Annotated in this window: 59 protein-coding genes (1 of these 59 running past the window's edge); 34 read left to right on the forward strand and 25 right to left on the reverse strand. The window is 63.0% G+C overall.

What is annotated here, in order from left to right; all coding sequences use genetic code 11:
* Positions 1 to 422 precede the first annotated feature (422 nt).
* The 5 genes from H6M51_RS20790 to H6M51_RS20810 all read left to right on the forward strand — a co-directional run bounded on the left by H6M51_RS20790 (position 423) and on the right by H6M51_RS20810 (position 4,065).
* Positions 423 to 1,439, forward strand: coding sequence for a sulfate ABC transporter substrate-binding protein (locus H6M51_RS20790; RefSeq protein WP_185811719.1), 1,017 nt, complete (start codon positions 423 to 425; stop codon positions 1,437 to 1,439).
* Positions 1,440 to 1,604: 165 nt separating this feature from the next.
* On the forward strand, positions 1,605 to 1,979 hold the full coding sequence (locus H6M51_RS20795; RefSeq protein WP_185811720.1) for a DUF6152 family protein: 375 nt from the start codon (positions 1,605 to 1,607) through the stop codon (positions 1,977 to 1,979).
* Positions 1,980 to 1,984: 5 nt separating this feature from the next.
* A complete protein-coding gene (locus tag H6M51_RS20800; RefSeq protein WP_185811721.1) occupies positions 1,985 to 2,452 on the forward strand; it encodes a DUF6644 family protein in 468 nt (155 codons plus the stop codon).
* A gap of 115 nt (positions 2,453 to 2,567) precedes the next feature.
* Positions 2,568 to 2,939 carry a hypothetical protein gene (locus H6M51_RS20805; RefSeq protein WP_185811722.1) on the forward strand — a complete coding sequence of 124 codons (372 nt, stop codon included), beginning with the start codon at positions 2,568 to 2,570 and terminating at the stop codon, positions 2,937 to 2,939.
* Between the two features lie 142 nt (positions 2,940 to 3,081).
* The gene (locus tag H6M51_RS20810) at positions 3,082 to 4,065 is read left to right on the forward strand and encodes a phosphotransferase enzyme family protein (RefSeq protein WP_185811723.1); all 984 of its coding nucleotides are present in this window, start codon (positions 3,082 to 3,084) and stop codon (positions 4,063 to 4,065) included.
* A 58-nt stretch (positions 4,066 to 4,123) separates the two neighbouring features.
* Here H6M51_RS20810 and H6M51_RS20815 read toward each other — a convergent pair whose 3' ends face one another.
* On the reverse strand, positions 4,124 to 4,810 hold the full coding sequence (locus H6M51_RS20815; protein WP_185811724.1) for a DUF2161 domain-containing phosphodiesterase: 687 nt from the start codon (positions 4,808 to 4,810) through the stop codon (positions 4,124 to 4,126).
* Positions 4,811 to 4,966: 156 nt separating this feature from the next.
* Between H6M51_RS20815 and H6M51_RS20820 the strand changes: the two genes are divergently transcribed.
* Entirely contained in the window at positions 4,967 to 5,209 is a 243-nt protein-coding gene (locus H6M51_RS20820; protein ID WP_185811725.1) for an Ada metal-binding domain-containing protein, read from the forward strand.
* Positions 5,210 to 5,229: 20 nt separating this feature from the next.
* Here the strand turns inward: H6M51_RS20820 and H6M51_RS20825 are convergent, their stop codons facing one another.
* The 3 genes from H6M51_RS20825 to H6M51_RS20835 form a co-directional block, all read right to left on the reverse strand.
* Positions 5,230 to 6,540: a TRAP transporter large permease gene (locus tag H6M51_RS20825; RefSeq protein ID WP_185811726.1), complete on the reverse strand. Its 1,311-nt coding sequence runs from the start codon at positions 6,538 to 6,540 to the stop codon at positions 5,230 to 5,232.
* Entirely contained in the window at positions 6,540 to 7,079 is a 540-nt protein-coding gene (locus H6M51_RS20830) for a TRAP transporter small permease (RefSeq protein WP_185811727.1), read from the reverse strand. The genes H6M51_RS20825 and H6M51_RS20830 overlap by 1 nt, the downstream gene beginning before the upstream one ends.
* 72 nt (positions 7,080 to 7,151) lie before the next feature.
* Positions 7,152 to 8,186: a TRAP transporter substrate-binding protein gene (locus H6M51_RS20835; RefSeq protein WP_185811728.1), complete on the reverse strand. Its 1,035-nt coding sequence runs from the start codon at positions 8,184 to 8,186 to the stop codon at positions 7,152 to 7,154.
* Between the two features lie 371 nt (positions 8,187 to 8,557).
* Here H6M51_RS20835 and H6M51_RS20840 point away from each other — a divergent pair, with 371 nt between their 5' ends.
* The 5 genes from H6M51_RS20840 to H6M51_RS20860 all read left to right on the forward strand — a co-directional run bounded on the left by H6M51_RS20840 (position 8,558) and on the right by H6M51_RS20860 (position 13,267).
* Positions 8,558 to 9,697 carry an alpha/beta hydrolase gene (locus H6M51_RS20840; protein ID WP_185811729.1) on the forward strand — a complete coding sequence of 380 codons (1,140 nt, stop codon included), beginning with the start codon at positions 8,558 to 8,560 and terminating at the stop codon, positions 9,695 to 9,697.
* A gap of 205 nt (positions 9,698 to 9,902) precedes the next feature.
* Positions 9,903 to 11,225 (forward strand): phosphatidylglycerol lysyltransferase domain-containing protein, encoded by a 1,323-nt coding sequence (locus H6M51_RS20845; RefSeq protein WP_185811730.1) that lies wholly within the window; start codon positions 9,903 to 9,905, stop codon positions 11,223 to 11,225.
* A 38-nt stretch (positions 11,226 to 11,263) separates the two neighbouring features.
* Positions 11,264 to 12,634: a virulence factor family protein gene (locus H6M51_RS20850; RefSeq protein WP_246780617.1), complete on the forward strand. Its 1,371-nt coding sequence runs from the start codon at positions 11,264 to 11,266 to the stop codon at positions 12,632 to 12,634.
* Positions 12,635 to 12,698: 64 nt separating this feature from the next.
* The gene (locus H6M51_RS20855; protein ID WP_185811732.1) at positions 12,699 to 12,971 is read left to right on the forward strand and encodes a prevent-host-death protein; all 273 of its coding nucleotides are present in this window, start codon (positions 12,699 to 12,701) and stop codon (positions 12,969 to 12,971) included.
* Positions 12,968 to 13,267 carry a type II toxin-antitoxin system RelE/ParE family toxin gene (locus H6M51_RS20860; protein WP_185811733.1) on the forward strand — a complete coding sequence of 100 codons (300 nt, stop codon included), beginning with the start codon at positions 12,968 to 12,970 and terminating at the stop codon, positions 13,265 to 13,267. Before H6M51_RS20855 ends, H6M51_RS20860 begins: the two co-directional genes overlap by 4 nt.
* Positions 13,268 to 13,270: 3 nt before the next feature.
* On the opposite strand, the gene betA is transcribed toward H6M51_RS20860, so the two are convergent.
* Positions 13,271 to 14,923, reverse strand: a complete 1,653-nt coding sequence (gene betA, locus H6M51_RS20865) for a choline dehydrogenase (protein WP_185811734.1) — start codon at positions 14,921 to 14,923, stop codon at positions 13,271 to 13,273.
* A gap of 100 nt (positions 14,924 to 15,023) precedes the next feature.
* Between betA and H6M51_RS20870 the strand changes: the two genes are divergently transcribed.
* Both H6M51_RS20870 and H6M51_RS20875 read left to right on the forward strand, forming a co-directional pair.
* On the forward strand, positions 15,024 to 15,221 hold the full coding sequence (locus H6M51_RS20870; RefSeq protein ID WP_246780618.1) for a type II toxin-antitoxin system RelE/ParE family toxin: 198 nt from the start codon (positions 15,024 to 15,026) through the stop codon (positions 15,219 to 15,221).
* A gap of 3 nt (positions 15,222 to 15,224) precedes the next feature.
* Positions 15,225 to 15,575 (forward strand): helix-turn-helix domain-containing protein, encoded by a 351-nt coding sequence (locus tag H6M51_RS20875; protein ID WP_185811736.1) that lies wholly within the window; start codon positions 15,225 to 15,227, stop codon positions 15,573 to 15,575.
* A gap of 226 nt (positions 15,576 to 15,801) precedes the next feature.
* On the opposite strand, the gene betB is transcribed toward H6M51_RS20875, so the two are convergent.
* Together betB and betI are read right to left on the reverse strand one after the other, a co-directional pair.
* Positions 15,802 to 17,265, reverse strand: a complete 1,464-nt coding sequence (gene betB, locus H6M51_RS20880) for a betaine-aldehyde dehydrogenase (RefSeq protein ID WP_185811737.1) — start codon at positions 17,263 to 17,265, stop codon at positions 15,802 to 15,804.
* Positions 17,266 to 17,371: 106 nt separating this feature from the next.
* Entirely contained in the window at positions 17,372 to 18,019 is a 648-nt protein-coding gene (gene betI / locus H6M51_RS20885; protein ID WP_185811738.1) for a transcriptional regulator BetI, read from the reverse strand.
* A 334-nt stretch (positions 18,020 to 18,353) separates the two neighbouring features.
* Between betI and H6M51_RS20890 the strand changes: the two genes are divergently transcribed.
* Both H6M51_RS20890 and H6M51_RS20895 read left to right on the forward strand, forming a co-directional pair.
* On the forward strand, positions 18,354 to 20,153 hold the full coding sequence (locus H6M51_RS20890; protein ID WP_185811739.1) for a bifunctional diguanylate cyclase/phosphodiesterase: 1,800 nt from the start codon (positions 18,354 to 18,356) through the stop codon (positions 20,151 to 20,153).
* 109 nt (positions 20,154 to 20,262) lie between these two features.
* Positions 20,263 to 21,264, forward strand: coding sequence for an NAD(P)H-quinone oxidoreductase (locus H6M51_RS20895; protein WP_185811740.1), 1,002 nt, complete (start codon positions 20,263 to 20,265; stop codon positions 21,262 to 21,264).
* A gap of 43 nt (positions 21,265 to 21,307) precedes the next feature.
* Here the strand turns inward: H6M51_RS20895 and H6M51_RS24995 are convergent, their stop codons facing one another.
* On the reverse strand, positions 21,308 to 22,432 hold the full coding sequence (locus H6M51_RS24995; RefSeq protein WP_185811741.1) for a GGDEF domain-containing protein: 1,125 nt from the start codon (positions 22,430 to 22,432) through the stop codon (positions 21,308 to 21,310).
* A gap of 170 nt (positions 22,433 to 22,602) precedes the next feature.
* On the reverse strand, positions 22,603 to 23,628 hold the full coding sequence (locus H6M51_RS20905; protein WP_185811742.1) for a hydroxyacid dehydrogenase: 1,026 nt from the start codon (positions 23,626 to 23,628) through the stop codon (positions 22,603 to 22,605).
* A 205-nt stretch (positions 23,629 to 23,833) separates the two neighbouring features.
* On the opposite strand from H6M51_RS20905, the gene H6M51_RS20910 reads away from it, so the two are divergent.
* Entirely contained in the window at positions 23,834 to 25,141 is a 1,308-nt protein-coding gene (locus H6M51_RS20910) for a hypothetical protein (protein WP_185811743.1), read from the forward strand.
* Between the two features lie 62 nt (positions 25,142 to 25,203).
* Positions 25,204 to 25,935: a hypothetical protein gene (locus H6M51_RS20915; RefSeq protein WP_185811804.1), complete on the forward strand. Its 732-nt coding sequence runs from the start codon at positions 25,204 to 25,206 to the stop codon at positions 25,933 to 25,935.
* 39 nt (positions 25,936 to 25,974) lie between these two features.
* Here the strand turns inward: H6M51_RS20915 and H6M51_RS20920 are convergent, their stop codons facing one another.
* Positions 25,975 to 26,280 carry a hypothetical protein gene (locus H6M51_RS20920; RefSeq protein ID WP_185811744.1) on the reverse strand — a complete coding sequence of 102 codons (306 nt, stop codon included), beginning with the start codon at positions 26,278 to 26,280 and terminating at the stop codon, positions 25,975 to 25,977.
* Between the two features lie 167 nt (positions 26,281 to 26,447).
* Here H6M51_RS20920 and H6M51_RS20925 point away from each other — a divergent pair, with 167 nt between their 5' ends.
* Complete coding sequence (locus tag H6M51_RS20925; protein WP_185811745.1) at positions 26,448 to 26,993, forward strand: hypothetical protein; 546 nt, start codon at positions 26,448 to 26,450, stop codon at positions 26,991 to 26,993.
* On the opposite strand, the gene H6M51_RS20930 is transcribed toward H6M51_RS20925, so the two are convergent.
* Entirely contained in the window at positions 26,971 to 27,237 is a 267-nt protein-coding gene (locus tag H6M51_RS20930; protein WP_185811746.1) for a CopG family ribbon-helix-helix protein, read from the reverse strand. The two genes, H6M51_RS20925 and H6M51_RS20930, sit on opposite strands and share 23 nt — an antisense overlap.
* Positions 27,238 to 27,501: 264 nt before the next feature.
* Complete coding sequence (locus H6M51_RS20935; RefSeq protein ID WP_246780619.1) at positions 27,502 to 28,236, reverse strand: DUF3750 domain-containing protein; 735 nt, start codon at positions 28,234 to 28,236, stop codon at positions 27,502 to 27,504.
* Positions 28,237 to 28,314: 78 nt separating this feature from the next.
* On the opposite strand from H6M51_RS20935, the gene H6M51_RS20940 reads away from it, so the two are divergent.
* The 3 genes from H6M51_RS20940 to H6M51_RS20950 all read left to right on the forward strand — a co-directional run bounded on the left by H6M51_RS20940 (position 28,315) and on the right by H6M51_RS20950 (position 31,197).
* Positions 28,315 to 29,322, forward strand: coding sequence for an asparaginase (locus H6M51_RS20940; RefSeq protein WP_185811748.1), 1,008 nt, complete (start codon positions 28,315 to 28,317; stop codon positions 29,320 to 29,322).
* Positions 29,323 to 29,578: 256 nt separating this feature from the next.
* On the forward strand, positions 29,579 to 29,863 hold the full coding sequence (locus H6M51_RS20945; RefSeq protein ID WP_185811749.1) for a hypothetical protein: 285 nt from the start codon (positions 29,579 to 29,581) through the stop codon (positions 29,861 to 29,863).
* Positions 29,860 to 31,197 (forward strand): lipopolysaccharide biosynthesis protein, encoded by a 1,338-nt coding sequence (locus tag H6M51_RS20950; protein ID WP_185811750.1) that lies wholly within the window; start codon positions 29,860 to 29,862, stop codon positions 31,195 to 31,197. Before H6M51_RS20945 ends, H6M51_RS20950 begins: the two co-directional genes overlap by 4 nt.
* A gap of 18 nt (positions 31,198 to 31,215) precedes the next feature.
* Here the strand turns inward: H6M51_RS20950 and H6M51_RS20955 are convergent, their stop codons facing one another.
* Complete coding sequence (locus H6M51_RS20955) at positions 31,216 to 31,971, reverse strand: DeoR/GlpR family DNA-binding transcription regulator (protein WP_185811751.1); 756 nt, start codon at positions 31,969 to 31,971, stop codon at positions 31,216 to 31,218.
* A 120-nt stretch (positions 31,972 to 32,091) separates the two neighbouring features.
* On the opposite strand from H6M51_RS20955, the gene H6M51_RS20960 reads away from it, so the two are divergent.
* Positions 32,092 to 32,448 (forward strand): DUF4406 domain-containing protein, encoded by a 357-nt coding sequence (locus H6M51_RS20960; protein ID WP_185811752.1) that lies wholly within the window; start codon positions 32,092 to 32,094, stop codon positions 32,446 to 32,448.
* A 48-nt stretch (positions 32,449 to 32,496) separates the two neighbouring features.
* On the opposite strand, the gene H6M51_RS20965 is transcribed toward H6M51_RS20960, so the two are convergent.
* Entirely contained in the window at positions 32,497 to 33,156 is a 660-nt protein-coding gene (locus H6M51_RS20965) for a glutathione S-transferase family protein (RefSeq protein WP_185811753.1), read from the reverse strand.
* 302 nt (positions 33,157 to 33,458) lie between these two features.
* Here H6M51_RS20965 and H6M51_RS20970 point away from each other — a divergent pair, with 302 nt between their 5' ends.
* Positions 33,459 to 34,013 carry a DUF2087 domain-containing protein gene (locus H6M51_RS20970; RefSeq protein ID WP_185811754.1) on the forward strand — a complete coding sequence of 185 codons (555 nt, stop codon included), beginning with the start codon at positions 33,459 to 33,461 and terminating at the stop codon, positions 34,011 to 34,013.
* Between the two features lie 52 nt (positions 34,014 to 34,065).
* On the opposite strand, the gene H6M51_RS20975 is transcribed toward H6M51_RS20970, so the two are convergent.
* Entirely contained in the window at positions 34,066 to 35,904 is a 1,839-nt protein-coding gene (locus H6M51_RS20975; protein WP_185811755.1) for a bifunctional diguanylate cyclase/phosphodiesterase, read from the reverse strand.
* A gap of 116 nt (positions 35,905 to 36,020) precedes the next feature.
* A complete protein-coding gene (locus H6M51_RS20980; protein WP_185811756.1) occupies positions 36,021 to 37,394 on the reverse strand; it encodes a TIGR03808 family TAT-translocated repetitive protein in 1,374 nt (457 codons plus the stop codon).
* A 218-nt stretch (positions 37,395 to 37,612) separates the two neighbouring features.
* Here H6M51_RS20980 and H6M51_RS20985 point away from each other — a divergent pair, with 218 nt between their 5' ends.
* Positions 37,613 to 37,816 (forward strand): hypothetical protein, encoded by a 204-nt coding sequence (locus tag H6M51_RS20985; protein WP_185811757.1) that lies wholly within the window; start codon positions 37,613 to 37,615, stop codon positions 37,814 to 37,816.
* Positions 37,817 to 37,989: 173 nt separating this feature from the next.
* Here H6M51_RS20985 and H6M51_RS20990 read toward each other — a convergent pair whose 3' ends face one another.
* Complete coding sequence (locus tag H6M51_RS20990) at positions 37,990 to 38,538, reverse strand: MarR family winged helix-turn-helix transcriptional regulator (protein WP_185811758.1); 549 nt, start codon at positions 38,536 to 38,538, stop codon at positions 37,990 to 37,992.
* 123 nt (positions 38,539 to 38,661) lie between these two features.
* On the opposite strand from H6M51_RS20990, the gene H6M51_RS20995 reads away from it, so the two are divergent.
* Positions 38,662 to 40,275, forward strand: coding sequence for an MDR family MFS transporter (locus tag H6M51_RS20995; RefSeq protein WP_246780620.1), 1,614 nt, complete (start codon positions 38,662 to 38,664; stop codon positions 40,273 to 40,275).
* A 74-nt stretch (positions 40,276 to 40,349) separates the two neighbouring features.
* Here H6M51_RS20995 and H6M51_RS21000 read toward each other — a convergent pair whose 3' ends face one another.
* On the reverse strand, positions 40,350 to 42,572 hold the full coding sequence (locus tag H6M51_RS21000; RefSeq protein WP_185811759.1) for a methyl-accepting chemotaxis protein: 2,223 nt from the start codon (positions 42,570 to 42,572) through the stop codon (positions 40,350 to 40,352).
* 281 nt (positions 42,573 to 42,853) lie between these two features.
* Here H6M51_RS21000 and H6M51_RS21005 point away from each other — a divergent pair, with 281 nt between their 5' ends.
* Entirely contained in the window at positions 42,854 to 43,681 is an 828-nt protein-coding gene (locus H6M51_RS21005) for a L,D-transpeptidase (RefSeq protein WP_185811760.1), read from the forward strand.
* A gap of 157 nt (positions 43,682 to 43,838) precedes the next feature.
* Positions 43,839 to 44,546, forward strand: coding sequence for a L,D-transpeptidase (locus tag H6M51_RS21010; RefSeq protein WP_185811761.1), 708 nt, complete (start codon positions 43,839 to 43,841; stop codon positions 44,544 to 44,546).
* A 114-nt stretch (positions 44,547 to 44,660) separates the two neighbouring features.
* On the opposite strand, the gene H6M51_RS21015 is transcribed toward H6M51_RS21010, so the two are convergent.
* The 5 genes from H6M51_RS21015 to H6M51_RS21035 all read right to left on the reverse strand — a co-directional run bounded on the left by H6M51_RS21015 (position 44,661) and on the right by H6M51_RS21035 (position 48,414).
* Complete coding sequence (locus H6M51_RS21015; protein WP_185811762.1) at positions 44,661 to 45,065, reverse strand: host attachment protein; 405 nt, start codon at positions 45,063 to 45,065, stop codon at positions 44,661 to 44,663.
* Positions 45,066 to 45,205: 140 nt separating this feature from the next.
* Complete coding sequence (locus H6M51_RS21020) at positions 45,206 to 45,559, reverse strand: hypothetical protein (protein ID WP_185811763.1); 354 nt, start codon at positions 45,557 to 45,559, stop codon at positions 45,206 to 45,208.
* Complete coding sequence (gene bla / locus H6M51_RS21025) at positions 45,556 to 46,464, reverse strand: class A beta-lactamase (RefSeq protein ID WP_185811764.1); 909 nt, start codon at positions 46,462 to 46,464, stop codon at positions 45,556 to 45,558. Before bla ends, H6M51_RS21020 begins: the two co-directional genes overlap by 4 nt.
* Positions 46,465 to 46,542: 78 nt before the next feature.
* Entirely contained in the window at positions 46,543 to 47,868 is a 1,326-nt protein-coding gene (locus H6M51_RS21030) for a DUF2254 domain-containing protein (RefSeq protein WP_185811765.1), read from the reverse strand.
* A gap of 90 nt (positions 47,869 to 47,958) precedes the next feature.
* Entirely contained in the window at positions 47,959 to 48,414 is a 456-nt protein-coding gene (locus H6M51_RS21035) for a MarR family winged helix-turn-helix transcriptional regulator (protein ID WP_185811766.1), read from the reverse strand.
* Positions 48,415 to 48,558: 144 nt separating this feature from the next.
* Here H6M51_RS21035 and H6M51_RS21040 point away from each other — a divergent pair, with 144 nt between their 5' ends.
* Entirely contained in the window at positions 48,559 to 48,981 is a 423-nt protein-coding gene (locus tag H6M51_RS21040) for an organic hydroperoxide resistance protein (RefSeq protein ID WP_185811767.1), read from the forward strand.
* Positions 48,982 to 49,052: 71 nt separating this feature from the next.
* Here H6M51_RS21040 and H6M51_RS21045 read toward each other — a convergent pair whose 3' ends face one another.
* A complete protein-coding gene (locus tag H6M51_RS21045) occupies positions 49,053 to 49,973 on the reverse strand; it encodes a LysR family transcriptional regulator (protein ID WP_185811768.1) in 921 nt (306 codons plus the stop codon).
* A 72-nt stretch (positions 49,974 to 50,045) separates the two neighbouring features.
* On the opposite strand from H6M51_RS21045, the gene H6M51_RS21050 reads away from it, so the two are divergent.
* The 4 genes from H6M51_RS21050 (at position 50,046) to H6M51_RS21065 (ending at position 52,205) form a co-directional block, all read left to right on the forward strand.
* Positions 50,046 to 50,684, forward strand: a complete 639-nt coding sequence (locus H6M51_RS21050; protein ID WP_185811769.1) for an NADPH-dependent F420 reductase — start codon at positions 50,046 to 50,048, stop codon at positions 50,682 to 50,684.
* Between the two features lie 38 nt (positions 50,685 to 50,722).
* Entirely contained in the window at positions 50,723 to 51,100 is a 378-nt protein-coding gene (locus H6M51_RS21055; RefSeq protein WP_185811770.1) for a GFA family protein, read from the forward strand.
* A 39-nt stretch (positions 51,101 to 51,139) separates the two neighbouring features.
* Positions 51,140 to 51,877: a type 1 glutamine amidotransferase domain-containing protein gene (locus tag H6M51_RS21060; protein ID WP_185811771.1), complete on the forward strand. Its 738-nt coding sequence runs from the start codon at positions 51,140 to 51,142 to the stop codon at positions 51,875 to 51,877.
* A 115-nt stretch (positions 51,878 to 51,992) separates the two neighbouring features.
* Entirely contained in the window at positions 51,993 to 52,205 is a 213-nt protein-coding gene (locus H6M51_RS21065) for a hypothetical protein (RefSeq protein ID WP_185811772.1), read from the forward strand.
* Positions 52,206 to 52,208: 3 nt separating this feature from the next.
* On the opposite strand, the gene H6M51_RS21070 is transcribed toward H6M51_RS21065, so the two are convergent.
* Entirely contained in the window at positions 52,209 to 52,655 is a 447-nt protein-coding gene (locus tag H6M51_RS21070; RefSeq protein ID WP_185811773.1) for a MarR family winged helix-turn-helix transcriptional regulator, read from the reverse strand.
* Between the two features lie 50 nt (positions 52,656 to 52,705).
* On the opposite strand from H6M51_RS21070, the gene H6M51_RS21075 reads away from it, so the two are divergent.
* Both H6M51_RS21075 and H6M51_RS21080 read left to right on the forward strand, forming a co-directional pair.
* Positions 52,706 to 53,437, forward strand: coding sequence for a thioredoxin family protein (locus H6M51_RS21075; RefSeq protein WP_185811774.1), 732 nt, complete (start codon positions 52,706 to 52,708; stop codon positions 53,435 to 53,437).
* Positions 53,438 to 53,450: 13 nt separating this feature from the next.
* On the forward strand, positions 53,451 to 53,483 hold the 5' end (the start) of the coding sequence (locus tag H6M51_RS21080) for a DUF1579 domain-containing protein (protein WP_185811775.1). 453 nt of this gene lie beyond the right edge of the window; only the first 33 of its 486 coding nucleotides appear in the window; it begins with the start codon at positions 53,451 to 53,453; the stop codon falls past the right edge of the window.

Here is a 53,483-nt window from a genome sequence, read left to right on the forward strand (position 1 = left end):
TTAACTATTACATACAACGATTATTTTTTAATGCTTTCACCCTTTTGTGACAGCGGGTGAGGGGATCGGGAGATGGGACCGAGGCTTGCGGAGGCGGCTGAGGCGGGTCAGCCTCCCCATCACCGACAGGCCGTGAGTGCTTTGAACCCGCCCGTGGCCGGACGAAAACGACCCATCGACGACCGTCTGCCCGACATGGCCAGTCCCCCATGCCGAATGCCTGGGCTCCGAGCCGCACATGGCCTCATTTCGTGCAGTGCCCTGATCGTGACAATTTCCCCCACGATCTGTCGATCCTGCAGACTTCCATTCCGCCTTTCGGTCCTCCGGCGGGCACTGTTTTGCTATTTTTCGGCCGACGTTGACTAAGACGACTGTTTCGGTAGTCTTTAATCGTTAACGCCAGAAGAGGAGGCACAGACATGACGTGCATGGGGAGAAATCTTGCGGCGTTTCTTGTTGGCCTGAGCCTGTCCACCGGATTGGTCCTGCCGGCAAGCGCGACAGAGCTGCTGAACGTGTCCTACGATCCGACACGCGAATTCTATGAGGAATACAACGCTGCCTTCGCTCGCCATTGGCAGGCCGAGACAGGCGAAACCATCACCATCGACCAGTCGCATGGCGGCTCCGGTCGCCAGGCCCGCGCCGTAATGGAAGGGCTTCGGGCCGATGTCGTCACGCTTGCCCTGCAAAGCGACATCGACACAATCGTCGAGCGCGCCAAGCTGATCGCCCCCGACTGGCGCACACGCCTGCCGAACAATTCGGCCCCCTACACCTCGACCATTGTCTTCCTTGTGCGCGAGGGCAATCCCAAAGGCATCAAGGACTGGGGCGACCTCGTCAAGGGCGATGTCGAAATCGTCACGCCCAACCCGAAGACATCGGGCGGTGCCCGCTGGAACTATCTTGCTGCCTGGGCATGGGCGAACCGCGAATTCGCCGGCGACCAGCAGAAGATCCGCGACTATGTCGCCGAAATCTATCGCCGCGCGCCCGTGCTTGATGCCGGCGCCCGCGCCTCGCTGACGACCTTTGCCCAGCGCGAAATCGGCGATGTCCTGATCTGCTGGGAAAACGAGGCGCATCTCGCCGGCAAGGAATTCGGCGCCGGCAAGTTCGAGATCGTCACGCCCTCCCTGTCGATCCTCGCGGAGCCGCCCGTTGCCGTCGTTGATGCCAATGTCGACCGCGACGGCGTGCGCAAGCAGGCCGAGGCCTATCTCGCCTATCTCTATTCCCCGGAAGGTCAACAGTTGATCGCCAAGCACTTCTATCGCCCGTCGCGTCCGGATCTCGTTCCCGCAGGTTCCGGACCCGAACTGCCGAAGCTCGATCTCGTCACCATCGACGATCCGCTCTTCGGCGGCTGGACCAAGGCGCAACCCGAACATTTCGGCGAAGGCGGCGTCTTCGACCAGATCTACCGCCCCTGACGGGCGGCTCCTCCCGAGCAATTGAGGCGGCACCGCAAGGCGCCGCCTTTTCTGTTTTGTGTCGCCCCGTTCCGCCTCACCTTGCGATCAAGCAAAGGTGAGGTCGCAAAACCGGATCCACGCACTACCCTTGAGATTGGGTGTCCACCAATCCGGAGAACGATCATGAACCGCTCCCTCTCCCTGTCTATCCTGGCAGGCGTCGTCCTCTCTGCCGGTACGGCCATGGCCCATCACGGCTGGTCCTGGGCCGAGGCCGACCAGATCGACCTCACCGGCAAGATCACCGCAATCTCCTTTGCCCCGCCGCATCCGACGCTGGAACTGGATACCGCCGAAGGTCCATGGCGCATCGAGCTCGGCAATCCGAACCAGACCCAGCGCTCCGGCTTCGTCGAAGGTGTCGTGGCAGTCGGCGACGAGGTGACCGTCCGCGGCAATCGCTCGCTCGATCCGGACGAGAAGCGCCTGAAGGCCGTGCGGGTGATCGTTGAAGGCAGGAATTACGACATCTATCCCAGCCGCATCGTCACCAACTGACCGGCATGGAGTGGCTGGCAATCCTCACGGCCCCGATCGGCCAGGCGCTCATCCGCTGGCCCACGCTCTACATCGTCGCCAATGCCGGCCACATCCTCTCGCTTGCCATGTTGATCGGCGCCACCGTCATCCTCGATCTGCGCTTGCTCGGTGGTTTTAACCGCCTGCCGCTGGCCGAGACGGCAGCCACCCTGTCACGCATTGCGGCCCTTGCGCTGATCGCGACCCTCTTGACCGGATTGCTGCTCTTTTCCGTGCGTCCGCTCGAATACATCGGAAACACGGCCTTCCTGATCAAGATCGGCCTTGTCCTCCTCGGCACGCTCAACGCGCTGGCCGGGCGTGTATCACGGCATTGGACGGCCATGATCGCCGGAGCGCCTGTGGCACCGTCGCTGCGCCTTGTCGTTATGGCATCGCTTGCAATCTGGCTCTCGGCCCTGCTTGCCGGCCGCTGGATCGGCTTTCTCTGATGACCATTTGCCTCGGTCCGCGCCGCAAGACACCCCGGGACATGACAATCGTCAGATCATTGCGCTTCTCTCCGACAGTGTTACTCTCGTCCCCATTGTTTCGGGGGATTTCAACATGCCGCAATTGTCTGTCTGGTATTTCCGCACGGCCATCCTGTTCCTGATCGCCGGCATCTGTCTCGGGCTCTACATGTCGATCACGCACCAGTTCGAAGGGACCGGGGCGCATGCCCATATCAACCTCCTCGGCTGGGTGACGATGGCGATCTTCGGCATCTACTACGCGCTGAACCCGATTCAGGCCGCAAGCCGCGTCGCCAAGGTCCAGTACATGCTCTACACGCTCGGCATTCTCGTCATGGGGCCGTCGCTCTTCCTGATGCTGAACGGCAACCAGGCGCTGGAACCCATCGTGGCCGTGTCCTCGCTTGTCACATTCGCCGGCGTGCTGCTGTTTGCTGTGATCCTGTTCACCCGCAAGGCGTAACAAGGATCGCTTTCCGCTCAGACCGGTGTGCTGGTCGGCTCCTTTGCACACATGCACCGGAACGGGCATGATATCAGGAGTTGTGCCGCGCTCGCTGATCATGTCAGTATCATCCTGCGCAGATTGACGCAGGACATGCCAGATGCTCGACTTTTCTCCGCAGTACTCGACGTCGAAGATCGCGGATATCGAGAGCTTCATAGACCGAAATTATGATCTGGACGGCCCCGTGTCCTGCAGGCTGTTGCAGCGCGGTTTCAATGACGTTTACCTTGCCACCGATCCCGCAGGAGCTCGTTATGTGTTTCGGCTGTCCCACCACCGCGCACGCGGGCCGGCAGATGTCCGAAGCGAAACAGCGTTCCTGAAGCACCTTGTCGACTTCGGCGTCCCTGTCGCTGCACCGATCCCGACGCGCCACGGGGCGTTGTTCATCGAAGGCCAAGCCGCGGAAGGTTTGCGCCAAGGCCTGTTGTTGCGGGCGGTTGGTGGGCGAGACGTTGACCCAGGCTCCGCCGCCGATGCCAGGGCCAATGGAAAGACCTTAGCTTTGCTGCACCGGGCAGCAGAGGCATTTCAACCCGGGGACATTCGATACCGGCTCGACCTTGATCACCTGTTGCTGCGGCCTTTGGCGCGTATCCGCGACAGCGGGCTGGTTGAAGATCTCCAGGTTCTCGACCGGCTCGAAGGCATTGCCAACCGAACGGCCGCTTCGATCGAGGCAATGGACGATCTCGCATGGACCTATTGTCATGGCGATTGCCACGGTTTCAACGCGCGCATCGATGACGCCGGCGAGGCGGTCTTCTTCGACTTCGACGATAGTGGCCCAGGATACCTCGCCTACGACCTCGCCGTCTTTCTATGGGCGAAAGTGTCATTTGGCCGGGAACTGACGGCAATGTGGCACGAATTCCTGGATGCATACCAGGAAGTCCGAAAAGTCGCCCAGGTGGATCTGACGGCTGTTCCCCATTTCGTGATCATTCGCCACTTCTGGCTGATGGGAGAATATGCGAGCAGAGCGCACGAATGGGGCTGCAACAGCGTCGGATGGGTCGCCGGCGAAGTTGATACGCTCACTCGCTGGGAAACCGAACACCTTGCTCTTCCGGCAAGGTGATGGGCGCAGATACTGTTGAGCCTAGGCGGCGCGGGGGGAGACCCAGTATTTTCAGCGGTCAACCGCAGATGGGTGCGATTTCGGCACCTGTTCCGGCTTCAAAAAGCCACCGCGACAGCGCCTCTAGGCCTGCGGGCGTCAGAGCATAGACGCCCCGTTCCACCCGCTCGAACCAGCCATAGACATTGCCCTGCAGGATCTTGCCAGCCTCGGGCACCTGCGCTCGCACCTCGGCCATGCGCAACGGACCGGCCTTCAGGGCGGCCGCACAGCCGAGCGCTTGCTGGCGATAGGCCGTCATCTGGGGCGTTCGCGTGCTGCCGCCGATGACCGGGTCGCCCTTGCGCTTCTGGTGCTCGCGCATCAGCCGCGACCGCCGTTTCGGATTCGTCCGGGGCATCGGCGTGACCGAGCCGACGATGACGCTGACCGTGCCATTGTCTGCAACGCCAAGCATGCCGAAGCCGAGGCGCCGGCAGAGATCGCGGTAGCGCTTGTCGCTCTCGCGGCCTCGGCCCTTGGTCGAAATGCACGCTGCAATCCACACCTCGTCGGCGATGGAGGCCCGATCCACCGCCTGTAGGATGAGCTCGAGATTGAAGCTGAGTTTCAGTTCGCAGATCACGACGACGGATGGGTCGCCATCGCTCAGGCCGACGAGATCGCAACCGCCGACCTCCCCTTTGACGGTGTAACCGGCCTGCTCGAGGAAGGTTTTGACGGGAAGGTAGAGCGACGTTTCCATGGGCCTCTGCAGTGAATCGGCAAGTCCCTCAAGACCTACAGGGCTTTGCCCTGTTGCGACACTGGAAAACGGGACGCGACGCGTCCGCCGCTTTCGGGTGGCCACTCCGGAAGGACATGGCATCCTCTGTGTCATCATCATCGGGGAGACGTCACCATGAGCACCAGTTACCCACCGCCCACGCCGCAGCAATGGCAGGCGATCGTCGACCGTGACGCATCGGAGGATGGCAACTTCGTCTACGGCGTGCGCTCCACCGGCATCTTCTGCCGTCCGTCCTGCCCGTCGCGGCCCGCGCGACCGGAGAATGTCGTCATCCATCCAACGACGAAAGCCGCCCGGGAGAGTGGCTTTCGTGCCTGCCTGCGCTGCCGTCCGGCTGAACCCGAACTATGGTGATATCGAGACCTCGCCTCTTCTCACACGAGGAAGATGGAGATGATCGGGAAGGCTGTGAGCAGCACGATGCGGAACAGGTCTGCACCGACGAAGGGGACGATGCCCTTATAGGTCTCGCGGATCGGCACATCGCGCGACATCGCCGATATGATGAAGAGGTTCAAGCCCACCGGTGGCGTGATCATGCCGATCTCGGCCACCATCAGCACCAGGATGCCGAACCAGATCGCGAAGTGCTCCGGGCTCATGCCGAAATCCATGGCGGTCACGATCGGGAAGAAGATCGGGATGGTCAGCACGATCATGGAGAGCGAGTCCATGATGCAGCCGAAAATGATGTAGAGCAGGAGAATGATGATCAGCACGGTCATCGGCGCGAACCCTTGCGCCGTCACCCATTCCGCGCCCACCTGCGGCAGGCGGGAGAAGGCGAGGAAGGAGTTGAATACCGATGCGCCAAGAATGATGAAGAAGATCATGCCGGTGGAAACGGCCGTCTCCTTGAAGCAGGCAATCAGCGACCTGCGGTCGAGGCCGCCATTGACGAAGGCAACCAGTCCGGCGCCGGCCGCGCCCACGGCTGCCGCCTGGGTCGGCGTGAACCAGCCGAGATAGATGCCACCGACGACCGCGAAGAAGATGGCCACGACCGGCCAGACCGCGATCAGCGCCGGCAGGCGGTCCTTCCACGGAATGCGCGGCGCCTGGCCGGCGCTTTCCGGTTTCAGGCGGACATAGACTGCAATCACGATCAGATAGGAGATCGCCGCAATGATCCCCGGCACGAAGGCGGCGAGGAAAAGCTTGGCGATGTTCTGCTCGGCGAGGATCGCATAGATGACCAGCACGACGGAGGGTGGGATGAGGATGCCAAGGGTGCCACCCGCCGCAAGCGTGGCGGTGGCAAGCCCGCCCGCATAGCCGTTGCGCTTCAGTTCCGGCAGCGCAACCTGCGCCATGGTGGCGGCGGTTGCGAGCGAGGAGCCGCAGATCGAGCCGAAGCCCGCACTGGCCCCGATCGCCGCCATGGCAACCCCGCCCTTGCGATGCCCGAGAAAGGCGGCCGCGGCATTGAACAGCGCCTGGCTCATGCCGCCGCGCGCGGCAAACTGGCCCATCAGCAGGAAGAGCGGGATGATCGACAGCGAGTAATTCGCATTCGTGTTCCAGGCGAGCGCCTTCATCTGCGCCAGGATCGGCGTCCAGCGGTCGAGCACCAGATAGGTGCCGACGATGCCGGTGGCGAGCATGGCAGCGCCGATCGGCACGCGCAGGAAGATCAGGAGAATCAGGACCGGGAAGGACCAGAGACCGATTTCAATGCTGCTCATCAATGCGCTCCCATCGCAGCGACGATTGTCTTGCCCTGGCGAATGGCCCGGATGTCGGCGGCGATCACATAGAGGCAGACGAGAAGGTTTGCGACGAGAAGGGCGAGGGCAATGGTATAGCCCCACCAGACCGGCAGGAGCAGCAGCGGCGTCGTTTCGCCATTGCCGAATTTGTCCATTGTGCCGACTGCATGGCGCCAGGTGATCAGGCCGATCAGGAGCATGATCAGGATGTCGCCGATCAGCTGCGTCCAGTTCATCGCCTTCGGCCCGAAGGCGGAGATCAGGATGTCGACGCCGACATGGCCGCGTTTCAGCTGACAGAAGGGTAGAAAGGCGAAGACGGCAAGGCCGCACAGCGCCTCGACCAGTTCGATTTCGCCGGGGAGGGGGCGGATCGTGAGGGAACCCACGATTGATGCAGCAGTCAGCGCACAGGCAATGACGAGACAGAGGCCGCCGAACACCACGAGAGCAGAGGCCAGCGCATGGCAGGCCCGCTCCAATCGTTCGAAACTGCTGGAAACGTCAGTCGCCATCAGGAAGTCCTATGAAAGCCGGAACAAAGGGTCCGGGCGCCTTCCGACAAGCGCCCGGACAAGGCGGGGAGGTTATTGGGTATTGGCCTGGATCAGTGCCAGAGCGTCGTTATACAACATCGTCCCATCGAGGCCCTTGCTGTCCATCTCGGCGATCCAGGCCTTGGTCACGGCTTCGCCGGCGGCCTTCCAGCGGGCAGTCTCCGCTTCGTCGAGAACATAGGTCGTGTTGCCGGCCTTGTCGGCGATCTCCTTGCCGCGGATATCGCCTGCATCCATGGCCTTGCCGAACAGGCGGGCGAGTTCCTTGCCGGAATTGTCGTCGATGATCTTCTTCAGGTCATCCGGCAGCGCGTCGTAGCTGTCCTTGTTCATCGCGAAGACGAAGGTGCCGGTATAGAGGCCGTTCGGACCGGAAAACGCGGTATGATTGGGTGCGAGTTCGGCGATCTTGATCGCCGGCGTCACTTCCCACGGAACGACCGAGCCGTCGATGACGCTCTTCGACAGGCTTTCCGGTACAGCGGTGACCGGCATGCCGACGGCAGAGGCGCCCATGGCTTCCAGCATCTGGTTGATCACCTTGGATGTGCCGCGCAGCTTCAGCCCCTGCATGTCCTCAAGCTTCTGGACCGGCTTGGAGGCGATGGTGTGGATCAGCCCCGGACCATGCGTGTGCACGGCCAGAACATGGTAGTCGGTCAGCTCGTCCTTGAGATGTTTCTCGTAATACTCCTGGAAGGCAACGGAGGTCGCTTCGGCGGTGGTGACCATGAAGGGAAGCTCAAAGGCTTCCGACTTCGGGAAGCGGCCCGGTGTATAACCGAACAGCGTCCAGGTCAGGTCGACGACCCCGTCCTTAACCTGGTCGACGAGGTCGGCCGGCTTGCCGCCCAGCTGCATGGCCGGATAGAGCTCGACCGCGATGCGGCCGCCGGAATCGGCCTGGATCTTCTCAGCCCAGGGGGCAAGCACCTTGGACGGGATCGTCGCCTGCGGCGGCAGCATCTGGTGAAGCTTCAGGGTAACGTCCGCGGCGAAGCTGGCGGTTGCCATCAACGACGCTGCAACACCGGAAAGTCCGGCAATAACGAATTGGCGCAACATGATTTCCTCCCATGTTTTCTTGATCTGAAAAACCGGTTTGAGGCAACGGAGCGACCAGAAAACATGACTGGTATGATCATGTAAAGATCACGTCGCTCAGTGCCTCGCTCCCATCCGGCACACTCTCCCTAGTCAGTTATGATTACAGATGGGATGCGGGCACGCAAATAATTATGTGGCGGCGAACCATAACCAGATAAATATGAATTGCCCTGTGTACGGCGCGCGCTCTGCGGCCCCATCCCGCGATTGTGACGGCCGGCCCGTCGACCGGCCTTGGCTCTGCTCGCCGCTCCGGTTATAGCTCGCCGCTCCGGCCCGGTCATGATGAGCCGTGGCGGGCGATTGTCGATCTGCAAGGATGATCCCGGATGCGTCTTCCACCCTTCGGCCCCCATCGCCGTTCGCGTGCGGCCCTTGTTGCACTCTGCCTGGTTTTGGCAGCCGGGCTTGGCGCCTGCGCCGGCCGCCCGGGCCCGGAGACGCTGAGTACGGTTGCCCTGAACGACCACAAGCCCACCCGGGTCGAGACGCTGTTCACGGTCACAACGCGCGGCCGCGCAGAGCCCGGAACGAATGTCTTCAACACCTCCAAGACGCGCGAGCCGAACTACGCCCGTTTTGACGTCTCCATCCCGCCGAACCACAAGCCGGCCAACATCGAATGGCCGAAGTCCGGTCGAAAGCCCGATCCGAAGACGGATTTCGCCGTGGTCTCGCAGTCGGCGCTCGATCGCGCGGCCCTGCTGCAGGCCGTTCGGACGCGCGACAAAGCTCCGCCGGTCGTCTTCGTGCATGGCTATAACTACAATTTCCAGGAATCGCTTTTCCGCCTCGCGCAGCTGAAGACGGACAGCAATCTCGACGGCACGCCCATCCTCTTTTCCTGGCCGTCTCTGGCTGCCCTGCCGGCCTATGTCGCCGACAAGGAAGCCGCCACCTATTCCCGCGATGCGCTCGCCAATCTGCTGAGCGACCTGACACAGGAGCGCAAGGGGCAGGTGGAAGTCTTCGCGCATTCCATGGGGGGATGGCTCACCATGGAAGCGCTGCGCCAGCTCAGGCTTCAGGGCAAGGGGGACGTCCTGAACAGGCTTCGGGTCATCATGGCCGCTCCCGACATCGACGATGACGTGTTTTCGGCGCAGCTCGATATCATCGGGCGCATGCGCACGCCCATCACCGTTCTCGTCGCGCCCGATGATCGCGCGCTGCGGGTGTCCAGTTTTCTCGGCGCCGGAGATCGGGTCGGTGCGCTCGATGCGCGCAATCCGCAAGTGGCCGAAGCGGCCAAGCGATATGGTGTGGCCATCGTCGACATCTCGTCGCTGCAGCCGACGGATGTCACCAACCACAACCGCTTCTTCGACGTCAAGCAGCTGGCCATGACGCTGAGCAAGCCGGCCGCATCAGCCACGATTGGCGATGCTGGCGCCTTTGTACTCGACGCAGCTGCCCAGACCGTCTCGAGTCCGTTCTCTCTGGCGGCCCGGGTGCTGCGCCAGCAATGACGGCGCGTTGACCGGCCGGTCGGACAGATACGGCGCGATTTGCAGGCCAGCCTTGCGTTTCATCATGTTGACGAGGCATGAAATTCGGTGTCTTGCGCAATTTATGCGCTGGTTTACCGACTCGTTTACGCCTTCATGTCACAAGCTTCGGTCCATGCATGGACGCTAATAAGCGTTCGATCCTCTCGGTTCCTGGGTCCGGTTCATGGCATCCTCTTTCAATGACGCCGGTGCGACGGCGCCTGCATCGCCCACAGGCCGCGCCCGGCCGCTGCCGGTTGTCTTGCTTTCGCTTGTGCCCAGGCTCGTCCTGCGAGCGCCGCGCACTGGCCTGGTGCTTGGCGCCTTGGTCTTGCTGGTGCTGCTCGGTCCGATCCTCGCGGAAGAAAGCCTTCTGAGGGTCGGTTGGGGCCTGATCCTGGTCCGGCATGGCATGGATGCGACGGACAGCACGCTCGGGCTTTCCATGGTGCTGGGCGTCATCGCCTCGCGCGGCCTGGTCCGCATGCCGCGCCGCAGGCGTGCGCAGACCAGTGAGGCTTCGGACGATCTGGCACGCGCAATTGCCCTTTTGCCGCGCCAGGAAAACGCCAGTGCCGGCCTGGTCCGGATCGGTGATAAACGCATGCTGTTTTCCGATTGCGGCCAGGGCTTCATCATGTATGCCCGGCAGGGCCGCTCGCTGGTCGCGCTCTTCGATCCCGTCGGCCCGAAACATCTCTGGGCACCGCTTGTCGAAAAGTTCATCGCCGAGGCCCGCCGCAGCCGCAGCCGTCCGGTCTTCTATCAGGTTTCGGCAGACTTCCTCCCCTTGACCGTCGACATGCGCCTTCAGGCCTTGAAGCTCGGCGAGCAGGCGGTGGTCGACCTCTCGACTTTCACGCTCGCTGGCGGCGACTGGCTGAAGCTTCGTCGCTCGATCAACCGCGCCGAACGCGACGGGCTCGCTTTCGAACTGGTTGCAGCAGATGCCGTATCCCCGATCCTGGACGAGCTGCAGGCCGTGTCCGACACCTGGCTCGCCGCGCACAAGGCCGCCGAAAAGGGCTTCTCGCTCGGCACCTTCGATCGGAACTACGTCGCCTCCGGCCCCGTCGCCGTCATCCGCCTTGAAGGAAAGATCGTTGCCTTCGCGACACTCATGACGGCCTCGTCGCATGGCGATGCCTTCATCGACCTGATGCGCCATGTTCCCGGCGTCCATCGCGGCATGATGGACCTGCTCTTCGTGAAGATCATGGAGACGCTGAAAGCGGATGGCTTCCGCACGCTCAATCTCGGAATGGCACCGCTTGCCGGCCTGTCTGCAAACCGCCGCGCGCCCACCTGGAACCACGTCGCTGGACAGATCTATGAGCATGGCGAGCGCTTCTACAATTTCCGCGGCGTGCGTGCCTTCAAGGAGAAATTCGATCCCGACTGGCAGCCGCGCTACCTCGCCGTGGCCGGCCGTGGCCTGCCGATCCTGTCGCTGATCGACGTGACGCTGCTGATCGGCGGTGGCCTCAAGGGTCTGATACGCAGATGATGCGGCAAGCCAAGCAGCGCCAGTGGCCCGGATATCTGATGAGCCGGTCCGTTGCCCTCGGGGCCATGCTTGCCCTGCTGACGGCTGCCGAGCCTGCGGTCGCTGCCGGTGACGGCATCGTCAGCCTGCCGCAGGACCGTATCTCCGCCCCGGATAATGACAGCATGGCCGGGGTTGTCGTGATCATTTCCGATGCCAACGGCTGGGACATGGCCGAGCAGGCGGCACTGGAAACGGCAGTGACCGGCGGCGCAATTGGTGTCGGCGTCGATCTGACGAGCTGGCGCGCCGCCCTTTCGCGCGAAACTGAACGCGACTGCCTTTTCCTGCCGGCCGATATCGAGCGCCTGGCCCGTCAACTGCATCGCAGCCACACGGCCGACTTCTACCGCCCGCCGCGCATCCTCGGCTTCGGTGAGGGCGGGGCCCTGGCACTGGCCATTGCTGCGCAGACGCCGAATGGCAGCTTTGCCGAGACGATTGGCGAGACGGTGGCCGTCGATCCGACCGAGGCAGTCGCCTTGCCCAAGCCGCTCTGTACGCCGGCCCCCCGACGGGAGACATCGGCCGGCATCGCCTATGGGCTTTCGCCCGGAAAGCTGCCCAATCCCGTCCGTATCGCCTTCTCCACTGCGGCCGACGCTGTCGCGCGAAATCATGCGGCCGCGCTGCAGGAGAGCCATCCCGATATCCAGATTGCAGACGGGCAGGGCGGTCCCGCCCGCCTGCTGTCTGCCGAAGCAGCGGATTTGGTCACGCGCCTCACGCCCGATGATGCGGCCCTCGACCTGCCGCTGGTCGAAGAGTTTGCCGTCCCTCGGCACGACACCATGGCCATCCTCTATTCCGGCGACGGCGGCTGGCGCGACATCAATCAGCGCCTCTCCGCCCGACTGAACGAAAACGGCGTGCCGGTCATCGGCGTCGATGCACTGCGCTATTTCTGGAGCGAGAAGACACCGGAAGAGACCGCAGCCGACCTCTCCGAAATCATCGCCCATTATCACAAGCGCCTGGGCGTCTCGAAGGTCGTGCTGATCGGCTATTCCTTCGGCGCCAACATCCTGCCGAAGGTCTATGGCCTGCTGCCCGACCAGGATCGCAAGTCCGTGAAACTCCTCTCGCTGCTCGCCTTGTCGCACCAGGCGGATTTCGAAATCGCCGTCTCCGGCTGGCTGGGTGCCGCCGGATCGGGCAAGCACGGCGATCCCGTCGATCACCTTGCCACGGTCGAGCCCGTAAGGATCCAGTGCGTCTACGGACGGGAGGAACAGGACACGGCTTGTCCGGCGCTTTCGCCGCGCGTCAAGGATGGCGTTGACCTTATCGCCCGCCCCGGCGGCCATCACTTCGATGAGAATTACGAGCTGATCGCCGACCATATCGTGGCGCGCATCGTCGCCCCCTGAGCCCCCACGCCTTATCAAACCGGCCTTTTCGCGTTATGATGGCTTGAGATCAGGGAGTTCAGCCATGAACGAAACCGTCAAGCCATCCGTCCTCGACGACGCGGAGTTCCACGCCGCCGCCGAAAGCGTGCTGCGAGAAGGCGAAACCGTGGCCGATCTGATCGACCGCTCGGCACGGGCGGAGGTGGAGTATCGGCGGGAACAGGCGGAGTTCATTGCACGAGGTTTGGCCTCTCTTGAGGAGGCAGAACGCACCGGTGTCTGGTACAGCGCCGAAGAGGTTCATGCCGAACTCAGGGCCAAGCTCGAAAAGAGAAAAGCCGAGTTGAGCCAATGAGCCGGAAGGTCCGCTACAATGCCAAAGCGCGGGCGGACCTCAATAGGCTCTACGACTTCCTTCTTGACCGGGACGTCGAAGCCTCAGAACGCGCGCTGAATGCGATTGTTAGTGCAGTCGCGGGATTGATGCGTTTTCCGCACACTGGCAGAAAAGTGGAGCACGACGGCCGGCAGTTGAGGGAACTGCCGATATCCTTCGGGCGCGCCGGTTATGTCGCGCTGTATCAGATTGCGGAAAACGGCGACGTTCAAATTCTCGCCATCCGCCACCAGCGCGAAGACGATTACCGATGAGCCTTACCGATCACTCGTCTCCCAGCGCGGATTGACCCACGGCTCCTGATTGCTGCGGGGCAGGGGCTGTTTGCCGAGGATATGATCCGCCGCCTTCTCGCCCGTCATGATCGAGGGGCCGTTCAGGTTGCCATAGGTGACATGCGGGAAGATCGAGCTATCCGCCACGCGCAAGCCCTCGACGCCGATCACCTTCGTGGTTGGATCGACAACCGCCATGGGATCGTCCACGCGGCCCATCTTGCAGGTGCCACAGGGGTGATAGGCGCCTTCCAGATGCTCCCGCAGATAGGCATCGATTTCCTCGTCCGACTGGACATTCGGTCCCGGCGCAATCTCCGCCTCGCGATAGGGATCGAAGGCTTTCTGGGCGAAGATCTCGCGGGTGACGCGCACCGCATGGCGGAACTTCACCCAGTCTTCCGGATCGCTCATATAGTTGAAGCGAAGAACCGGCGCGTCTTTCACATCAGGCGAGCGCAGTGTCACCGAGCCGCGCGACTTCGACATGTTGTAGCCGACATGCGCCTGGAAACCATGCCCGCCGACGGCCGACTTGCCGTCATAGGAGATTGCGATTGGCAGGAAGTGGTACTGGATGTCGGGCCACTTCACCCCCGCCGCCGAGCGGATGAAGGCCGCCGCCTCGAACTGGTTGGAGGTGCCCAAGCCCTTCTTGAAGAACAGCCATTGCGCGCCGACGATCCCCATCCAGAACCAGTTGTTCTTCGAATGCAGCGTGATCGGCAGCTTCGACTTGAACTGGTGGTAATATTCCAGGTGATCCTGCAGGTTCTGCCCGACGCCCGGACGGTCGGCAACGACAGGGATGCCCATCTCCTTGAGGTGTGCGGCAGGCCCGATGCCTGAGAGCATCAGGATCTTCGGCGAGTTGAACGCGGAGGCCGCAACGATCACCTCGCGGTTCGCCTTCACCACGTCGATCTTGCCGCCGATCTCGACCTCGACGCCGACGGCGCGGGTGCCTTCCATGACGACCTTGCGAGCATAACAGCGGATCAGCGAAACATTCGGCCGTTTCAGCGCGGGCTTCAGATAGGCATTCGCCGTCGACCAGCGCCGCCCCTGCCAGCTCGTCTGCTCCATCAGGCCGAATCCCTCCTGCTGCCGGCCGTTATAGTCCTCCGTGACCGGGAACCCGGCCTGCCGCCCCGCCTCGATGAAGGCGCGGTAGAGCGGGTTCTTGATCTCGCCGCGCCGCACATGCAGGGGCCCATCGGTCCCGCGCCAGCCTTCTTCGCCGCCATGCGAAGTCTCCTGCCGCTTGAAATAGGGCAGCACATCCGCATAGGCCCAGCCGGTCGCACCCAGCTCCTCCCAGCGGTTGAAATCCTCGGCATGCCCCCGCACATAGACCATGCCGTTGATCGACGAGGAACCGCCGATCACCTTGCCGCGCGGCGCGATCATCCGGCGATTGTTGAGATGCGGCTCGGGCTCGGTCATGTAGCCCCAGTTATAGCGATCCATGTTCATCGGATAGGCCAGCGCCGCCGGCATCTGCACGAAGGGCCCTATATCCGACCCGCCGAATTCGAGCACGATGACCGTGTGCTTGCCGTCCTCCGACAGGCGGTAAGCCATGGCGGCACCCGCGGAGCCGGAACCAATGATGACGTAGTCTGCGTTCTGCATGGTGTCAGATCCGAATGGTTGAAGAGTTATAGCTATTTGCTATACTCTTGGCATGAAAAGGGTGGAGTACACCAAAGCTGCGACCAAAGTTTTGGACCGCATGCAGCCCAAGCGACGGGATGCGATCCGTTCGAGGGTCGATGCCTTCGCGCGCGGCGAACGGGTCGATGTGAAGAAGTTGAAGGGCAGCCCACTTCTGAGAATTCGTGTCGGAGACGACCGAGTCATCATCGACGAGCAGACGATGCTGGTGATTGTCGTTGAGGTCGGACCGCGCGGCGGCATCTACAAGGAGTGAACCATGGGCGAAGTGCGTAAGACCGTCATCGACGGCGAGACCTATGTTCTCGTTCCCGAGGACGACTACGAAGACCTGATCGATACGATCACGGCCGAAAGGATCATGGCCCGCGTGCGTGCGGGCGAGGAAACCTGGCCGGCGGAACTCGTCTATGAGCTGTTTGAAACCGACAGCCGCATCCGCACCTACCGCAATTACCGCAAGATGTCCGTCTCCGACCTCGCCGCTGCCGCCGGCATCTCCCAGCCCTATCTCTCCGAGATCGAAAGCGGCAAGAAGACCGGCTCCGTCGATGTGCTCAAGCGCATTGCCGCCGCACTCAAGGTCGATCTCGACGATATTGTGGTGTGACGGCCAAGCATCGGAGCCGCGGTACCCCCCTCTGCCCTGCCGGGCATCTCCCCCACACGGGGGGAGAGCGGCGCGCGGCTGACCGCCCGACCGCCTTACGAAGCTCGCTGATCGCATTCCAGAACGGTTATTGGGCAAAGCGCGCGCGGCCACTCTCCCCCCGTGTGGGGGAGATGCCAGCGAAGCCGACAGAGGGGGGTATCCTCGCGCGACGCCTGATCTCATCTCAATACGGCGCCTCGCACTTGCCCATGCCGACATAAACCGTCTTCAATTCGGAATAATGCTCCAGCGCCGCTGCCGAATTTTCGCGGCCGAAGCCCGATTGCTTGGAGCCGCCGAAGGGGATTTCGACCGGGCAGAGATTGTAGGTGTTGATCCACAGCGTACCGGCCTCCAGCTGGTCCACCACGCGGTGGGCGCGGGAGAAGTCGGCCGTGAACACACCGGCCGAGAGACCGAATTCCGTGGCGTTCGCCCGCGCGATCACCTCTGCCTCGTCCTCGAAATCGAGCACGCACATCACGGGTCCAAAAATCTCCTCGCGGGCGATGGTCATGTCGTCGGTGACATCGGCAAACACGGTCGGCTGGATGTAGAAACCTTCGCCGGTGACGCTGTTGGGAATGCCGCCGCCGGTGACGAGCGTTGCACCCTCCGCCTTGCCCTTGTCGATATAGGACAAGACCTTGTCACGCTGGGCGAGTGAGACCATCGGCCCCATCTGCGTCGCCTCGTCCTGCGGATCGCCGATGACGATGGCTTCCGTGCGGGCCTTGAGGCGGGTGAGGAACGTCTCCTTGATCGCCTTGTGCACGAAGACGCGGGTGCCATTCGAGCAGACCTGACCGGTTGAATAGAAATTGCCGAGCATGGCGCCCGAAATCGCGCTGTCGATATCGGCATCGTCGAAGACGACGAGCGGCGACTTGCCGCCGAGTTCCATGGTGACATGCTTGAGCTGAGAGGCCGCAGCCCCCGCCACCTTGCGCCCCGTCGGCACCGAGCCGGTCAGCGACACCTTGGCGACATCGGGATGCGACACGAGCAGCGGTCCCGTCTCGCGGTCCCCTTGAATGACATTGTAGACGCCCTTCGGCGCGCCGGCCTCGATCAGGATCTCGGCGATCTTCAAGGCCCCGAGCGGCGTCACTTCCGACGGCTTGAACACGATCGCATTGCCGGCGGCGAGCGCCGGTGCCCCCTTCCAGCAGGCGATCTGCTGCGGATAGTTCCAGGCACCGATGCCGACGACGACACCGAGCGGCACGCGCTTGGTATAGGCCCAGTCGCCGCCCAGCGGGATCTGGCTGCCGTTCATCGCGGTCGCAATGATGCCGCCGAAGAATTCGAAACTGTCGGCACCCGAGGTCGGGTCGGCAACGATGGTCTCCTGGATCGGCTTACCGGTGTCGAGCGTCTCGAGCTCCGAAAGCTCGCGGTTGCGCTCACGCATTATTTCGGCGGCCTTCTTCAACACGCGACCGCGTGCTGCCGGGCTCCAGGACGCCCATTCCTTCTGCGCCCGCTTGGCCGAGGCAATCGCCTTTTCGATGATCGCAGGTGTGGCAGCATGCAGCCGCGCGATCACCTCGCCGGTCGCCGGATAGATGCTCTCGATGACGGTGCCGGCTGTATCCTCGACATAGTCCCCGTCGATGAAGTGGGAGGCTTGCGGTTGGGCTTTCATGGTGTCTCTCCGGACAGCGTTCAATCAAATCGTATCATCGGGCGATGCCCCTCATCCGCCCTTCGGGCACCTTCTCCCCGCAGGCGGGGAGAAGGACACTCCATGGCTAGCGGTCGCCTCCCCCTCTCCCCGCTTGCGGGGAGAGGGTAGGGTGAGGGGCTATTGTTTCGGCGGTCGCGGCTTGCAGTTGCCCCGTCACATAATCCTCGACCAATGCGACAGAGGCATCAATCGACAGGGGCGCTGCCTTCAGAGATTGCCGGATGTAGAGCCCGTCGATCATCGCGGCGGCACCGTCAGCAATCCGGCTCGCGTCGATGGGGCCGCAAAGCGGCTTCAGACCTGACATCAGGTTGGATTGCAGCCGCCGTGCATAGAGCGCGAGCAAGCGGCGCACCTCTTCCGAGCGTTGCGCCTCGGAGTAAAAGGCAAGCCAGGCGGCAACCACCTGAGGGTCGAACTGGTCCGCCTGGAAGGAAATGCGGATGACGGCCGAAATCCGCTCGCGCGGCGTTTCTGCTGCTGCCAGAGCCACCACCGCATCGGCGCGCAGCTGGCGCAGCAGCGAGCGGATCGTCTCGATCAGCAGTTGGTCCTTGGACCCGAAATAGTGATGCGCGAGTGCTGCCGATACACCCGCCTCGCGGGCGATCTCCGACATGGTCACGGTCAGCGAGCCGTGATGGCCGATCGTCTTCAACGCGGCATCAACGAGCGCCTTGCGGCGCACTGGCTCCATTCCGACCTTCGGCATGTTTGTTCCCCTATCTTGCCAGATGATAATTTTGATTGACTGATCAATCAATAAAAATTCTGCGACATAGCGGCTGCCTGGAAAACGGCGCGTTTACCGTAAATCGTCTGCGTCCAAACGGGAGCCGATCGCATGGGGCGCAACCAATTCCTGCCCGTCTGAAGGCGCGCCATTCCGGGCTTTTCCTGTGATCGGGCGCCTCTCCCGAAATGCCCCCTCCGCAGTTTCCGTCATCAAATCTTCATCCGGCTGTCACACTGGAGAAAGCCTTTGTTGACGATTGGCCCGGCACATTTCCGCCCATAAAAACAAATGGATATTGGAGTGGTGCGTCATGTCTGCAGGGGTGGCTGAGGATTTCGGAGCGCTGCGCCGTTTCGCCAGTGACCAGCTCGTGACGCTTGCGAAGCTCGTCATCGAAAACGCCTTCCAGCCGATCGTCGAGGTCGGCACCGGCGCTGTCTTCGGCCATGAGAGCCTGATGCGCGGCCATGACCGGATCGGCTTCGAAAGCCCGCTCGACTTGCTTGATCAGGCCGCCGAAACCGGCCAGCTTCTCGCCCTTGAACAGATGGTCGCAAGCCGGGCGCTCGCCAAATTTGCGACGCTTCCGGATTGCGCCAGCGCGACCCTCTTCCTCAATCTCGATGTCCGCCTGATACCCGATGGCAATGCACTCGTGGATACGCTGCTCGACCAGCTGCGCAAGGCGCACGTGCCGCCGTCCTCCGTCTGCTTCGAGCTTTCGGAGCGTTTCGACAACACCCGCGTTCCGGAATTCGCAAGCCTTGTCGAGCGCCTGCGCCGCTCCGGCTTCAAGCTCGCCATCGATGATTTCGGCGTCGGCCACGGCGAGATGAAGCTGCTGTGTGATTTCCCCGTCGACTATGTGAAGATCGACCGCCACTTCATCGCGGGGCTCGACAGCAATCCGCGCAAGCGCCACCTCGTCAAGAACATCGTCAATTTCTGCCATGTGCTGGGCGTCCGCGTCATTGCCGAGGGCATCGAGACCGAGAGCGAGTTCCTCGCCTGCCGCGAATTCGGCGTCGATCTGGTCCAGGGCTGGTATATCGCCCGCCCCAGCACCATCGTCTCGGAACTGAAAAGCGCCTTTCCCCATCTCCAGGATGTCGGCAAGGCCCGCCGCACCACCCAATCGCTCGACGAGATCCTGATCCGCAAACAGATCGAGACGCTGCCGACCGTCTACGAACACGAGAATATCGACCACGTCTTCGATCTCTTCCGCCGCAATCCCGGCCAGTCCTTCTTTCCCGTCTTGAATGCCAATGGCGAACCGCGCGGCATCATCAACGAGCGGCATCTCAAGGAATACATCTACCAGCCCTTCGGCCGCGATCTCCTCAAGAACAAGCTCTATGAGCGCTCGATCTCCCACTTCGTCGACCGCGCGCCGATCGTCGGGCTCGATGCCGAAGCCGAGCGGCTGATGACGATCTTCGCCAATATGGAAGGCTCCGACTGTGTCATCCTGACGGAAAACATGCGCTACGCCGGCGTCGTCTCCGCCGCCTCGCTGATCCGCATCATGAGCGAGAAGCAACTGAAGACCGCCCAGGATCAGAACCCGCTGACCGGCTTGCCCGGCAACCGCGCGATCCGCGACTTCATGCGCGCGGCAGCGCTGGACGGCGATGGCGCCCGTTTCTTCTGCTACTGCGATTTCGACCACTTCAAGCCGTTCAACGACCACTACGGCTTCCACCAGGGCGACCACGCGATCTCGCTCTTCGCCGCGCTCCTGCGCCGCTATTTCTTCTCCGAGGGTGATTTCCTCGGCCATGTCGGCGGCGACGATTTCTTCATCGGCGTCAGCGACTGGACCCGCGAGGAACTGACGGAAATCCTCGACCGGCTGCTCTCCGATTTCCACGACGATGTCGTCGGCCTCTATTCGGAAGCCGACCGCCAGACCGGCCACATCAAGGGCCTCGACCGTCAGGGCCACGAGCGCGAATTCCCCCTGATGCGCTGCTCGATCGGCGTGCTCGAACTCCCCGCCGGCCTCGTCATCGACGACGTCAACCGCATCAGCGGCGAGATCGCGGAGTTGAAGAAGCAGGCGAAGGAGAATGAGGAAGGCCTCTCCTTCGGGTTGATCGGGGGCTAGGCCCGCTAACTCCGGATACCATTTGCCGCGTCGGACCAAGGGCCTCCTTTTCATCGCATTTGAGAGGCTCTATGCCTCACCTTGCGCAATCGATCCGAGGAGCCCGCCGATGTCACTGCCCGCCAGCATGCGTCATGTTGATCTCACCACCCATGGTGGCCCGGAGGTCATGCGCCTCGTCGAGGGGCCGTTGCCGAGCCCCAGGCCGGGCGAGGTGTTGGTGAAGGTGGAGGCGGCGGGCGTCAACCGGCCGGATGTCGCCCAGCGCCAGGGAAGCTATCCGCCGCCGAAGGATGCAAGCCCCATTCTAGGCCTCGAAATCGCCGGCGAGATCGTCGGCCTTGGCACCGGTGTCACCGATTTCCAGATCGGCGACCGCATCTGCGCGCTCGCCAATGGCGGCGGCTATGCCGAGTATTGCGCCGTCCCCGCAAGCCAGGCTCTGCCCTTCCCCAAGGGCTATGACGCCGTGCAGGCTGCCGCGCTTCCGGAAACCTTCTTCACCGTCTGGGCCAATCTCTTCCAGATGGCGGGCCTGACCGAAGGCGAGACCGTGCTCATCCATGGCGGATCCTCCGGCATCGGCACGACCGCCATCCAGCTTGCAAGAGCCTTCGGCGCCACCGTTTTCACCACAGCCGGCTCGGCGGAAAAATGCGCCGCCTGCATGGATTTAGGCGCGGTGAGGGCGATCAACTACAAGGCCGAGGATTTCGTCGAGATCGTCAAGGAGGAGACTCAAGGGCGGGGCGTCGATGTCGTGCTCGACATGATCGGGGCCGCCTATTTCGATCGCAATCTGCAGGTCCTCGCAAAGGACGGCTGCCTCTCCATCATCGCCTTCCTCGGCGGCGCGGTGGCGGAAAAAGCAGATCTTCGCCCGATCATGGTCAAGCGCCTCACCGTGACCGGCTCCACCATGCGACCCCGGACGGCGGAAGAGAAACGCGCCATCCGCGATGACCTCGCCACCGAAGTCTGGCCCCGCCTGGAGCGCGGCGAACTCGCCCCGGTCATCCACGCGGTCATGCCCTTCGAGGAGGTCGTGGAGGCACACCGGCTGATGGAAAGCTCTGAACATATCGGCAAGATCGTGCTCAATATGGGCTGAGGCGAGTGCCGCTCGCCAAAGGCTGGCGCCTCGCGCGCGGCCATCATGCGGCGACCGCGAATTTCCCAAGATCGAGCGTCGCGGGGATTTCGCGGTCCATTCCGCCACCGCTGCGCTTCGCGCGGTAGGAGGCCTTGTCCGCCGTGACCATCATGTGGTCCAGATCCGCCGATCCGCACAAAGCCATCGTATAGCCGAGGCTGATGCCGATGCAGATCTCCTCACCGGCGATCCTGTATGGCGCGCCGAGAACATCGAGGACCCTGCGCGCCAGGACTTCCGCCTGAGCGGGATCCCTGAGATTGGGTTGAAGGATGACGAATTCGTCGCCGCCAATCCGGATCGCGATCGCCGGCTTGTTCAATTCTTCCCGCAGCCGCCCGGCGATCGCGACCAGCAAGGCATCTCCGACAGCGTGACCAAAGCGGTCATTGACATGCTTGAATCCGTCAAGGTCGAAGCAATGCACGCAGGTGAGGGCATCCTCGGCGCTCCCAAGGCTCAGATAGGCCTCGCTCAGCGCCGTGCGATTGCCAAGCCCCGTCAGCGGATCGTGGCGGGCCTGATGCTCCATCTCAAGGAACAGTCGGATCTGCCGGACGGTCGTTCGGTAGACATGCAGCATGCTCTGCATTGCCGCGACAATGAAGATCACGCAGAGCAGCCCCAGGATCCAATGGGCCATATCGCCATAGAGCACCACTGCGATTGTCGCTGGGACGGCTGCAATCAGGATCGCAACTGCGGCGATATACGGCCGAACGGATATCCGGACGGTGACGCCGGCGCAGTATCCGAAGGTCAGCGCTGCGGCAAGGATGTGCACCGACAGGTCGCGGTGGGAAAAGGCGACCGTGGCAAGCGTGCCGACACAGCCCGCAATCAGAAAGATGAAAACCCCCTGAACCTTCTCCCAGCGGGCAGCATCCGCAACCGTTGTGCGCGCCTTCGCGTCTGCGCGCCGATGGGCCAGGGAAACGGCAATCTTGGCAAGCGATGCAAGGGCTCCGGCGATCGTCGCAATCAGCACCGGCATGCTCCCGAGGCTCTGATAGGCAAAGAGCCCGACAGCCAGGATGGTGATCCCCATGATCGTCGTCGGGGTCAGCGTCGAGTGCAACTCCGATACCAGCGTCTTGAACACATCGTCGGTTTCCCTGTAGCGCACGCCAGATCCCTCAAGCACATGGTTTGGGGCCGCCGAGGGCCCATGGCTGTCATGATCTTGAGACGCGGGAGCTTAATATTCGGTCAGGCCGAACAGTAAAATCTGATATCTTGATGCATGATGTCATTTGGATGGGAGGCCGGTCACCCATTCAGTGCTGCACCTCGCCATCAAGACACGCTCACCGGCTTCGACCGCAGCCGGCTTGCCGTCGCCGGATCGGCGCGGCGGCAGAGGCGGGGCGGCAGGCCCTTCATGATCAGTTCGGCATCGGCAACGGCCATGGATCCCAGCGCATAGAAGGCGTCCCGCGTGCCGCCGGTCCGGTGTGCCGAAAGCAGGAGCCCCGAGGCTTTGCGCACGGGATCGTCCGCCGCAACGGGCTCCTCCGGAAACACGTCCGTCGCCACCTGTATATGGCCGGATTGCGCCGCTTCGATCATCGCCGGGAAATCGACGACAGCCGCACGGCTCATCAGCAGGAAAGCCGCCCCCGGCTTCATCATCGCGAACTCTTTGCTGCCGATGAAGCCCTCGTTCTCGCTGGTAACGCTCGCGAAGACGAGGACCACCTGGCTTTCGCGGAGCACCTCGTCGAGCGTCGCCGGCTCGCAGTCCTGGCCTTCGATAATCTCTCTCGGAAGCCAGGGATCGAAAACGCGGACCCTGTTCTTGAACGGGCGGATGAGGTCGCGAAAGGCATGGCCGAGATCGCCAAAGCCGATGAGCCCGACAGGAGCGCCGGCAAAGCGGAAGGTCTTCGCATTGCCCTCCAGACCATAGCGCTCGACGCCCAGGCGAAAGTCGCGATCCGCCGCAGTAATCCCCCGGGCAAGATCGAGCGCCATGGCAAGGGCTGCCTCCGCCACCGGCGAGGCAAAGGCCGAGGCCGGCGTGATCACCCAGATCCCGCGTTCGACACAGGCCTGATAGTCGATATTCGCTAGGAAATTCGATTCGACGTTGATGATCGCCTTCAGCTTCGGCGCCCGGTCGAGCCGCTCTTTCGGCATGTCGGTCTGGCCGAAGATAAGGACGGTATCGGAAAGATGCTGTTCGACGACATCGGCAGGCATGGGGCGATCCTCCGATACGATGACCTCGCCCAGGGCCTCCAGCCGGGCCCGGACGGCGGGCTCCATGATCAGATCCAGCGTCCGCGGCAATGGATCGACCAGAATGACGGAACGGCTCATTGTTTCCTCCCTTAAGAATCCCGACTGGCGCAAAGCTTAGCGCGAAATGCCGCTCCATGGGCAAGTCATGGCGAGGAGCCGTTCGGAGTTGAAAAGCTCTTCACCTTCGGGAAAGAAATGACTGGGGATCACAACCCCGTGCCAGCCTTGATTCCGCCCCCTTCTTAAGACCTTGGTAACACTTGGCATCACCCGGAGATTTTTCATGGCGCTTGGCGCTTCGCATCGTTTGCAGGATGGCGTCGTTGCCGTCGAAACCATGACCCGTTTTGCGCTCGCCGTGCTGGCACTTGCCTCCGGCGTCTATACCTATCTCGGGGTGCGCAGCATTCTCGACGGTTCACCGACGGCGGTCTTCTTTGCCGCGATCATCTATTCGGCCTCGGTCTCGGTCGCGATCTATGCCTTTTGGTCCTACATGGCGCGTTTCTATCCGCATGTGACGGGCAGGGCTGCCCGCACCGCCATGCTCGGCGTCATGGCGCTCGGCTGCGCCATGATCATCGCCATGTCGAGCTGGCTGAATGCAGCCGCGCTTGCCGGTTCTGCGGCGCTGGAACAGCATCTGGCCGAAACGGTGGAGGATTACACCGCTGATCTCGACCAGGCGCATCAGAACGCGCTCGCGGCCCAGAGCCTTCTGCCCGATATCCAGCGGGCCTCGGAGCGTTTTGCCCGGCTTGCCGAAGACGAGCGTCAGAACGGCGCGCTGACCGGCACCACGGGCTCCGGCAGCGTGGTCCAGCTTCTGTCGCAGATGTCGGCCCAGCTCAACGAGCTCGAAACCGGCATCACCGCCTCGCGGGAGAGGGTGACGACCCTGTTCGACCAGGGCCGCGCGCATCTGGAAACCATGCGCAAGCTCGTCTCCGCCCCCGGCGCGATCGCCCCGCGCAGCGACGAGTTCTCGGCGGAGGTCGTCGCCCTCTCCGGCGTCATCACCTCGCTGGAACAGACCTCGATTGCCCCCTCCGTCAAGCGCGCGGCGGAAGACCTCTCGCTCGGCTTCATCGCCCCGGTCGCCGATGGCCAGGCGGCGGATCTGGCGAACCGCCAGGATCAGGTCATGCAGACGATCCGCGCCTCCGTCACCGCCCAGTCGCAGGTCCTGTCGCAGGCCGCAGACGACATTCTGGCCCGCGAGCCGGTGGCCGAGCGCCGTTTCGTTCCGCTGTCTTCGGCCGAGGCGGTGTTGCGTTACGCCGCCGATTTCATCCCGGCCTGGGCCGGCGCCATCTCGATCGACCTCCTGCCGGCGGTGCTTGTCTTCATCCTCGCCGTCGTCCATGGCGCCATCCGCCGCCAGGATGAGCGGCTGCCCTTTGCCCAGCGCATCACCGCCGCCGAGTTGCTCGACGCGCTCGACGTCCAGCGCGCGCTCGCACGGCAGGGTGTCGATGTCGAGCAGGCCTTGCAATCGGCCGAAGCCGAGGATGAACGCAGCCGCACCGGCCTCAACGTCACCAGCCTCGACATGTCGACGAAGGCACCGCGAAAGGGTCCGCCCGCGTGAAGCCTTCAACGCCCTTTGTCCGATTGAAGAACGCCTTCCTGAGTGCCGATGACGGCCTCCTGATGCGGGGCGCCTTCTTCGGCCTTTTGGCGGCGGCAGGCGCTTTTCTCTTCGTCGATCTGAGGGAAATGAGCCTCGCCAATGCGGCACTCCCCGGCCACGATCCGATGACGACGGACGCCCCGGTCCTTCCGCCGGCGCTCACCGACGGTGTCCCGCATCCTCCGCCCGTCGAGCCGGCCACCCCACAGGACGAATTGCGCCAGCCGATGCGCTTCGAGCTCACCACCGGAGGCGTCTTGAAGGCCGAAGGCGCGATCGATCTCGGCGCGGCCGATCGCTTTGCCGAGGAGATCGCGGCCCGGGGCGAATATGTGAAGTCGATCACCCTGAACTCCCCCGGCGGCTCCGTGGAGGATGCGCTGGCGATCTCCCGGCTGATCCGCGAAAAGGGGCTCAACACCCAGGTGGAAACCCGCGCTCTGTGTGCCTCATCCTGTCCGCTGATCCTCGCCGGCGGCGTGGCGCGCCAGGCCGCTCAAGACGCGATTGTCGGCGTGCATCAGGTCTTCAATGCCGGCGAAGAGCGCCCCTCGCCGGAACAGGCCATGTCGGCAGCCCAGAGCACGACGGCCCGCATCGCCCGTCACCTCGACGACATGGGCATTGCCGACGGCCTCTGGCTGCACGCACTCGAAACCCCGCCCGACCGGCTCTATTACCTGACCCCGGAGGAGATGACGCAATTCAAGCTGGTGAAGGAGCCTGTAGCGACCGCCAAGCAGGGCGATTGAGGAAAGGCCCAATCACGCCGCAGCGATCTCGCACAGCCCTCAGATCCCGGAGCCATCCAGCTCCTTCTCGTCGACGCCCTCCCAGGCCGGGGGCCGGATCATGGCATCAGTATTGGCGCCCGGCAGCGGCATCCAGCATTTGAGTTCCGGTTCGGCATAGGAAATGATGGCACCCGGCGTCGAATCCGAGGAGCGCCAGCCATCGGCCCCGAACCGGTCGCCGTTCGACCAGTAGACGAGATCGACCGCACCCGGCCCCTGTTCGGTGGCCCGGATGGTCACCAGAATGCGGCTCCCGTCGCGCGGTGCCGAGCGCATGTTCCGCCAGCGGATGGTATCGTCCATGATATGTCCTCCCATTGCAGAGCGAGTGTCGCCGCCTCGGGCTGGGTGGTCAACCCGGATTGCGCCGGCCATATCGCTCTAGTTGCTTCGAGCGCGAGACTTTACTTTTTGGTGAAGTGTGGCAGCTTGCGTAGGGAGTGTTCACGTACGGCTAAGACTTTGACTAAATGAGCGAGCGACTGACAACAGCGGTAAGAATGGGCATCGGCGCCCGTCAGATTCTGAACAAGACGCGCACGTTTCCTGACGCTGAAGTTAGAAATCCATTCGGTTCAGATATGCCCCATATCGGCGTTGAACCGATGCTTCTGGCTCTCGCGATGGAGTTGGCGCTGAAGGCTTGGTACGTTTTTGACTATGACAAGATACCGAAGAAGCGCTGGACTCACGATCTCGCAGAGATTTTCGACAGCCTGACCGACGAAAGCAGGCAAAAGCTGGATGCCGCCTTTAAGGCGACCGTAGCGCCGCGCCATCCTAATTTCTTCTATGTTGATTACGGGATCCGAGACGTCCTCTTCCAACACAAAGATGCATTCGTAAGGTGGCGCTATCTCCACGAGAGTGGAGAGCCCATGTTGTTTGAGCAGTCTGTCTTTGAGGCAACGGCCGAGATGGTGATCGTGGAGTTTGAGAAGCGTTATCGGACCGAACCGGTATACCCGCCGCCGCTTTCTCGGAGGCTCGAGATCAAAGGCGAGCAGGACCTTTGATCTGTCCTGACTGACCTTCACCCCACCGATCCATCCAGGCCAGCACCGCGTCGCCGTCGTGGCCGAGATCCTGGTCCACATCGGCGAGAGCTTGCTGCATGTCAGCATGCCAGCGGCTGCGACCGTCGAGATAGAGTTCGATGGCGCGGGCGATGATGTCTTCGCGCGCCTGTCCCGTCTGCCGCGACAGCGTATCGACGGCGCCGCTCAAGGCCTCGGGTAACATTATTTCGAGCTTCGTCATATTTCGTGCCTTGCCGGAACCCCATGACACGCCTACCTTACCTCTATCGGCAACGTAACGAAAGGAAGGTGATCCAATGTCTAGTGAGATTTCGGTCTGCGTGCGTGACTTTGGAAAGGGTGCGGTTTTGACGGGGCAGCCCTCGGCCTGATCCAGCCTTCCTGCGGGTGGTTTTCCATCCGGGTCCGGACAAGGACTAAAGCTCATGGGAGCCACCTTCGCGGGTGGCTCTTTTGATTCCGGGCTATAGCTCTTCTTACGCGCCTAAAGCCCCACCGTGCCGAAGCCCGGCACCTTGATGCCCGGCCGCACGACATCGATCCCGGCCACCAGCCCTAGGAAATTCACCTCCAGTCCGCTGCGCACCCCGACCGAAAAGCCGGCGAGCCCGCCAAGGCTCACATGCAGGTCGCGCCCGTCTTCGTCGAGATGATAGAAGGCTCCATCAGGCAGATAGTCACGGCCGACGGCATCCGCCGGCAGCACGGCGCCGAGTTCCGGCACTTCCCGCAGCACATGCGCCACGAAGGTGTTGGAGTTCGGACCCGGATAGATCCGGTAGCCGCCCGGCTGGCCATAGGCGTAACCCGCGATTGCCGCCTCCACCTTCGGGATCAGCCGCTTTGCCTCTTCGCCCTTCACCTCGGCCACCAGCCGCGGCGGGTTGGAATACCAGAAGGCGTCCGGTGCCCGATGGTTGCGGCGGATCGGCGAGCCCCAGCCCACCTTGTCGTAGCGCTGATAGGCGCCGTTCTCGTCCTTGGTGACGATCCAGGCATGGCTGGCAATCGCGCCCTTCAGGCCCCCGGTCATCGCCGAAAACACATAGATCGCCGCTTCGGGGCTCGCTTCCGCCTTGGGCAGCAGGCCGGACGAGCCCCAGTTGGCCTCGTTCCAGCGCTGCGGCCGGTCCTTCGACACCCACAGTCCGGCCGAAACCAGCGTCGGCAGGATGAAGACGAGAACCACGACGGAAAGGAAGCGCAGCAGAAATCTCAATACCGACCTCAGACTTGGTATGGGGGGCGATGCATGCTTTAACGACTGCCTGACAATCTTGGCATTTTGAGGCGCAGCATGGAAAATCCAGTCACGGTCGAGGTCACACGCGGTCAACTCGTCGAGAGCCGCCATCGCGGGTTGGCCGTGGTGGTCGATGCCGAGGGTAAGATCCTCTTCTCCGCTGGCGATATCGAGGCGGGCATCTTCCCGCGCTCCGCCTGCAAGGCCATGCAGGCCCTGCCGCTAGTCGAAAGTGGCGCGGCGGACGCCTATGGCTTCGGCAACCGGGAACTGGCGCTCGCCTGCTCCTCCCATTCCGGCGAACCGGAACATGTCGCCACCGCTGCGGCCATGCTGAAAGCTGCCGGGCGCGACGAGAGCATTCTGGAATGCGGCGCCCACTGGTCCTCCCAGCAACCTGTTCTGATTGACCAGGCGCGCACGCTCGACAAACCGACCGCGCTGCACAACAACTGCTCGGGCAAACATTCCGGCTTCGTCTGCACCTGTGTGCATACCGGCGAAGACCCGCGCGGTTATGCCGGCTTCGATCATCCGCTGCAGCAGGCGATCCGTGCCATCATGTCGGATCTGACGGGTGCCGTGCTCTCGCGTGACAATTGCGGCACCGACGGCTGCTCGATCCCGACCTATGCCGTACCGCTTATCGGTCTCGCCAGAGGCTTCGGCAAGCTCGCCACGGGCAGGGGTCTGGAGCCCATCCGCGCCGCCGCCGCCCGCAGGCTGATCGACGCCTGCATGGCCGAACCTTTCTATGTCGCCGGCACCAAGCGCTTCTGCACGAAGCTGATGCAGGTCGCACCCGGCAAGATCTTCGCCAAGACGGGCGCCGAAGGCGTGTTCTGCGCGCTGCTTCCGGACAAGGGCCTCTCCTTTGCGGTGAAGGCCGAGGACGGCGCGACCCGCGCGGCCGAAGCCATGATCGCCGTTTTGCTTGCCCGCCATTTCGACGAGGACACCGAGGAGCGGGCTGCGTTGATGAAGCTCGCCCATCACGGCATGACCAACTGGAATGGCTTGGCTGTCGGCGCGATCCGCACGACCGATGTGCTCTTCGCCTGAGAAATGTCCCGGTGCTGTGCCGGTTTCATCTCGGCCCTTCTGCCTCAAGGGAGGTTTAACGCTTGGCGGCTAGTCTGTCTCGCGACCGACAGCAAGCAACCGACGAGGCCGCGTTCCATGGACGTTTCGATGAGAGGGCCGAACCGGCCCGACATTCGCAGCGACGGGCCGCTCCGGTCTCAACTCCTGAAACTGGCCGGTCAGGTCTTGGAACTCCAATGTCTGGAGACCGTGGAAGATCGAAATGGAGATCGCCATGCGCTTCCGCGGTGATAATGACTGCTTCGTCGGCGCGATCGATCTCGAAGACCGGATGAGCCCGCTCGCAGAACCGCTGACTGCCTGCTACATCCCGCAGACGGCTCTTGGCCAGCTTTACTGCCAACACGGGATGGCAGGTCTGCGGCTCCGTATCCGTCCTCTCTATGAAGCAGCCGGCATCGCTGCGCGGTCGCGCATTCTCGCCGCTGTCGATGCCGCCACCCGTGTCTTTTCGCGCCATGGCCGAAGCGCCGGCCTCATCCGGTTCAGTATTCCATGATCACCGGGCTTCGGCTGAGGGCGGCAAACGCATTTCGTGATCCCGGCCTGCGCGGTGCGTTACTAAGCATTACCGTCCGGATTGCCGCCGCCTTTGTCGGGCTTGGCCTGCAGGTCCTGCTCGCCCGCCTCATGGCGCTTCAGGACTACGGCATCTACGTCATCCTCTGGACCTGGGTCAGCGTCGTCGGACAGGTGGGCGTGCTCGGTTTCTACGATTCCGCCGCTCGCTTCATCCCGCGTTATGGCCGGCGCGAAAAGCATGCGCATCTTGCGGGATACATCGAGACCGGCTTCTGTGCCGTCCTGGTCGGCTCCGGTCTGCTGGCTGCACTTGCGCTCGCCTTCCTCTTCCTGCTCCCGGGGCTCGTCGATCCGGCCTTCCTGCTGCCGATCGGCGTACTGGCGCTCGGCTTTCCGGTTCTCTCGCTCGAAACCTACCTGACCGGTATCGCCCGTGGCTTCGGCTGGTATGCGCTTTCGACCATTCCGGGCTTCATCCTGCGCCCCGTGCTGATCATGCTGGGCGTCGGGATCGCCGAGCTTGCCGGTCTCACCCTCGATGCCGTGACGGTGCTCTCGCTGGTCGTGCTCGCCTCCGTACTGGTGCTCGTGGTCCAGGCGCTCCTCCTGCGCGCCCGCCTGCCGAGACGCGTTCGACCCGCGACCACGCCCGAGCGTCGCCGCTTCTGGCTTCTTACGTCCGTGCTGATGATGCCGGCGATGACGGCGGAAGAGCTCTTCGTCTGGATCGACGTGCTGATCCTCGGCTTCCTTGTGCCGCCCGATCAGGCCTCGCTTTATTTCGCCGCCCAGCGTTCGCTCTCGCTCGCCGCCTTCGTGCAATATGGCTTCATGCTGGTCGCCGCCCGTGGCTTCTCGCTGTCGCTCGCCTCGGCCGACAGGGCAGGGCTGCAGGTCCGCATCACCCGCTCCACCAATGCCACCTTCTGGCTCACCATCCCCTCGGTGGCGCTGACACTGGTCGCCGGCTATCCGCTGCTGCATCTCTTCGGAGAGGCCTTCGTTTCCGCCTATCCCTGCCTCGTCCTGCTGGGCCTTGCCTATGTCATCCGCGCCGCCACCGGCCAGGCGTCCGAATTGCTCGTCGTACAGGGACGCTATCGTCTGAGCCTTGCCATCGTCTCGATTTCGGTCGCAGCCTGTGTCGCCGCGATGCTTGTGCTCGTGCCGCTCTACGGCATCATCGGCGCTGCAGGCGCCATGGTTCTCGTGCAGCTGATCCGCCTCGTGGTGGTCACAGGGCTCGTCCACCGTCACACCGGCTATTGGGTGCTGGTGCGTCCCTTCACGAAGGTCGCCGCGCAGGACTGACCGCTCGGGCGCCCGTCGTCAGGCCAGCACAAGATGGGCGCCCTTGGCGCGATAGCCGTCGAGAACGACAGGGTCGATATCCGAGACGACGATCAGCCCGGTCGGCTGCGTTATCGGCACGATGCCGAAAGGCGAGACTGTGTCGAGCTTCTCTGATGTCAGCGGGCAATAACTGGCAAGGCTGCGCTCCAACACCCGCCGCTTGATCGCAGCCTCCTCGAAATCCCCGGTCGTCAGCCCCTCCGCCGGATGGGCGGCTGTCGCGCCGAGAAAGAAGACATCCGGCCGGATCTGCTCGATGGCCGCAAGCGCCGTCGGCCCGACCGCCACCATAGAATGGCGGTAGATCCGCCCGCCGATCAGCACCACCTTGATATCCCTGTGCCGTTCCAGCTCGGCGGCAATCGTCGGCGCATGGGTGACGACGGTAAGCGCCATGTCGAGCGGGATCTGCCGCACGATTTCCGCCGTTGTCGTGCCGCCATCCAAGAACACCACCTGACCCGGCGAGATCAGTCGCACCGCCGCTGCCGCCAGCCGCTGCTTCTCCTCGGTCGCCAGACCCCGCCTTGCCGAGAGATCAGGCAGGGGGGCTGCAATCGGTAGCGCCCCACCATGCACGCGTTTCAGGAGACCCGCTGCCGCCATGTCCCGCATGTCGCGCCGGATCGTATCTTCCGACACCTCCCACAGTCGCGCCAACTCCCCGGCCACCGCCCGCCCGTCACGCTTCAGCACGTCAAGGATCAACCGTCGTCTCTGTTCAGTCAGCATGATTGCGCCCGTTTGTTCACGATAATTCCGGATTATGCTGAAATAGATTCGACAATCCAGCAGAATCGTGCGGATATGTGCATGTTTCTGCATGAGGCAGATGAAAAGAGGGAGATGAAAATGCTGATTCTGATAGCCGGCCCCTACCGTTCGGGCACGGGTGATGACTCGGAAAAGATGGCTGCCAACCTGAAGGCGCTCGAAGCGCCGTCCTATGCCCTGTTCAAGGCGGGCCATGTGCCGATGATCGGGGAATGGGTGGCGCTGCCCGTCTGGCATGCTGCCGGCGGCAAGGCGATCGGCGACGATCTCTACGAGGAAATCTTCCACCCCGTCGCCGGTCGGCTCCTGGCACTGTGCGGCGGCGTGCTACGCCTGCCGGGCGCCTCCAAGGGCGCAGACAACGACGTCCGCATCGCCAACGAACGCGGCATTCCGGTCTGGTACCGCCTGGAGGATGTGCCGGGCTGCGGGTGAGGCAGATTTAGGACATCAGGGACACAGGTGAGGTCGGTACTCGCCGCCTCACTCCACCTCGGCCAGCCGCTTCTCCCACATCGCCTTGAAGCTCGGGCGGGCCTGGATGCGGGCGAGCCATTCGGCAGTCTTCGGATGCTGATCGAACAGCGGCTGATAGGCCTGGGCGTAACGGACGATTTCGCCGAGATTGATGTCGGCCACGGTGAAGCGTCCGCCGACGGTATAGTCGTGCTGGGCAAAATGCTTCTCCAGCACGCCGAACGGCCGCGCCAGCAGCTTGGCGACCTCGGCAGCTTCCGCCTGGCCCTCAGCCGAGGCAAGCCTGCCATTTGCATTGGCCATGGAGATCTTCAGAGCGTCCGCCTCGATCGAGGTCGCGGCAAACAGCGACCATTGCAGCATCTGCGCTTCCTCGTTGAGATCGCGCGGCGCAATCGGTCCGCCCTGTTTCCTTGCCACATAGAGCGTCTGGGCAAGCGACTCGTTCAGGACCAGCCCGTCGTCCTCGATGGTCGGAATGCTGCCCATCGGGTTGACCGCGAGGAATTCCGCCGAGCGTGTGTTAAGACGTGCGTTAGGAGCCATGGGATCTTCAAGCTTGTAGGCCTGGATCACCGGCTTGAGCTCGAAGGGCATGCCGAGCTCCTCCACCAGCCAGAGGATGCGCGTCGCGCGCGATTTGTAGACGCCGTAGATCTTCAGCATGCCGGTCTCCCTCGCTTCGTGGGCCGGAGGCTATCGCGCTGGTGAGTTCCGGAAAAGTGGTTGGCGATGATGGGATCGATGAATTTTGCTGATCAGCCCCGGCAATTGACAGCACGCCCGAGCTGCGCGTATCTCTGCGCCTCCAGGGTCTGCAGTTCACCCAGGCGTCACCGCCCCGATGAGGGGAGCTAAACCTGCTTTTCTTCTGATCGACGAAGCTCGTTTTCCCGTGCCCCGTCGGAAGTCGGTGACCACCGGCCTTGTGGTCCTTTCAAAGACCGGGCACGACCAGGAGAAATGAGATGTCGAGGACGTCACATGCCTATTCTGCGCCCGATCTGTCGGCGCTTGCCAAAAACCTGAAGCGCGAACTCGAAGCGCGGGCGGAACCGCCCGGCCATGTCGAGCTCTTGAACATGCTGACCCGCGCCGTCGGCTATCGCAACTACCAGCATTTCAAGGCAAGCCGTGCGGCCGAAGACCGCCTGGCTCATCCAGTGGTGGTCGAAGCGGAACCCGCCCCCGATTTCCGTCGTGTGGAACTGACGGCCCGCTGCTTTGCCGGAACCGATGTGCTCGTCCGCTGGCCGGGCAAGCTCAACCAGCAGCAGCTGGCCCTCTGGGTGCTCTGGTCCTTCCTGCCGGCCGGCGAGGACATGCCGGAAAAGGCCGTCAATTCGGTGCTGGTGCGCCACAACGGCATTTCCGATCACGTGTTGCTGCGCCGCGAGCTCGTCAACATGGGGCTTTTGACCCGCACGCGCGACTGCCGGCTCTATCGTCGGGTTGAGAAGCGTCCGCCGCCGGAGGCGCGCGAACTGATCCGGCTCGTCACCGGCTGGAGCCGAAGGACCTGATCGAAAGCGCAGGCTGGGAGCTAAGGACGCGGGTGCGCATACCGCCCGCGTCTCACCCGGTCTTGTCGAAAAGCCGGCGGTTGTGCTCGCGCAGGATCCGGGTCCATTCGAGATGGTGGTTGCTGACTTCGAGCATCTCGCGAACGCTGTCACGATCCACCGGACGCGAGAAGAAATAGCCCTGGCCGGCCTTGCAGTCGAGCGAGAGCAGATGCTCCGCCTGTACCAGCTCCTCGATACCCTCCGCGACGACCCAGATGCCGAGCCCCTTGGCGATGTCGAGCAGGCCCTTGGTTATGATGCCGCCACCGCCGGCATCGGCGAGGCGCCGGACAAAGCACTTGTCGATTTTGATAACGTCGACGGGCACCGTCAGGAGATGGGTGAGCGAGGCGAAACCGGTGCCGAAATCATCGAGCGCCACCTTGATGCCGGCTTCCCGCATCGCGTGGATCTCTTCCGCGACGACATGATCCTTCTGCGCGAGATAGACCGATTCCGTCACCTCGGCGACAACGGCGGTCGGTTCGAGCCCCGCTTGGGAAAAGGCGTCGATGATCCGCCGGGTCAGCCCGCCGCGATGGAAATCGGCGGCCGACAGATTGATCCCGACACGCGAGAACACCAGGCCTTCGCGATGCCATTCGCCGGCCGCAGAGGCGATGCGCTCCAGCATCCGGTCTGTCACTTCGATAGCGACATGCGCATCCTTCATTGCCTCGTGAAAATGCGCAGCCGCCACGATCCGGCCGTCGGGCATCGTCATCCGACACAAAGATTCAAAGCCCATGATACGGCCGGTCGCAAGCTCGACGATGGGCTGGAAATGCGCATCTATCCGCTTGTCGCGCAGCGCCTGGTCAACCTCCTGGACCGAGCGGAAACGCTTTGCGATCGCCGTACCGAGCCCCGCCTGATATTCGAGGTAGCGTCCTCGGCTTCTTTCTTTCGCGTGATAAAGCGCGTAGTCCGCATTCTGGCGCACCTGCTGCGGGCTGCGCTCAAGCCCGGCCCGCGCACCGCCCAGCGTCGCGGCCGGATAGATCAGGTGACCGCCGCAATCCGCCGGTTCCTTGATCCGCGAAATCAGCCGTTCTGCAAGGGCGGCAGGCTCGGTCGTCGCCAGGCACGGCACGATCACGGCAAATTCGTCGCCGCCCAGTCGAAACGCCATGCCGGCAGGCGCCTCCTGCTTCATCCGTTCGGCGACGATGCGGATCAGGTCGTCACCGGCGCCATGGCCGAAGGTGTCGTTGACCATTTTCAGATTGTCGAGGTCGATCAGCATCAGGGCCCAGTCGGCATCGCGCCGCGAGACCTCGTTGATCACCTCGTTGAAACGGCTGCGGTTTGGCAGGCCGGTCAGCCCGTCGGTATCGGCAAGCCGCCGACGTTCCGCCATGCGCTGGTCGCGCTCGATCGCAATCGCGCAGAGATGTACGCAGGCATTGACAATCTGCTGCTCCTGTTCGGAGGGACCGCGGATGTTGCGATAATAGAAGGCAAAGGTGCCGAGCACCTTGCCGGAGCCGATGATCGGCGTCGACCAGCAGGCCTTGAGCCCGATCGGCAGCGCCAGTTGCTTGTAGGGCTGCCAGTACTCGTGCGCGTCGATGTCCTCCACCAGGACAGGTTCGCCATAAAAGGCTGCCGTTCCGCAGGACCCGACCCCGTGGCCGATGACGATGCCGTCGATCGCCGCGGTGTACTCGAAGGGAAGCGAAGGACCTGCGAGATGGCGCAGTCGCCGCTCCTCGTCCAGCAGCAGAACCGAGCAGACGATGTCGTCCGTCATGGTCTCGACTTCGCGGCAGAGATAATCCACGGTTTCCGCCAGCGATTGGCCGGTGGCGATCTTCTCGAGGATGATGTTCTGCAAACGAAGAAGCATGGGACCCACGAATGTTGATTGTCGCGGATTAAATCAGTCCATGCTTAAACAGTCATTACGACATCATGCGACGGCTTGCCCTTGTCGTTGCAGGGTTAACGGGGCTCTAAGATGCTTCAGCCTCCGTCCGAGACGTTTCCGCTGATGCTCAGATGGGCGAAGGAGGAGGCATCGTCGATCAGCTCCTCGGTCACCCGCTCCTTCCAGCGATAGCCGAAGATCGCCCCTTCGCTCACCCCGCTTAGGATGTTGTCGCGGATCACGGTGCGACCGGCCCCTTCGACGACGCTGACCTGCATGCCCCGGACGCTGTCGCGCAGGATGTTGTCCGTCACGATGACATTGCGCAGATACGGCCCCCAGCCGATGGCCAGTGCCGCCGTCTCGGCACCCTCGACCAGATTGCCGCTGACCAGTGTATCGGCTTCGACCGAAATCCCGAAGCCGAAGCTGCTGATTGTCGGCACGTAAGGACCCTTGTTGACAATCCGCCGGATGATGTTGTTGCTCACCGTCGACAATCGTCCGCCATGGTCGAAATTGGCAACCGAGATGCCGATTGCGGCCCCGTCGATCAGGTTGTTGGTGATCAGCGCCGCCTCGAACTCGAATTCGGCATAGACAGCCGTCTCGCCCGAGCGATAGGCCTGATTGTTGCCGATGGTGATGTTGGAGGCGGAGTTCGCCCGGATCGCCGAAAAGGCACAGTCGGACACATGGTTGTCCGTGACCATCACGTTATCGGCCCGGAAGACGTTGATGCCATTGCCGAACTGCCCGGTGCCGCCGTTCGTGGCCCCGATCCGCGCCACGCGGTTGCCCGTGATTACGGTCCCGTCCTCGCCCTTGGTCCAGCGATGCACCAGGATGCCGCCATTGCCGCAGTCGAAGACGCGGTTGTTCCTTATCGAAAACGCCTTGCCCTCGATTGCCCAGATGCCCGCGTCCGCAGCCCCGGTGATGCGGCTGCCCTCGATCCGACCGCCCGAGCGCGCCAGATAGATCCCGCATTTCCGGCTGCCGACGATTTCGCAATCTTCGACGATGGCCTCGTCGACGCTGCGAAAGGCGAGAAGTCCCTCGGTATAGTCCGCGAGCCATCGGTTGGCTCCGTCGAAGGTGATCCCCGACAGGCTGACCCTGCCGATGTCCTGGGCCGCGATCAGATGTCCGTCGCCGCGATAGACGAGCCGGGTGAGACCTGGCACGCCGACGATGCGGCTGCCGTCGCGCAGCTCCAGATTGGCGACCTCGTAGGTCCCTGCCGGTAGGAACACCGGTTGGCCGACGGCGGCGGCCCGGTCGATCAGGTCTTGCAGCTTGCGGCTCTGGTCGTCTTCGGTGCCCGGCAGGATGCCGGCCTCCGCCGCATCGAACCCGCCGCGCAGTTCCGCCATGGCAAGCGTCTGGGCAGACGCCCGCGCTCCCGGCCACCCCGCCATCGCGAAGAGCCCGCCAAGGCCGATCATGACCGAGCGTCGAGAAGGCATGCTGTTGTTTCCGCTTGCAGGTGGCGCGTCAGGCCGCGGAGCTTGGCGGAAGAGGGGGGCTGCCGCAACAACAGGCTTAAAACAGTGTTAACGGCGCGCGTCGGGTCCTTCGCCTTTTGTCTAAGCTTCGTCGGCCAGGAATTTGAGGCAGATCAAAGAAATTTCCGGGGATCGGCATAGCTTGGTCACCATAGTCATGAACGCGAAGGAGCAAGATCATGCTTCGTCTTACTGCTGTCCTCTACATCCTTGTCGCCAGTGCCGTGGCGGGTGCGGCGGTCATCGCCGTCCTGACCCTGGACATGCGTGAGGGCTGGCAGATCGGGGCGGCCTTCGCAGCCGGCCTCGTGGTCTCGATCCCGATCGCCGCCGTTCTGGGCCGCAAGATCTACAACGCATTGCAGGGACCGAAACCGGTCTGATTGCTCCCTTCGGCATGGGGCATATGCCGTCCCTGTCCTGGCGGAGCGGGGAGGGTGGTCAAGAACCAGTCCCATGACGACCGGCCGGCATTTTCTCGGGGGAGGGAGTGCCGGTCGGGTCGTTTTCTGTGTTTGGCAAACCGCATTCCGACCGCGTCCAAGGGCGGTTTCGCTCAGCCTTCGCTTTCCTCGAAGCGCTTGAACTGCGCCTCAAGACCTTCCGTGAAACGCGCATAGAGCCTGCCGAACGTTTCGACATCCTCCGCAGACCATCCCGCGGTCGCCTCCAGGATCGTCTCACGCTTGATCGCCTCGATGTCGTCGAGCACCTGGCGGCCGGCATCGGTCACCCGGACCAGGCTGCGCCGCCCGTCCTCTTGAGAGGCCGCCCGTTCGAGAAGCCCCTGTTTCACCAGGTCGGCCACGATGCGGCTGCCGCGCGAGGGATCGATCCTCAGCTGCTCGGCGATGGTGCCGACCGTCACCTCCTGCTCGCTGCCGATCCGCTTGATCACACCGATCGCATCGAGATCCGAGAGTTCCAGCCCCGTGCCGATGCGCTTCAGCGCCATGCGGCCGATAAAGCGCCGGCCGATCAGAAGTCGCATGCGGGTCATGGCATGGCCGATGTCCACGAGCGAGGCTTCCGCATCAGGTGAGGCGGATGTGCCGTCCTTGGGCGATGGCAAAGAGGCGGTTTTCAGGTGCGAAGCAGACGTCATGAGCCGGACCATAGCAGATCGGCGAGGCGCGGAAAAGTGAAATACATGCGATCAGCAAATATGTGCTATTGACATATAAATGCGGGAGGCACATTTTGCTGGCGAGATAGGAGCCCCCGATCCATGACCAGGCAGAGCACGACCGCAGAGACCGGTCCAGATACCCGCTTCGAACCGCATCCGACATCCGCTACCGGGTCAGCGCGGGGTGGACCTCCGGGCGTGGATCCAACACCCCTGGTCACCGATCCGAGGCTGCGCCTTTTTGTCTATCTCCTGCTGATGTCGGCCATGTTCATGGCCACACTCGACAACCAGATCGTGTCGACCGCACTTCCGACCATCGTCGGCGAGTTCGGCGAACTCGAACGTTTCGGCTGGGTCGGTTCCGCCTATCTGCTGACCACCAGCGCCGTCATGCCGCTCTACGGCAAGCTCGGCGATCTCTTTGGCCGCAAATACGTGATCATGGCGGCGATTGCGATCTTCACGCTCGGCTCCCTGGTCTGCGGCCTTGCTGTCTCCATGGACACGCTGATTGCCGCCCGCGTGCTGCAGGCGCTCGGCGGTGGCGGCATCATGGTCTCGATCTTCTCGATCAATGCCGATCTCTTCGAGCCGCGTGAGCGTGCCCGCTACCAGAGCTATTCGAGCCTCGTGCTGATGGCGTCTGGCGCGCTCGGTCCCGTGCTCGGCGGCACGCTGTCCGATCTCTTCGGCTGGCGCTCGATCTTCCTGGTCAACCTGCCGATCGGCATCGCTGTCCTCATCGGTCTTGCCTTCCTGCTGCCCTATCGCAAGCCCAACCGGAAGCCGAAGATCGATTACGCCGGCGCGATCCTGCTCGCAGGCGCTGTCGCCTCCATCGTCTTCTGGGCCGATAGCGGCCAGATCTTCGGCTCGCTGATTGCCTGGCAAAGCCTTGCCGTCGTCGGCTTCGGTGCGCTCTGCGCCATCGGCTGGGTCTTGGTCGAGCGCCGCGCCCCCGAACCCGTCGTTCCGCTCTCGCTCTTCGCCAAGCCGACCATCAACCTGCTCCTGGTCATCTCGCTGGTCTCCGGCGCCATCGGCATCGGTTCGGTCAACTACATCGCCCTTTACCTGCAGACGACCACGGGCCTGTCGCCCTCCATGGCCGGCCTGCTTTTTGTCGCCACCACCGGCGGCATCGCCATCGGCTCGATCGCCGCGGGCCGGCTGATTGCGAAAAGCGGCCGCTACAAGCCCTTCTCGATCGCGTCGGCAACGCTCGGCGTGGTCAGTCTCGGCATCTTCTCCGTCCTGCATGCCGGAACGCCCTTGATCGTCATCGCGCTGGTCATGCTGCTGCAGGGGGTCGGTGTCGGCATCGGCCAGCAGGTCCCGGTCATCGGCGTGCAGAATGCCGCCTCCCGCGCCGATGTCGGCGCCGCCACCGGCACGGTGACGCTCACCCGCATGGGCGGTGCCGCGATCGCGATCTCCATCTATGGCGCGATCGTCAGCTCCGGCCTCGCCCATGTGCAGATCGCGCTTCCCGGCGGCGTCGATTTCCGCAACCTCACACCCGAAGGCCTCGCCGCCTTGCCGCAGGCCGCCCGCACACTCGTCGCCAATGCCTATTCCGACGCTTTCGTGCCGCTCTTCCTGACAGCCTCCGGCATGATGGTCATCGGCCTCCTCTGCGCACTGCTGCTGCCCAACATTCGACTGCCGCGCGAAGGCGAGGGCAAGGCGGCGGCGCCCGCCAGCGCGTAAAGCTCTCTCCAAAATGCACCAGGCCCCGGCTCGGAAAGAGCCGGGGCCTGGTGTCGAACTGAATGACGCGCGGATCAGGCGGCGTAGCGCTGTGCCCCGCCGTCCCGCTGCACCTTGAAGCGGGCGACGAGGGCGCGCAGATGCGCGGTCTCCTCCGCAAGCTTTGCGGTGCTGGCGGCAGCTTCTTCCACCATCGCGGCGTTCTGCTGGGTCATCTGGTCCATCTGGTTGACGGCCATGTTGACCTCGGTGAGACCGGTCGACTGCTCCTGGGCCGCCGTCGCAATCGAGGTGACCTGGCTTGCGATGCCGACGACCTTCGCCTGGATGTCGCTCAGCGCCTGACCCGTCGAGCTGACGAGCTTCACCCCGGTCTCCACCTCATGCGAAGATTTGGTGATCAGCGTCTTGATGTCCTTCGCGGCCGTTGCAGAACGCTGGGCGAGCTCGCGCACTTCCTGGGCAACGACGGCAAAGCCCTTGCCGGCTTCCCCGGCGCGGGCAGCTTCGACACCGGCATTCAGTGCCAGGAGATTGGTCTGGAAGGCGATCTCGTCGATCACGTTGATGATCTGCGTGATCTCGTTGGAGGCCTGCTCGATCCGGCTCATCGCCGATGTCGCTTCACCGACAACGCTGGAGGATGACTCGGCAAACTGCCGCGCCTCGGTCACCATCTTGCTCGAGTCCTGCGCCCGTTCGGTCGAGGTTTTCACGGCGACCGTGATTTCCTCCAGCGCCGACGAGGTCTCTTCCAGCGAAGCGGCCTGGGTTTCCGTGCGGCGCGACAGGTCGTTGGAAGCCTGACGGATCTCGTCCGCCCCGCCATTGATGGCGTCCGCCGACTGGCGGACTTCCTGCATCAGGGTGCGCAGGCTTGCCATGGTCTCGTTCACATTGGCCTGCAGGTCGGCAAAGACCCCCTGGTAGCGGCCTTCCATGCTTTCCGTCAGGTCGCCCTTGGCAAGCGCCGAGATGACACGGCCGGTCTCGGCGATGCCGGCATCGACGGATTCGACAAGCGTATTGACGTTGGCGGCGAAGCGGTCGAGGTCGGGATTGTCGTAGCGCTTGGTGATGCGGCGGGTGAAGTCACCGGCAACGGCGGCATCGACGACGGTGGCGATATTGGACTGCAGGTCTGCATTCTTCTCCTGCAGAGCCGCCTCCTGCGCTGCGAGATCGCGGATCTTGATGGCGTTCTGCTTGAAAACGTCGACAGCCTTGGCCATCAGCCCGATTTCGCTTCTATGGTCGAGGCCGGGGATGACGGTATCGAGCTTGTTTTCGGCCAGCGAGCCCATGGCGCCGGTGATCTGGCCGATCGGCAGGGTGATGCTGCGGGCGATCATGAAGGCGATGGTGAGCGCCAGCACGATGCCGACGCCGCCGATCGTGGCCGCGGTGGTCACCGAACCGTCCATGGTCTCGGCAATCATCGGACCCAGAGTGTCCTGGTTCTTTTTCAGCTCCAGCTTCAGGTCTTCCACGGCGCGCGTCACGGCGGGACCGGCCACATCCATCGTGCCGGTGATGACGCCATTGCGCTCGGTGATGACGCCATGCACCTTGCCGAAGGCATCGACATAGGACGCGACATTGGCGTTGATCGCCTTGAAGCGTTCGGCGCGACCGGGATCGACGATGAGGGGGCCGACCTTCGCGGACTCTTCCGAGACCTTGGCGGCAGCAGTCATCGCCGCTTGGTAGTTCTCCTCGTTGTTGTCGAGCAGATATTTGTTGGCCGAGAGACGCAGATTGGCCACCTGATACTGCATGCGGCTGGCGGCAAAGGCGGCTTCGATGTTCCCCGCATCCAGGAATGCCTGGCCGAGCGAGGCCAGTTCTTCGGCGATGCCGGAGCCGAGCGGATTGAGCGTCTCGGTCACCAGCGCGGCGCGCTGTGCCTGGAGCTCGGAGACCTTCTTGAAGCCGTCTTCATAGGCCTGGACCTGGGTGGCGAAACCCTGCACCATCGCCCGCTCCTGGTCGTTCGTCACCATGGCGATCGTAGCGTCTATCGACTGGCGGGTCGTGGCGAGGCGGCTCAGGACTTCCTGCTGCAGTTCTTCGCTCTGATTGGCGCGATATTTCAGAAATGACAGGCGTGCTTCGAGCATGTTGGCCTGGATGCGGCCGGACTCGTTGGTCAGCCGCGCGGCACTGCGATAGTCGGTGAAATAGCCGGCATTGGTGAGGTTGGAGTAAATCGAGATCCCCGCAAACACGGCGAGGATCGTCAACACCAGCCCGAAGCCGATGTATATCTTATTTCCTATGCGAATGTTGTCCAACATTAAAATAATCCTTGGGAGGTGTAGAATCGTGACAAGTAAAATTGTCGTCAAATATATTGAGACAGCGTTAACCAAAGTGTCTGATGGCAGTCTATCGCAGTCAGGGGTTGAGTTAAAATTGTCGAATGAAATGAAGGGGTAGCCGGATCGGGTCGCTCGTGCCGCAGTGGCAGCCCAAAAATGATCGCGCTGTCACCGAAAGCTGGCAACGCCTGCCATAAGCTTCGCGCCAGCCGGGACTGAGAGGGTGCGGCAACGACGTCAGTTCGAATCGGTGCAGCATGTCCCAGTCTTCCCCGTCCGGTCGCGCTTCTGCGGTCTCCCTCCTGTCGCGGCGCCTGGTCTCGCTGGGGCTGGGCACGGCCCTGGTCGGTTCCCTGTCGGGCTGCATCCTGGTCCAGGATACCAGCCGCATGAACATCGACGTCTTTCAGGACGAGGTCGCGCCCGTCTGGTATGATCCGGCCCGCACCCCGCCCGCCGCCGATCAGACGGCCCCGCAGAAGCGCGATCTCTACCGCACACAGTTTCATCAGACCTACGGTTTGCCGGTCAGCAATCCGCTGCACCGTACCCTCTACGGGGTGATGGTCGATGATGGGCACACGCTGCCCGCCATTCCGCTTGATCGGGTCCGATCCGACATGCTGCGCCAGGAGGTGAGCTACCAGACCACCGAGGCGCCCGGCACCATCGTCGTCGATACCAGGGCCCATTATCTCTACCTGGTGCAGGGCGACGGCAAGGCGATACGCTATGGCGTCGGTCTCGGTCGCGAAGGATATGCCTGGTCGGGCAGGGGTGTCATCCAGCGCAAGGCCAAATGGCCGCACTGGACGCCGACCGACGATATGGTCGAGAACAACCCGAACCTGAAGCCCGTCTCGGCTGCCCGTGGCGGCCTGGTCGCCGGCCTTAACAATCCGCTCGGCGCACGTGCGCTTTATATCTATCAGGACGGCAAGGACACGCTTTACCGCGTCCACGGCACGCCGGACTGGCGGTCGGTCGGCAAGGCAACCTCGTCCGGCTGCGTGCGCATGTTCAATCAGGATGTCATCGATCTCTTCGATCGTGTTCCCGAGAACACGCCGATTGTTGTCATTTAGCGACACTCATTTGCGACGTTCGCCTCTCTCCAAAACGTGAAAGGGGGGCAGCGTTGCTTTAATTGAACCTTTCCTGTTTGCATCCGATCATCGCGGAACAAAGCGCACCTCCCAGCGTCTTCATCCGCAGCTCTGCCACAGGAATCTTATAGCCCTTATGTCTTCAACGCCTCCCTTGACCCGCCGTTCGCTTCTGTCCCTGACAGGGCTCGGCGCCGCATCGCTGCTTGCCAGCTGCACCACCTCGCGTCCCCTCCCGCCGGGCACCCGCCTCGAAGGCCCCGTCGTGCCGGCCGCTCCCTCGGGCCGCACCCCCGAACTCGATGCCATGTATGGCGAGGTCTATGACGGCGGTTTCGTCATTCCCGCCGTGCCCTACTGGAAGATCCCCGAACGCTTCTATCGCCAGCAGGTCATCGATCCGACCGGCGAAGCCCCCGGCACCGTCGTCGTCGATACGCCCAACCGCTTCCTCTATCTCGTGGAGCGCGGCGGGACCGCCATGCGTTACGGCGTCGGCATCGGCCGTGACGGTTTTGCCTGGGGCGGCCAGGGTGTCATCCAATGGCGCCAGAAATGGCCGAAATGGACGCCGCCGGACGAGATGATCGCCCGCCAGCCGGAGCTTGAGATCTATTCGGTCCGCAACGGCGGCAAGCCCGGCGGCATCGACAATCCGCTCGGTGCGCGCGCCCTCTACATCTTCAAGAACGGCGAAGACACGCTCTATCGCCTGCACGGCTCGCCGGAATGGAATTCCATCGGCAAGGCCGTCTCGTCGGGCTGTGTGCGTCTGATGAACCAGGACATTATCGATCTCTACGAGCGCGTGCCGAACAAGGCGCGCATCATCGTAAGGCAGTAACAGGAGAGGGCCGTTCGCGGCGTGCTCGCAGCCTGAAGAACAGCGAGGCCCCGTCAGAGATGGCGGGGCCTCGTTCATATCTGATGCGCCGCGGCGCAGTTTCCGGTGTCCGGCTCAGGCGGCTTCAAGCGCCTTCTCGATCTCCTGCACCGAATGGCCGGTCAGGTCCTTGGCAAGCTCGCCGATCAGCACCGACGACAGCTGCTTGTGATAGCCCTTGCGCATCTCGCCCAGCGTGCGCGGTGCCGCGATGATCACAAGATTTTGGATCGTGCCGTTCAGCACCTGGCGGTTCAGCATATCGGTAATGCCGCTGCCGAACCCGTCCTCCTGCTGCTGGCTGTCGTCCGGATTGGCCGAGCTGCTTGAATGGCGGCCTCCGGACGAGATCTTCGAACTGTCGATCTCCTCGGAGGGAATGGCCCTCAGCTTGATATCGAGCGCATTGCCCTCGTTCTGGAACAGGCTCAGCTTCTCGCCGTCGGCGACGGCAATGACAGTGTTCTGAGGCACTTGCATGTGGGAACTCCTTGCTGGTCTGGGCGGCATGAACGGGACATGTCCGTACCGCGGTTGACCCCGGGTGAACCCTTCTGGCGGGGCATCGGTTCCTCTTGAAGCAACCCTATCCCGCCGACTGCGACCTTTCGCGCCAGCCTCTAATCCCGGCAGCGGAACGGGCTGAAGGTCGAGGCTGCGCCCGCATTCATCGTGGCGATGGTAAGCCCGTTGGCGATCGCGATGTCCTTCTCCGTTTCCGGGCAGGCGTCGACATCCGCGAGGCAGCCGCTTGCGATATAGGCTCGGTTGCCCGCGAGAAAGGCCTCGGATGTACCCTCGGTGCCAAGCCCCGCCGTCAGGTCGGCAAAGGCGGTTTCGAAGACCGCACATTTCTTCTTCTGCCAGGCAAGCCGCTCCTGATCCGTCTCGTCGACAGGATCCGATGCCGAAGCGCCTGACGCCAGACTTGAGGCGAGTGAAAGGACAAGCATGGAAAAGCCGGACCATCTCATCGGGCATGCTCGGCAAAGATGGCCGCGGCGATCTCGGCGATCGCCGCATCGCGTGCCGCAAGATTGTGGCTTTGCCCGTCCATGTAGATCGCGACGACGAGCGGTGCTGCAGCCGGTGGCCGAAGAACGGCAATCACCCCGCGTGTGCCGTGACCACCGGCACCGCTGCGATCGGCAATCCGCCAGCCTTCCGGCAACTTCGAGCGGATAAGACGGTCGGCCACCGCATTGGCGGCCATCCAGTCGTCGAGCTGCTGGCGCGCCTGAGGCGAAAGCACGTCATTCAGCAGCAGCCGCTGCAGCGTCCGGGCCATCGCCTGCGGCGTTGTGGTGTCGCGCGGATCTCCCGGCGCCGCCTCGTTGAGCTCGGGTTCGTAACGGTCGAGCCGTGTCGTCTCGTCGCCGTTGCGGCGCAGGAAAGTGGTCAACTGCTCGGGTCCGCCGATCGCCTTGAGGATGAGGTTCGCCGCTGCATTGTCACTGGTCTCAAGCGTGATCGCGCAGAGGTCGCGGGTTGAGATCCGGGCGCCGACACGTCTTTCCGTCACGGGCGAATGCGGGCGCAGATCCGCCTTGCGAATGGGGATCTTGTGCGCCAGCACGTCCTCTCCGGCCGAAAGCGCTGCCGCACAGGCCAGCGCCTTGAAGGTGCTGGCCATCGCAAACCGCTCCGTCTCGCGATAGGCCGTGACGCGTCCGCTGCCCGTATCGATGACGGAGAGCCCCACCCGCATGTCGAGCGTCTTCTCCACCTCCTTCGCCGCGATGATGATCTCGCTCGCCATGACCGGGCCGCCGAGGGGTAGCATTGCGCCGGCAAGCGCCACCGTTATCAGCAAAAGTCGGGTGATGGCTGCAGACGGGCGTGCAGACGGGCGGTTAGCGGCAGGTCTTGATGATGTCATGCGCTTCTCCTTCAGCCCCCTGCTTCGGGGTCAATGAAGGCATCAGCGAGGCGCGCCGCGGCGCGGGCTGCTTGGCAATCAGGTTACGGCTGCTCTTTGTCTGGATCTCGCCGTCTCCAATACCCCGCGCGCTTCATCAAGATGGGCTTGCATCGAGGCCCTGTCCTGTTCGATCGAGTGGCATTGGGCGGCGGTCTCCTCCAGGGCGGAAAGCTGGGCCACCAACGCCTCCACCTGGACCTCGTCGCGCACGGAATGGCCCAGATCCGCCAGCCGCGCTGCCAGTCGCATCAGCACCAGAGGCTCGCTGGCACCCGCTTGGCGGATCAAGCGGAAGCCGGTGTCGAGCAGGCGGCGGTAATCGGAGCGGCTGACGATCAGCCGCAACACGCCCTGTCCATCGTAATGCTGCCGGTAGGGCAGGGGCCGCCGCTGCACTTCCTCGAAGGTGGCGGCAAGTCGACCCACGACCGCCACGGCCGTAAAGGGATCGTTTACCCCGGGTGAGAGTGCCCGGACAGCGATCTCCGTCAGCTGCCGAATGCTGAACTCCAGATCCTGCGCGGTGGTGTTCTGCAGCCCGACCGTAAAGCAGTTGCGCAGCGCGGCGATCGTCTCGTTCGTGACGGTCTTGTCGGCAAAGATCGTGAAATGATCACCATTTGCCAGGAGGTATTGCCCGGCCCGGACCGCCACATCGATCCGCAAATCCTCTTCGGCCGCAATCTCGGTGAGCAGGCTATAGTCGATCACCTGGACATGTCCGACCTTTTGCAAGGCGATCGGGCGCCCAAGGCCGGCGAAACGTGCCACCTCCTCGCCGTGCTCGTCGGGCTTTGATGGCAGGACCTCTTTGACCGTGCCGACAAGGTTGGCGTGCAGCGCCTGCACCATATTGTCGGCGATGATCAGCCTCGCCACCTTGTGGATGTAAAAGAGCAGCGCCATCAGGCACACGACGGTCAGCAGGTTGCCGGCCGAAATTGCCAGATGCGGCACCCCGTCTTTCCCGAGCGTGTCGGCAATCGTCCGCAATACGAGGATCAGATAGAGAATGGTGCCGATGAACAGGCCGAGCACGGCCTGGATCTGCCGGTCGGCCATGAAGTGTGAAATCAGGCGTAGGCCGAGCTGGTTGGCCGCAAGCGTCAGGATGACGAAGGGCACCGAGATCACCAGCGAGGTCATGGTCATGAGACCCGAGAGCAGGCTGCTCAGCAACTGCCGCGCCGTCTCTGCCTCGCCGCTGTAGAGCCACCATGCCTCGCGCACCACATTGGGGGCCACCAGATGACCGTAGGTGATCAGCAGGATTGCCAGAATGGCCGCGAGGCAGGAAAAGATCAGGGGCAGGAGCCAGAGCTGACCCCGGACGATGTCGAAGAGATTGCGCGCCTTGTCCATTGTTCCACGACGTTCAAGACAGCACTTTGCTCCGTGAGGTCGAGCGTCAACCAGGCGTTTCGGCAAGACATCGCGATCGCCGCTCGACGGTCAGTCCCCGCCAATCGCCTCCAGATGTCCTTTCAGCCGCTTGAGACTGTCTCGCAGGCTCTCGATCTCGGAGATGTCGCAGCCGATCTGGTTGCCGAGTGTCGCAAAGACTTCGAGCGCTCGTTCCTTCAGGGCGCGCCCTTCCTCCGTTAGCGTGATGAACACCACGCGTTCGTCGGCCGCGTCCCGGCGCCGCGACACATAGCGGATCTGTTCGAGGCGCTTGAGAAGCGGCGAGAGCGTACCCGAATCGAGGCCCACCTTTTCGCCGAGCGACTTGACCGAGATATCGTCCTCCTCCCACAGCGCCATCATCACCACATATTGCGGATAGGTGAGCCCCAGAGGGGAGAGAAGCGGCTTGTAGGCGCGTGTGAAGGCATGCGCGGCGCCGTAAAGGGCGAAGCACAGCTGCTTGTCCAGCCTGAGTTCCTTTTCGAGTGTTTCGTCGTCCATGGCTCTTGATGAACCCCCTTGGGCTTCTATTGTTTCCACAGTGGCCAAAAGCGGCCCGAATTTCAATGCGCAAAAAACAATTGCGCACAATTCAATTGTGCTCTATATAGAAACTCACCAACCCCAAAACAAGGAGAACACCTCATGGCAATTCTTTACACCGCTCACGGTCATGCCACCGGCGGCCGTTCCGGTCACGGCGCCTCCGACAACGGCGTTCTCGATGTGACGCTGACCACCCCGAAGGAACTCGGCGGCGACGGCGCCACCGGTACCAATCCCGAGCAGCTCTTTGCCGTCGGCTATTCCGCCTGCTTCCTCGGCGCTCTGAAGGCCGTCGCCCGCAAGGAGAAGGCAACCATTCCGGAAAACGCCAAGGTCTCAGCAGACGTCGGGATCGGTCCGCGCGAGGACGGCACCGGCTTCGGGATTGAAGTGAAGCTCTCGGTTGAAATCCCGGGCATGGAGCGCGAGCTGGCCGAGAAGCTGGTTGCCGCCGCCCACATCGTCTGCCCCTACAGCCACGCCATGCGCACCTCCACCGAAGTGCCGGTCTCGGTCATCTGATCGGTAGACAGCCGACGATTCCATCCACCGCCCGAAGGCCGGCCTCGCGCCGGCCTTTTTCTCGTCCCGGATCAGGAATCGAGCGTCGTTACCAGCTCCGCCACAAGCCATTGCGTCAGCGGGTCGCTGTCATTGCGCCGGTGCCAGAAGGCGGAAACGGGAAAGCGCCTGATATCGATCGGCGGTTCTGCGGTGACCAGGCCAAAGCCGGATGCAAAATCCTGCGCCACCCTGCGCGGCAGCGTGACGATCGCGCCGGACTGCGCAACGGCCGCCAGCGCCGGCAGAAAGGACGGCAGGCCGAGCACGATCCGCCGGCTCCGCCCCATCGCCTCAAGCGTCCGATCGGCAATGCCGGTCAGATCGCCGCCGGGCGCAACCAGCACATGCTCGGCCGCACAATAGGCATCGAGCGAAATCCGCGGCGCCTCCGGCAGGGCACGGGCCAGCCCGGCCACCAGAAAACTCTCCTGATAGAGACTGCGTCTGGAAAGGCTGTCCGGCGCATCCCAGAGAAAGCCGAGCGCCATGTCGGCCCGGCCGTCTCCCAGCGCCTCGATCGCGTCGCGCCGTCCAAGCGGCAGCACCGAGAGGCGAAGCTGCGGTGCCATCTGCCGTATGCGGGCTGCAAAGCGCGGCATGATGACCGCCTGTTCGGAATCGAGCGCGGCGATCCGGACCACGCCGTCGGCCGTTGCCGGGTCGAAGCTGCGTGTCACCGTCAGCGCACCGCGCAGCGCGGCAACCGCCTGGGCGACCGGCACTTCCAGCGCAAGTGCTGCCGCCGTCGGCTCCATGCCATGCGGCCGGCGCAGAAAGAGCTCGTCGCGAAACACGTCCCGAAGTCGCTTCAGGGCCTGGCTGATCGCCGATTGCGTCAGCCCCAGTTCTCCGGCTACGGCGGCGGCCTTGCGATGGCGCAGGAGGCCGAGAAAAACCAGAAGCAGGGTCAGGTCAAGCTTTCTGAGTTCGGTTTGGCTTAAGTCAGACATGATCCGATTTCGATTTTCTGCCAATCATCCATGTCGTATCTCTTTCTCCATCGAATGCGCAAGGAGAAGGTCATGCAGATCGCCATCATCGGAACCGGCAATGTCGGCAGCGCCATTGCCCGTGGCCTGAAGGGCAGGGGCCATCAGGTGACGCTCGGCGTGCGCGACGTCGCCCGCCCCGACCTCCTGGCCCTCGCAGGGGAGGTCTGCGCCCGTCTTCTCGATCCTGCCCAGGCTGCGCAGACAGCCGAGATCGTCGTTCTCGCGCTGCCCTGGGACAAGGCGGAAGTCGCGGTGAAGGCGCTGGGCGATCTCTCCGGCAAGATCGTCATCGACTGCATGAACCCACTGGCCATGATCGACGGCGCCCTGTCGCTCGCGATGGGCCATACGACGAGCGGCGCAGAACAGGTGCAGTCCTGGCTGCCCGGCGCCCGTGTCGTGAAGACCCTCAACCAGGTCGGTGCCGAGATCATGCAGGACAATGTGAGCTTGCCGCATCGCCCGGCGCAGTTCATGGCCGGCGACGACGAGGCGGCCAAGGCTGCCGTTGCGATCCTGCTTCGGGATCTCGGTTTCGAACCCTTTGACGCGGGCGCACTCAAACGCGCACGCCTGCTCGAACCGCTCGCCATGGTCTGGATCAACCAGGCCCTGCTGCGCGGCAAGGGGCGGAACTGGGCGCTCGCCGCCGTCAGCCCGGCGACCTGAGCCGGCCCGTTTAACGAGATTACCAAGGGAAAGAGACCATGACCGATCGCCTGAACGCCCGCTGCCATTGCGGCAAGGTTCATCTGACGCTGCCTGCAACGGCTGCCGGCGTGCTGGCCTGCCACTGCGACGACTGCCAGAAGATGCACGGCAATTTCAACGCCTTCCTTGCCGTTCCTGTCGTAGACGTCGAGGTGTCAGGCGCCGAGCATCTCGTCTGGTATCAATCTTCCGCCGCCGCCCGCCGCGCCTTCTGCGCCACCTGCGGCGCCCGCGTGCTGAAGGAGGTGACGGAGGCCGGCCGCTGGCTGATATCCGCCGGAATGATCGAAGGCCCGACCGGCCGTCGCATCATCAAGAACCTCTGGGCTGACTCGAAACCCGACTGGTACGACCTGCCGGCTGTTGCGACCTGAGCGTCCAATACCTGCCCCTTAACACAAATGGAGACCGCCATGAGCCATTCCGCTGGCAATGCCCCTGCGCGCCGCATTCTCATCATCGCCGCCAATCCCGGCATCTCACCCACGACTGGCTGGCCGATCGGTTTCTGGTGGGCCGAACTCACCCATCCTTACTGGGCCTTCCACGAGGCGGGTTACGCGATCGACATCGTGAGCCCCAAGGGTGGCGATCTCGTCGCCGACGCCTATTCCGATCCGGAGGATGCCTCGGGCTATTCCGCCCATGACATCCTCTCGCTCGGCTTCAAGACCTCGCCAGCCCATGCCGCCCTGCTCAAGAACACGAAGCCCATCGCCGATGTCGATCTGGCCGGCTATGACGCGATCTTCCTCGTTGGCGGCCAGTCGCCAATGGTCACCATGATTGATGATCAGGCCCTGCACGCCTTCGTCGCCCGCGCTTACGAGGCCGGCAAGATCGTCGCCATCGTCTGCCACGGCACCTGCGTGCTCCTGAAGACGAAGCTCTCCACGGGCGAGCTTCTGGTCAAGGACAAGACCTGGACTGGCTTTGCCGACAGCGAGGAGGATTTTGCCGACAGCTTCGTCGGCAAGCGTATCCAGCCCTTTCGCATCGAGGAGGAGGCCAGAAAACTCGAAGACACCAACTTCGTCGTCCACGGCAAGTTCGAACCCTTCGCCATCCGAGACGGTCGGCTGATCACCGGCCAGCAGCAAAATTCCGGCGCTGCGGCCGCGCGTCTGGTGATCGAGGCCTTGGGACGCTGATCTGGTACAAGAGGCGCCCTTTGGCCGGCCCGGACGTCCTCCCAGTCCCGCGACGGGGGAACACTTTCCCCCGGAATCGGTTGGTTCTTCATACCCAACACATGAGGACGAACCCATGCACACGACCACTGCAAACGAAATTCATGACGACAACCGCCTCTTGGCCGAAACCCCGGTCCATGAGGATACCCGGATGGCGATCCGCCACCATTATCCGGCCTCTGCCTTCCGTGGCCCGCTCTTTGAAGGGCGGGACCGGATCGCGCTTGCCATGGCGACCGTCATGCTGATCGGTCCGCTTGTCGCCCTGCCGCTCGGCCTTGGTTAAGCCTCAGCCGCTGACCTCCAGCAGCCCCTTGCGCAGCTGATCCGCATTGCTCTCCATGCCGGCCTCGATGTCGGCATGCACCTCGCGCCAGATGGGCACGGCGCTCGCAAGCGCCGCCGTGCCCTCCGGCGTCAGCTTCAGCCGTTTGCCGCGCTTGTCCTTCGGGTCTGGCTCGATCGCCACCCAGCCACGCGCTGACAAGGGCTTCAAGGCTGCCGTCAGCGTCGTCCGGTCCATCGCGAGCAGCTTCGCAACAGGCCCCATGGGCGGCGGTTCCGGCCGGTTCAGCGCCATCATAAGGGAAAACTGCTGGTTGGTCAGCCCAGTGGGCTTGAGCGCCGTATCGAAACGGCGCGCCAGCGCCCGTGCCGCCCTCTGGGCATGCAGGCACAGGCACGTATCGCGCACATGAATGGTGGTGGAATAGGGAATCAGCGGCCCATTTGACATGCGATAAATATGTTGATATCAACGTAAATGTCAAGAGGAGGAACAGAACAATGCAATATTCTGTTGTATCGCGGGAGGAGTGGCTCGAAGCCCGCAAGGCCCTGCTGGCCAAGGAGAAGGAGCTCACCCGCCAGCGTGATCGCGTCAATGCCGAGCGTCTGGCGCTGCCTTGGGTGAAGGTCGAGAAGGATTATCGCTTCCACTCCCCGCAGGGCGAAGTCTCGCTCGCCGATCTCTTCGACGGTCGCAGCCAGCTGATGATCAACCATTTCATGTTCCATCCCGACTGGGATGCCGGCTGCGAGGGGTGCTCCTTCTTCGCCGATCACATTGACGGCATGCTGCCGCACCTGAACAATCACGATGTCACCTTGGTCACCGTATCGCGCGCGCCGCTTCGAAAGATCGAGGCCTACAAGATCAGGATGAACTGGCATTTCCCCTGGGTCTCGTCGTTTGGCAGCGATTTCAACTACGACTTCCACGTCTCCTTCACCAAGGAGGAGCTCGCCTCCGGCTCGGTGAACTACAATTTCCGCGAAACCCCGAGCGAAATGGCCTTCGACGAGCTGCCGGGCCTCTCGGCCTTCTATCGCAACGACAAGGGCGAAATCTTCCATACCTATTCGCAATATGCCCGCGGCGGCGAGGAAGCCCTCGGTGCCCTGATGATCCTCGATCATGCGCCGCTCGGCCGCAACGAGACGGGCACGCTGAGCTTCGTCAAGCGCAAGGACGAATATGTCACCAAGCCGGTCGAAAAGGCTGGCTGCTGCCACTGAGGGAGGTAAGACTATGGAATTCCCCAAGCCAAGCGAACACCACAAG

The sequence above is a fragment of the Rhizobium sp. AQ_MP genome (assembly GCF_014237835.1).
GTDB lineage: Bacteria > Pseudomonadota > Alphaproteobacteria > Rhizobiales > Rhizobiaceae > Allorhizobium.

What these genes read in the sequence shown, in the direction of transcription:
- H6M51_RS20790 (WP_185811719.1), top strand. Translation starts at nt 423, where the DNA reads ATGACGTGCATGGGGAGAAATCTTGCGGCGTTTCTTGTTGGCCTGAGC.
- H6M51_RS20795 (WP_185811720.1), top strand. Translation starts at nt 1,605, where the DNA reads ATGAACCGCTCCCTCTCCCTGTCTATCCTGGCAGGCGTCGTCCTCTCT.
- H6M51_RS20800 (WP_185811721.1), top strand. Translation starts at nt 1,985, where the DNA reads ATGGAGTGGCTGGCAATCCTCACGGCCCCGATCGGCCAGGCGCTCATC.
- H6M51_RS20805 (WP_185811722.1), top strand. Translation starts at nt 2,568, where the DNA reads ATGCCGCAATTGTCTGTCTGGTATTTCCGCACGGCCATCCTGTTCCTG.
- H6M51_RS20810 (WP_185811723.1), top strand. Translation starts at nt 3,082, where the DNA reads ATGCTCGACTTTTCTCCGCAGTACTCGACGTCGAAGATCGCGGATATC.
- H6M51_RS20815 (WP_185811724.1), bottom strand. Translation starts at nt 4,810, where the DNA reads ATGGAAACGTCGCTCTACCTTCCCGTCAAAACCTTCCTCGAGCAGGCC.
- H6M51_RS20820 (WP_185811725.1), top strand. Translation starts at nt 4,967, where the DNA reads ATGAGCACCAGTTACCCACCGCCCACGCCGCAGCAATGGCAGGCGATC.
- H6M51_RS20825 (WP_185811726.1), bottom strand. Translation starts at nt 6,540, where the DNA reads ATGAGCAGCATTGAAATCGGTCTCTGGTCCTTCCCGGTCCTGATTCTC.
- H6M51_RS20830 (WP_185811727.1), bottom strand. Translation starts at nt 7,079, where the DNA reads ATGGCGACTGACGTTTCCAGCAGTTTCGAACGATTGGAGCGGGCCTGC.
- H6M51_RS20835 (WP_185811728.1), bottom strand. Translation starts at nt 8,186, where the DNA reads ATGTTGCGCCAATTCGTTATTGCCGGACTTTCCGGTGTTGCAGCGTCG.
- H6M51_RS20840 (WP_185811729.1), top strand. Translation starts at nt 8,558, where the DNA reads ATGCGTCTTCCACCCTTCGGCCCCCATCGCCGTTCGCGTGCGGCCCTT.
- H6M51_RS20845 (WP_185811730.1), top strand. Translation starts at nt 9,903, where the DNA reads ATGGCATCCTCTTTCAATGACGCCGGTGCGACGGCGCCTGCATCGCCC.
- H6M51_RS20850 (WP_246780617.1), top strand. Translation starts at nt 11,264, where the DNA reads ATGAGCCGGTCCGTTGCCCTCGGGGCCATGCTTGCCCTGCTGACGGCT.
- H6M51_RS20855 (WP_185811732.1), top strand. Translation starts at nt 12,699, where the DNA reads ATGAACGAAACCGTCAAGCCATCCGTCCTCGACGACGCGGAGTTCCAC.
- H6M51_RS20860 (WP_185811733.1), top strand. Translation starts at nt 12,968, where the DNA reads ATGAGCCGGAAGGTCCGCTACAATGCCAAAGCGCGGGCGGACCTCAAT.
- betA (WP_185811734.1), bottom strand. Translation starts at nt 14,923, where the DNA reads ATGCAGAACGCAGACTACGTCATCATTGGTTCCGGCTCCGCGGGTGCC.
- H6M51_RS20870 (WP_246780618.1), top strand. Translation starts at nt 15,024, where the DNA reads ATGCAGCCCAAGCGACGGGATGCGATCCGTTCGAGGGTCGATGCCTTC.
- H6M51_RS20875 (WP_185811736.1), top strand. Translation starts at nt 15,225, where the DNA reads ATGGGCGAAGTGCGTAAGACCGTCATCGACGGCGAGACCTATGTTCTC.
- betB (WP_185811737.1), bottom strand. Translation starts at nt 17,265, where the DNA reads ATGAAAGCCCAACCGCAAGCCTCCCACTTCATCGACGGGGACTATGTC.
- betI (WP_185811738.1), bottom strand. Translation starts at nt 18,019, where the DNA reads ATGCCGAAGGTCGGAATGGAGCCAGTGCGCCGCAAGGCGCTCGTTGAT.
- H6M51_RS20890 (WP_185811739.1), top strand. Translation starts at nt 18,354, where the DNA reads ATGTCTGCAGGGGTGGCTGAGGATTTCGGAGCGCTGCGCCGTTTCGCC.
- H6M51_RS20895 (WP_185811740.1), top strand. Translation starts at nt 20,263, where the DNA reads ATGTCACTGCCCGCCAGCATGCGTCATGTTGATCTCACCACCCATGGT.
- H6M51_RS20905 (WP_185811742.1), bottom strand. Translation starts at nt 23,628, where the DNA reads ATGAGCCGTTCCGTCATTCTGGTCGATCCATTGCCGCGGACGCTGGAT.
- H6M51_RS20910 (WP_185811743.1), top strand. Translation starts at nt 23,834, where the DNA reads ATGGCGCTTGGCGCTTCGCATCGTTTGCAGGATGGCGTCGTTGCCGTC.
- H6M51_RS20915 (WP_185811804.1), top strand. Translation starts at nt 25,204, where the DNA reads ATGCGGGGCGCCTTCTTCGGCCTTTTGGCGGCGGCAGGCGCTTTTCTC.
- H6M51_RS20920 (WP_185811744.1), bottom strand. Translation starts at nt 26,280, where the DNA reads ATGGACGATACCATCCGCTGGCGGAACATGCGCTCGGCACCGCGCGAC.
- H6M51_RS20925 (WP_185811745.1), top strand. Translation starts at nt 26,448, where the DNA reads ATGAGCGAGCGACTGACAACAGCGGTAAGAATGGGCATCGGCGCCCGT.
- H6M51_RS20930 (WP_185811746.1), bottom strand. Translation starts at nt 27,237, where the DNA reads ATGACGAAGCTCGAAATAATGTTACCCGAGGCCTTGAGCGGCGCCGTC.
- H6M51_RS20940 (WP_185811748.1), top strand. Translation starts at nt 28,315, where the DNA reads ATGGAAAATCCAGTCACGGTCGAGGTCACACGCGGTCAACTCGTCGAG.
- H6M51_RS20945 (WP_185811749.1), top strand. Translation starts at nt 29,579, where the DNA reads ATGCGCTTCCGCGGTGATAATGACTGCTTCGTCGGCGCGATCGATCTC.
- H6M51_RS20950 (WP_185811750.1), top strand. Translation starts at nt 29,860, where the DNA reads ATGATCACCGGGCTTCGGCTGAGGGCGGCAAACGCATTTCGTGATCCC.
- H6M51_RS20955 (WP_185811751.1), bottom strand. Translation starts at nt 31,971, where the DNA reads ATGCTGACTGAACAGAGACGACGGTTGATCCTTGACGTGCTGAAGCGT.
- H6M51_RS20960 (WP_185811752.1), top strand. Translation starts at nt 32,092, where the DNA reads ATGCTGATTCTGATAGCCGGCCCCTACCGTTCGGGCACGGGTGATGAC.
- H6M51_RS20965 (WP_185811753.1), bottom strand. Translation starts at nt 33,156, where the DNA reads ATGCTGAAGATCTACGGCGTCTACAAATCGCGCGCGACGCGCATCCTC.
- H6M51_RS20970 (WP_185811754.1), top strand. Translation starts at nt 33,459, where the DNA reads ATGTCGAGGACGTCACATGCCTATTCTGCGCCCGATCTGTCGGCGCTT.
- H6M51_RS20975 (WP_185811755.1), bottom strand. Translation starts at nt 35,904, where the DNA reads ATGCTTCTTCGTTTGCAGAACATCATCCTCGAGAAGATCGCCACCGGC.
- H6M51_RS20980 (WP_185811756.1), bottom strand. Translation starts at nt 37,394, where the DNA reads ATGCCTTCTCGACGCTCGGTCATGATCGGCCTTGGCGGGCTCTTCGCG.
- H6M51_RS20985 (WP_185811757.1), top strand. Translation starts at nt 37,613, where the DNA reads ATGCTTCGTCTTACTGCTGTCCTCTACATCCTTGTCGCCAGTGCCGTG.
- H6M51_RS20990 (WP_185811758.1), bottom strand. Translation starts at nt 38,538, where the DNA reads ATGACGTCTGCTTCGCACCTGAAAACCGCCTCTTTGCCATCGCCCAAG.
- H6M51_RS20995 (WP_246780620.1), top strand. Translation starts at nt 38,662, where the DNA reads ATGACCAGGCAGAGCACGACCGCAGAGACCGGTCCAGATACCCGCTTC.
- H6M51_RS21000 (WP_185811759.1), bottom strand. Translation starts at nt 42,572, where the DNA reads ATGTTGGACAACATTCGCATAGGAAATAAGATATACATCGGCTTCGGG.
- H6M51_RS21005 (WP_185811760.1), top strand. Translation starts at nt 42,854, where the DNA reads ATGTCCCAGTCTTCCCCGTCCGGTCGCGCTTCTGCGGTCTCCCTCCTG.
- H6M51_RS21010 (WP_185811761.1), top strand. Translation starts at nt 43,839, where the DNA reads ATGTCTTCAACGCCTCCCTTGACCCGCCGTTCGCTTCTGTCCCTGACA.
- H6M51_RS21015 (WP_185811762.1), bottom strand. Translation starts at nt 45,065, where the DNA reads ATGCAAGTGCCTCAGAACACTGTCATTGCCGTCGCCGACGGCGAGAAG.
- H6M51_RS21020 (WP_185811763.1), bottom strand. Translation starts at nt 45,559, where the DNA reads ATGAGATGGTCCGGCTTTTCCATGCTTGTCCTTTCACTCGCCTCAAGT.
- bla (WP_185811764.1), bottom strand. Translation starts at nt 46,464, where the DNA reads ATGACATCATCAAGACCTGCCGCTAACCGCCCGTCTGCACGCCCGTCT.
- H6M51_RS21030 (WP_185811765.1), bottom strand. Translation starts at nt 47,868, where the DNA reads ATGGACAAGGCGCGCAATCTCTTCGACATCGTCCGGGGTCAGCTCTGG.
- H6M51_RS21035 (WP_185811766.1), bottom strand. Translation starts at nt 48,414, where the DNA reads ATGGACGACGAAACACTCGAAAAGGAACTCAGGCTGGACAAGCAGCTG.
- H6M51_RS21040 (WP_185811767.1), top strand. Translation starts at nt 48,559, where the DNA reads ATGGCAATTCTTTACACCGCTCACGGTCATGCCACCGGCGGCCGTTCC.
- H6M51_RS21045 (WP_185811768.1), bottom strand. Translation starts at nt 49,973, where the DNA reads ATGTCTGACTTAAGCCAAACCGAACTCAGAAAGCTTGACCTGACCCTG.
- H6M51_RS21050 (WP_185811769.1), top strand. Translation starts at nt 50,046, where the DNA reads ATGCAGATCGCCATCATCGGAACCGGCAATGTCGGCAGCGCCATTGCC.
- H6M51_RS21055 (WP_185811770.1), top strand. Translation starts at nt 50,723, where the DNA reads ATGACCGATCGCCTGAACGCCCGCTGCCATTGCGGCAAGGTTCATCTG.
- H6M51_RS21060 (WP_185811771.1), top strand. Translation starts at nt 51,140, where the DNA reads ATGAGCCATTCCGCTGGCAATGCCCCTGCGCGCCGCATTCTCATCATC.
- H6M51_RS21065 (WP_185811772.1), top strand. Translation starts at nt 51,993, where the DNA reads ATGCACACGACCACTGCAAACGAAATTCATGACGACAACCGCCTCTTG.
- H6M51_RS21070 (WP_185811773.1), bottom strand. Translation starts at nt 52,655, where the DNA reads ATGTCAAATGGGCCGCTGATTCCCTATTCCACCACCATTCATGTGCGC.
- H6M51_RS21075 (WP_185811774.1), top strand. Translation starts at nt 52,706, where the DNA reads ATGCAATATTCTGTTGTATCGCGGGAGGAGTGGCTCGAAGCCCGCAAG.